The organism is Gemmata obscuriglobus (assembly GCF_008065095.1).
GTDB classification, from domain to species: Bacteria; Planctomycetota; Planctomycetia; order Gemmatales; family Gemmataceae; genus Gemmata; species Gemmata obscuriglobus.
Genome location: NZ_CP042911.1, coordinates 7,876,844 through 7,933,641, shown reverse-complemented (window position 1 = coordinate 7,933,641; position 56,798 = coordinate 7,876,844). Strand labels below are relative to the sequence as shown.

The 56,798-nt window shown below is 68.6% G+C and carries 47 protein-coding genes, 2 tRNA genes and 2 pseudogenes; 34 read left to right on the top strand and 17 right to left on the bottom strand.

Features of this window, described 5'->3' with window-relative positions; translation table 11 throughout:
• Window positions 1-14: 14 nt before the first annotated feature.
• The 3 genes from GobsT_RS32960 to GobsT_RS32950 all read left to right on the top strand — a co-directional run bounded on the left by GobsT_RS32960 (window position 15) and on the right by GobsT_RS32950 (window position 3,091).
• On the top strand, window positions 15-1,454 hold the full coding sequence (locus tag GobsT_RS32960) for a C45 family autoproteolytic acyltransferase/hydrolase (RefSeq protein ID WP_010036265.1): 1,440 nt from the start codon (window positions 15-17) through the stop codon (window positions 1,452-1,454).
• Between the two features lie 176 nt (window positions 1,455-1,630).
• Window positions 1,631-2,035, top strand: coding sequence for a peptidase associated/transthyretin-like domain-containing protein (locus GobsT_RS32955; protein WP_010036266.1), 405 nt, complete (start codon window positions 1,631-1,633; stop codon window positions 2,033-2,035).
• Window positions 2,036-2,083: 48 nt separating this feature from the next.
• Window positions 2,084-3,091, top strand: a complete 1,008-nt coding sequence (locus tag GobsT_RS32950) for a DUF1559 family PulG-like putative transporter (RefSeq protein WP_010036270.1) — start codon at window positions 2,084-2,086, stop codon at window positions 3,089-3,091.
• 58 nt (window positions 3,092-3,149) lie between these two features.
• Here GobsT_RS32950 and GobsT_RS32945 read toward each other — a convergent pair whose 3' ends face one another.
• The gene (locus GobsT_RS32945) at window positions 3,150-3,488 is read right to left on the bottom strand and encodes a hypothetical protein (RefSeq protein WP_010036271.1); all 339 of its coding nucleotides are present in this window, start codon (window positions 3,486-3,488) and stop codon (window positions 3,150-3,152) included.
• Window positions 3,489-3,634: 146 nt separating this feature from the next.
• Between GobsT_RS32945 and truD the strand changes: the two genes are divergently transcribed.
• The 3 genes from truD to GobsT_RS32930 all read left to right on the top strand — a co-directional run bounded on the left by truD (window position 3,635) and on the right by GobsT_RS32930 (window position 7,805).
• Entirely contained in the window at window positions 3,635-4,708 is a 1,074-nt protein-coding gene (gene truD, locus GobsT_RS32940) for a tRNA pseudouridine(13) synthase TruD (RefSeq protein WP_010036272.1), read from the top strand.
• A gap of 11 nt (window positions 4,709-4,719) precedes the next feature.
• A complete protein-coding gene (locus GobsT_RS32935) occupies window positions 4,720-5,646 on the top strand; it encodes a WD40 repeat domain-containing protein (protein WP_010036275.1) in 927 nt (308 codons plus the stop codon).
• A 152-nt stretch (window positions 5,647-5,798) separates the two neighbouring features.
• Entirely contained in the window at window positions 5,799-7,805 is a 2,007-nt protein-coding gene (locus tag GobsT_RS32930) for a serine/threonine-protein kinase (protein ID WP_010036276.1), read from the top strand.
• 6 nt (window positions 7,806-7,811) lie between these two features.
• Here the strand turns inward: GobsT_RS32930 and GobsT_RS32925 are convergent, their stop codons facing one another.
• The 3 genes from GobsT_RS32925 to GobsT_RS32915 form a co-directional block, all read right to left on the bottom strand.
• Window positions 7,812-8,192: a hypothetical protein gene (locus GobsT_RS32925; protein WP_109570713.1), complete on the bottom strand. Its 381-nt coding sequence runs from the start codon at window positions 8,190-8,192 to the stop codon at window positions 7,812-7,814.
• Window positions 8,193-8,269: 77 nt separating this feature from the next.
• Window positions 8,270-9,310 carry a hypothetical protein gene (locus tag GobsT_RS32920; protein WP_010036279.1) on the bottom strand — a complete coding sequence of 347 codons (1,041 nt, stop codon included), beginning with the start codon at window positions 9,308-9,310 and terminating at the stop codon, window positions 8,270-8,272.
• Between the two features lie 4 nt (window positions 9,311-9,314).
• On the bottom strand, window positions 9,315-9,524 hold the full coding sequence (locus GobsT_RS32915) for a hypothetical protein (RefSeq protein WP_148087965.1): 210 nt from the start codon (window positions 9,522-9,524) through the stop codon (window positions 9,315-9,317).
• 282 nt (window positions 9,525-9,806) lie between these two features.
• Between GobsT_RS32915 and GobsT_RS32910 the strand changes: the two genes are divergently transcribed.
• Together GobsT_RS32910 and GobsT_RS32905 are read left to right on the top strand one after the other, a co-directional pair.
• Window positions 9,807-10,403: a DUF4291 domain-containing protein gene (locus tag GobsT_RS32910; protein WP_010036282.1), complete on the top strand. Its 597-nt coding sequence runs from the start codon at window positions 9,807-9,809 to the stop codon at window positions 10,401-10,403.
• A gap of 63 nt (window positions 10,404-10,466) precedes the next feature.
• Window positions 10,467-10,838 carry a hypothetical protein gene (locus tag GobsT_RS32905; protein WP_010036284.1) on the top strand — a complete coding sequence of 124 codons (372 nt, stop codon included), beginning with the start codon at window positions 10,467-10,469 and terminating at the stop codon, window positions 10,836-10,838.
• A gap of 50 nt (window positions 10,839-10,888) precedes the next feature.
• Here GobsT_RS32905 and GobsT_RS32900 read toward each other — a convergent pair whose 3' ends face one another.
• A complete protein-coding gene (locus GobsT_RS32900; protein ID WP_010036291.1) occupies window positions 10,889-11,368 on the bottom strand; it encodes a hypothetical protein in 480 nt (159 codons plus the stop codon).
• 856 nt (window positions 11,369-12,224) lie between these two features.
• On the opposite strand from GobsT_RS32900, the gene GobsT_RS32895 reads away from it, so the two are divergent.
• The 4 genes from GobsT_RS32895 to GobsT_RS32880 all read left to right on the top strand — a co-directional run bounded on the left by GobsT_RS32895 (window position 12,225) and on the right by GobsT_RS32880 (window position 16,062).
• Window positions 12,225-13,280 (top strand): hypothetical protein, encoded by a 1,056-nt coding sequence (locus tag GobsT_RS32895; protein ID WP_148087964.1) that lies wholly within the window; start codon window positions 12,225-12,227, stop codon window positions 13,278-13,280.
• Window positions 13,281-13,313: 33 nt separating this feature from the next.
• A complete protein-coding gene (locus tag GobsT_RS41340; protein WP_010036299.1) occupies window positions 13,314-13,724 on the top strand; it encodes a DUF1573 domain-containing protein in 411 nt (136 codons plus the stop codon).
• A gap of 770 nt (window positions 13,725-14,494) precedes the next feature.
• Window positions 14,495-14,581: transfer RNA gene (locus GobsT_RS32885), tRNA-Ser, on the top strand.
• Window positions 14,582-14,730: 149 nt separating this feature from the next.
• Window positions 14,731-16,062, top strand: coding sequence for an IS701 family transposase (locus GobsT_RS32880; protein ID WP_010034542.1), 1,332 nt, complete (start codon window positions 14,731-14,733; stop codon window positions 16,060-16,062).
• A gap of 528 nt (window positions 16,063-16,590) precedes the next feature.
• Here the strand turns inward: GobsT_RS32880 and GobsT_RS41335 are convergent.
• Both GobsT_RS41335 and GobsT_RS32870 read right to left on the bottom strand, forming a co-directional pair.
• Window positions 16,591-16,839 (bottom strand): annotated as a pseudogene (locus tag GobsT_RS41335) (transposase); the annotation flags it as partial.
• 67 nt (window positions 16,840-16,906) lie between these two features.
• Window positions 16,907-17,683, bottom strand: coding sequence for an IS4 family transposase (locus tag GobsT_RS32870; protein WP_010052097.1), 777 nt, complete (start codon window positions 17,681-17,683; stop codon window positions 16,907-16,909).
• Between the two features lie 193 nt (window positions 17,684-17,876).
• Between GobsT_RS32870 and GobsT_RS41330 the strand changes: the two are divergent.
• Window positions 17,877-18,147 (top strand): annotated as a pseudogene (locus GobsT_RS41330) (IS701 family transposase); the annotation flags it as partial.
• Between the two features lie 228 nt (window positions 18,148-18,375).
• Here the strand turns inward: GobsT_RS41330 and GobsT_RS32865 are convergent.
• Window positions 18,376-19,410 (bottom strand): IS630 family transposase, encoded by a 1,035-nt coding sequence (locus GobsT_RS32865; RefSeq protein WP_109570714.1) that lies wholly within the window; start codon window positions 19,408-19,410, stop codon window positions 18,376-18,378.
• A 99-nt stretch (window positions 19,411-19,509) separates the two neighbouring features.
• On the opposite strand from GobsT_RS32865, the gene GobsT_RS32860 reads away from it, so the two are divergent.
• On the top strand, window positions 19,510-20,667 hold the full coding sequence (locus tag GobsT_RS32860; RefSeq protein ID WP_010033207.1) for a transposase: 1,158 nt from the start codon (window positions 19,510-19,512) through the stop codon (window positions 20,665-20,667).
• Window positions 20,668-20,669: 2 nt separating this feature from the next.
• On the opposite strand, the gene GobsT_RS32855 is transcribed toward GobsT_RS32860, so the two are convergent.
• The 6 genes from GobsT_RS32855 to GobsT_RS32830 all read right to left on the bottom strand — a co-directional run bounded on the left by GobsT_RS32855 (window position 20,670) and on the right by GobsT_RS32830 (window position 27,023).
• Window positions 20,670-21,524 (bottom strand): IS630 family transposase, encoded by an 855-nt coding sequence (locus GobsT_RS32855; RefSeq protein WP_050790363.1) that lies wholly within the window; start codon window positions 21,522-21,524, stop codon window positions 20,670-20,672.
• Window positions 21,525-21,705: 181 nt separating this feature from the next.
• Complete coding sequence (gene clpX / locus GobsT_RS32850; RefSeq protein WP_010048722.1) at window positions 21,706-23,007, bottom strand: ATP-dependent Clp protease ATP-binding subunit ClpX; 1,302 nt, start codon at window positions 23,005-23,007, stop codon at window positions 21,706-21,708.
• A gap of 219 nt (window positions 23,008-23,226) precedes the next feature.
• The gene (locus GobsT_RS32845) at window positions 23,227-23,658 is read right to left on the bottom strand and encodes a hypothetical protein (protein ID WP_010048723.1); all 432 of its coding nucleotides are present in this window, start codon (window positions 23,656-23,658) and stop codon (window positions 23,227-23,229) included.
• Window positions 23,659-24,012: 354 nt separating this feature from the next.
• Window positions 24,013-25,149 (bottom strand): hypothetical protein, encoded by a 1,137-nt coding sequence (locus GobsT_RS32840; RefSeq protein ID WP_010048724.1) that lies wholly within the window; start codon window positions 25,147-25,149, stop codon window positions 24,013-24,015.
• 382 nt (window positions 25,150-25,531) lie between these two features.
• Window positions 25,532-26,218: a hypothetical protein gene (locus tag GobsT_RS32835; RefSeq protein ID WP_010048726.1), complete on the bottom strand. Its 687-nt coding sequence runs from the start codon at window positions 26,216-26,218 to the stop codon at window positions 25,532-25,534.
• 40 nt (window positions 26,219-26,258) lie between these two features.
• Entirely contained in the window at window positions 26,259-27,023 is a 765-nt protein-coding gene (locus GobsT_RS32830; RefSeq protein ID WP_010048729.1) for a 3-oxoacyl-ACP reductase family protein, read from the bottom strand.
• Window positions 27,024-27,138: 115 nt separating this feature from the next.
• On the opposite strand from GobsT_RS32830, the gene GobsT_RS32825 reads away from it, so the two are divergent.
• The 4 genes from GobsT_RS32825 (at window position 27,139) to GobsT_RS32810 (ending at window position 30,332) form a co-directional block, all read left to right on the top strand.
• The gene (locus GobsT_RS32825) at window positions 27,139-28,029 is read left to right on the top strand and encodes a metallophosphoesterase family protein (RefSeq protein ID WP_010048731.1); all 891 of its coding nucleotides are present in this window, start codon (window positions 27,139-27,141) and stop codon (window positions 28,027-28,029) included.
• A 474-nt stretch (window positions 28,030-28,503) separates the two neighbouring features.
• Complete coding sequence (locus GobsT_RS32820; protein WP_261340077.1) at window positions 28,504-28,857, top strand: ArsC family (seleno)protein; 354 nt, start codon at window positions 28,504-28,506, stop codon at window positions 28,855-28,857.
• Between the two features lie 125 nt (window positions 28,858-28,982).
• Entirely contained in the window at window positions 28,983-29,807 is an 825-nt protein-coding gene (locus GobsT_RS32815) for an alpha/beta hydrolase (RefSeq protein ID WP_148087963.1), read from the top strand.
• Window positions 29,808-29,903: 96 nt separating this feature from the next.
• Entirely contained in the window at window positions 29,904-30,332 is a 429-nt protein-coding gene (locus GobsT_RS32810) for a hypothetical protein (protein WP_148087962.1), read from the top strand.
• A 28-nt stretch (window positions 30,333-30,360) separates the two neighbouring features.
• Here GobsT_RS32810 and GobsT_RS32805 read toward each other — a convergent pair whose 3' ends face one another.
• Complete coding sequence (locus GobsT_RS32805; protein ID WP_109570716.1) at window positions 30,361-31,650, bottom strand: NHL repeat-containing protein; 1,290 nt, start codon at window positions 31,648-31,650, stop codon at window positions 30,361-30,363.
• 175 nt (window positions 31,651-31,825) lie between these two features.
• Complete coding sequence (locus tag GobsT_RS38440; protein WP_162542108.1) at window positions 31,826-35,062, bottom strand: type 1 glutamine amidotransferase family protein; 3,237 nt, start codon at window positions 35,060-35,062, stop codon at window positions 31,826-31,828.
• 169 nt (window positions 35,063-35,231) lie between these two features.
• Between GobsT_RS38440 and GobsT_RS40165 the strand changes: the two genes are divergently transcribed.
• Window positions 35,232-36,338: a hypothetical protein gene (locus GobsT_RS40165; RefSeq protein ID WP_157507011.1), complete on the top strand. Its 1,107-nt coding sequence runs from the start codon at window positions 35,232-35,234 to the stop codon at window positions 36,336-36,338.
• 219 nt (window positions 36,339-36,557) lie between these two features.
• Here GobsT_RS40165 and GobsT_RS32785 read toward each other — a convergent pair whose 3' ends face one another.
• A complete protein-coding gene (locus GobsT_RS32785) occupies window positions 36,558-38,159 on the bottom strand; it encodes an alpha,alpha-trehalose-phosphate synthase (UDP-forming) (protein ID WP_010048651.1) in 1,602 nt (533 codons plus the stop codon).
• Window positions 38,160-38,770: 611 nt separating this feature from the next.
• Between GobsT_RS32785 and GobsT_RS32780 the strand changes: the two genes are divergently transcribed.
• The 15 genes from GobsT_RS32780 to GobsT_RS32715 all read left to right on the top strand — a co-directional run bounded on the left by GobsT_RS32780 (window position 38,771) and on the right by GobsT_RS32715 (window position 56,162).
• Window positions 38,771-40,291, top strand: a complete 1,521-nt coding sequence (locus GobsT_RS32780) for a c-type cytochrome domain-containing protein (protein WP_010048653.1) — start codon at window positions 38,771-38,773, stop codon at window positions 40,289-40,291.
• A 65-nt stretch (window positions 40,292-40,356) separates the two neighbouring features.
• Complete coding sequence (locus GobsT_RS32775) at window positions 40,357-40,884, top strand: HesB/IscA family protein (RefSeq protein ID WP_109570719.1); 528 nt, start codon at window positions 40,357-40,359, stop codon at window positions 40,882-40,884.
• 275 nt (window positions 40,885-41,159) lie between these two features.
• Window positions 41,160-41,882: an ISAs1 family transposase gene (locus GobsT_RS32770; RefSeq protein ID WP_010035860.1), complete on the top strand. Its 723-nt coding sequence runs from the start codon at window positions 41,160-41,162 to the stop codon at window positions 41,880-41,882.
• Window positions 41,863-42,306, top strand: a complete 444-nt coding sequence (locus GobsT_RS32765; RefSeq protein WP_109570720.1) for an ISAs1 family transposase — start codon at window positions 41,863-41,865, stop codon at window positions 42,304-42,306. Before GobsT_RS32770 ends, GobsT_RS32765 begins: the two co-directional genes overlap by 20 nt.
• Before the next feature lie 284 nt (window positions 42,307-42,590).
• A tRNA-Lys gene (locus GobsT_RS32760) sits at window positions 42,591-42,663 on the top strand.
• A gap of 540 nt (window positions 42,664-43,203) precedes the next feature.
• The gene (locus tag GobsT_RS40875) at window positions 43,204-43,521 is read left to right on the top strand and encodes a type II secretion system protein (protein ID WP_071529344.1); all 318 of its coding nucleotides are present in this window, start codon (window positions 43,204-43,206) and stop codon (window positions 43,519-43,521) included.
• Complete coding sequence (locus GobsT_RS41320) at window positions 43,478-43,654, top strand: H-X9-DG-CTERM domain-containing protein (protein WP_417936413.1); 177 nt, start codon at window positions 43,478-43,480, stop codon at window positions 43,652-43,654. The genes GobsT_RS40875 and GobsT_RS41320 overlap by 44 nt, the downstream gene beginning before the upstream one ends.
• 597 nt (window positions 43,655-44,251) lie before the next feature.
• Window positions 44,252-45,520: a response regulator gene (locus tag GobsT_RS32750; protein ID WP_157506991.1), complete on the top strand. Its 1,269-nt coding sequence runs from the start codon at window positions 44,252-44,254 to the stop codon at window positions 45,518-45,520.
• Window positions 45,521-45,589: 69 nt separating this feature from the next.
• Window positions 45,590-45,955, top strand: a complete 366-nt coding sequence (locus GobsT_RS32745) for a response regulator transcription factor (RefSeq protein ID WP_010047914.1) — start codon at window positions 45,590-45,592, stop codon at window positions 45,953-45,955.
• A 69-nt stretch (window positions 45,956-46,024) separates the two neighbouring features.
• Window positions 46,025-47,809: a chemotaxis protein CheW gene (locus GobsT_RS32740; RefSeq protein WP_010047916.1), complete on the top strand. Its 1,785-nt coding sequence runs from the start codon at window positions 46,025-46,027 to the stop codon at window positions 47,807-47,809.
• A gap of 88 nt (window positions 47,810-47,897) precedes the next feature.
• Window positions 47,898-50,204, top strand: coding sequence for a methyl-accepting chemotaxis protein (locus GobsT_RS32735; RefSeq protein WP_010047918.1), 2,307 nt, complete (start codon window positions 47,898-47,900; stop codon window positions 50,202-50,204).
• A gap of 21 nt (window positions 50,205-50,225) precedes the next feature.
• Window positions 50,226-51,050: a CheR family methyltransferase gene (locus GobsT_RS32730; RefSeq protein WP_010047920.1), complete on the top strand. Its 825-nt coding sequence runs from the start codon at window positions 50,226-50,228 to the stop codon at window positions 51,048-51,050.
• A gap of 19 nt (window positions 51,051-51,069) precedes the next feature.
• Complete coding sequence (locus tag GobsT_RS32725) at window positions 51,070-54,147, top strand: hybrid sensor histidine kinase/response regulator (RefSeq protein WP_109570723.1); 3,078 nt, start codon at window positions 51,070-51,072, stop codon at window positions 54,145-54,147.
• Window positions 54,148-54,154: 7 nt separating this feature from the next.
• Window positions 54,155-55,222, top strand: coding sequence for a chemotaxis-specific protein-glutamate methyltransferase CheB (cheB, locus tag GobsT_RS32720; RefSeq protein WP_010042500.1), 1,068 nt, complete (start codon window positions 54,155-54,157; stop codon window positions 55,220-55,222).
• A gap of 1 nt (window position 55,223) precedes the next feature.
• A complete protein-coding gene (locus GobsT_RS32715) occupies window positions 55,224-56,162 on the top strand; it encodes a chemotaxis protein CheW (protein WP_010042502.1) in 939 nt (312 codons plus the stop codon).
• Window positions 56,163-56,798 lie beyond the last annotated feature (636 nt).

Sequence of the window (56,798 nt, the reverse complement as noted above, 5' to 3'; positions counted from 1 at the left end):
GAGGCCGATCGCTTATGCGCTGGCTCGCACTCGTTTTGCCGCTCGGCTTCGCACCCCTGGTGCTGACCGCACCGCCCGCACCGCCCGCACCGGTCCAGCCCGCCGCGGCCGATCCGGTGCCGAAACCCGCCGCCGACCCGAACCGCTACGGCCCGGCCTACCGGTACACGCAAGACGGCTGGGTGGTGCTGCACATCGAGGGCGAGCCGTACCCCCGCGGGTACCAGCACGGACGGCTGCTCGCGAAGGAGATCGCCGCGTACGTCCGGATGCTCGCGACCGAGTGCAGCCCGAAGGCGCCCGCCGACGGGTGGAAGGCCGTCCGGCTGATCACGAACGCCGCGTTCCTCCGCAAGATCGATTCCGAGCTGCTCGAGGAGATGAAGGGCATCGCGGACGGGGCCACCGACGCGGGCGCCAGCTACGAGGGGCGCGACATCGACCTGCTTGATGTCGCGGTGCTCAACGTGCAGATGGAGCTGGCGAGCCTCGAGTCCGCGCTGCACACCATGCCGACCGGGCTGGAGGGGAAGACGTTCCCCCGCCCCGGGCGGCCTCGCGCGCCGGCCCCGCGCCCCAAAAAGGTGGACCACTGCTCCGCGTTCATCGCGACCGGCCCGGCGACCGCCGACGGGAAGATCGTGTTCGGGCACATCACGATGGCCGGGCTCACCGCCGGGCCGTTCGTCAACTACTGGATCGACGTGGCGCCGCACAAGGGCCGCCGGTTCGTGATGCAGGCGTTCCCGGGCGGGGTGTGGTCGAGCCAGGACTATTACATCAACGACGCCGGCGTGCTGCTGTGCGAGACGACCATCGACCAGACCCCGTTCGACGCCGGCGGGGTGCCGCTCGCGAGCCGCACCCGGAAGGCGATCCAGTACGCCGAGGGCATCGACACGGTGGTGAAGGCGCTGTCCGAGAAGAACAACGGGCTGTATGCGAACGAGTGGCTCGTTGGCGACCTGAAGACCAACGAGATCGCGATGTTCGAGCTGGGCACGAAGGCCCAAAAGCTGTGGCGCAGTTCCAAGGACCAGTGGTTCGGGGGCACGAAGGGGTTCTACTGGGGCTGCAACAACGCGAAAGACCGGGCGGTCCGCCTCGAGGCGCTCCCCGCGGACGACGCCGACCGGCCGACCGGCACGGAGTGGGAGCCTGACGAGCGCGACAAGGAGTGGCTGGCGCTGTACAAGGCGCACGCCGGCAAGATCGACGCCGCGTTCGCCAAGAAGGCGTTCACCAACGAGGTGCTCGCGCAGGACACGGCGCTGGACGCGAAGTACACGACGGCGGCGCTGGCTGCGAAGCTCTCCACCCACGCGCTCTACGGCCCCCCGACCGGGAAGGTGTGGAAGCCCACGCCGGAGCAACTGCGGGACCACCCGGAGATCGTCGCACTCGAACCGCACCCGTGGACCGTGCTGACGGCGGACCCGCCGGCGAGGAAGTGAGGCCGCACGAAATGTGGGTGCTTTCACCCGTTTGGCACTTGCGTCCCGTTTGAGGAGCGAGCTACCTTTTCCTATCGCTCACAACCCCGCACCGTTATGCCTCAGGTGCGGGACAACCAACGTCCGCTGCTAACGCGATGCTTGTAGCGTTCACACTCGCGCACCGAGTCCAGCCCTTGCGTGGCGCGGCCGTTCTCACACTGGTGTGCGTCCTGCTTTCGGGCTGCGGCTCGTCCGAGCCAAAGAAGTATCCCGTCACGGGCACCGTTCAGTACAGGGGCGAGCCGCTCAAGGCCGGGACAATCACGTTCCGCTCGCCCGACCGGGCACACATTGCGGTCGGTACCATCGCCGAGGGCCGCTACAACATTCCCGCGGTTTCGGGCCTCCCCGCCGGTCAGTACCAGGTGACCGTCTGCTCGCCGGACCCGAAGGCCCCGGCGCGCCCGGCTGACGAGGGACCCGGCGATTATTCGAACCCGGCCAAAGAATACCTTCCGGCCAAATACAATACGCGCACCGAACTCTCGGCCGAGATCAAAGCCGGGGCAGGCAACGAGATCAGTTTCGACCTCAAATAACGTGCGGCACCGCACGCCGCGTTCGTTCATTCATTAGAGGTGTGATTCATGAAGCGGCGGGGCTTTACGCTCATCGAGCTGTTGGTGGTGATCGCGATCATTGCGATCCTGATCGGGCTGCTGCTGCCGGCGGTCCAGAAGGTGCGCGAGGCGGCGGCCCGCATGAAGTGCAAGAACAACCTGAAGCAACTCGGGCTGGCGATGCACAACTACCACGACAACGGCGGCAACGGCAAGCTGCCGGCGATGCTCGGGAGCGGGTGCTGCTGGGGCACCTGGGTCGTTACGATCATGCCCTATGTCGAGCTTGAAAACGCGTTCAAGCTGTACCAGAACTGGGGCGGCAACGACAACTTCAACTCGAACTACCCGGCTCCGGGCGTCCCCGGCACGCCTCCCCGGTTCAGCACCGCCCCGAACACGACCAACGTCACCACCCGCCGGTATTCCGTTCTGACGTGTCCGGGAGACAACGACAACACCCCGTACAGCAACATCACGACCAACAACTACGCCGTGTGCGCGGGGAACCGGAGTACGGTCGGGGGCTTGGGGGCCGTGGTCCCCTCTCCCGCTGGGTACACGCCGCAGGCCGGCATGTTCGACGCGCTGGCACCCGCAACGATCCTCTCGGGCGCGGGAGTGACCGCAACGCAGGCACCGAACGTACGGTTCACCCGGCTGATCGACGTGGCGGACGGGCTCACGAACACGGTAATGATCGGCGAAGTGCTCCAGAGCCAGGGGAAGGATTTCCGCGGGCTCACCTGGTACGGCGAGGCGGCCGGGTTCAGCACGTTCCAACCGCCGAACACCGCGACCCCGGACCGGATCTCCTTTGCCACCTACTGTAACAACCAGCCCGCGCAAGGGCTGCCGTGTGCGGCCAGCGACTCGGCCAACCCGATCGTCTACTACAGCCGGAGCCGGCACAGCGGCGGGGCGAACACGTGCCTCGGCGACGCCAGCGTGCGGTTCATCCGCAACAACATCGACCCGGCCACGTGGCTGAACATGGGACCGATCGCGGACGGCGCGGTCATCAACCTCGACTGAGCGAGGTGAAACGCTCGGTGCTTCCGACCGGCCGCCGAGCGTTTCACGACCGCTTCGGTCACTTGTCCTTGCCCTTCTCGTCCTTCACCTCCACCTTGCCCTTGGCGAGCGTCGCCTTGAGCAACTCCACCTCCTTGAGCGCGTCCTCTTTCTTCTCGTGCGGGACGTAGTTGCCGGCGATCGCCTTGCCGCTCGCGTTCAGCACCTTGAACCGCCACCCGTCCTTGGCCTTCCACACCTCGACCGTCCCGACGTCGTCGCTTTTCTTATCGACGGCCTTTTTGTCCTCGGGCTTCTTGTCCTTGTCTTTCTGAAGCGCCGGGGCGAGCCCGCCGCCGGATGCGACCAGTGCGGCGATGGCGGCGGACAGCGCGAGCGCGCGGAACGCGGTGTACATGTGCGTGCCCTGTGGTGAGAGGCGCGCCGCGGGAATCCGCGGCGCGGGGAGGATTATGGCACGCGCTGCCGGGTGCCGCAAGCGCCGCGGCGGACGGAACGCGCGGTCCGGCGGTACAATGTCGCTTTCACCCGACCGGACCGACCATGCAACACCCCGCGATGAGTCCCCCGCTGTTCACCGCCGACCTGCCGGGGGTCGGCGGGCGCATCCGCGCCCGCGACGAAGACTTCGAGGTCGAAGAGGTGCCCTCCTACGAGCCGAGCGGCTCGGGCGACCACCTGTACCTCTGGGTCGAAAAGAAGGGCGTCGCGCCGGAGTTCTTCGCCCAGACTATTGCGCGCAAGCTGGGCACGCACCCCGGGAACGTCGGCACCGCGGGCCTCAAGGACCGCCACGCGGTCACCCGGCAGTGGGTGTCCGTGCCGCGCGAGTGCGAGCCCCGCGTCGGCAAACTCGACGGCGACGGCGTGCGGGTGCTGAAAACAGGGCTGCACGCGAACAAGCTGAAGCCCGGTCACCTGCGCGGCAACAAGTTCACCATTCTGATCCGCGACGCCGATCGCTCCGCGCCCGCGGACGCGATCCTGGACCGCATCCGCACCCAGGGGCTGCCGAACTACTACGGCCCCCAGCGGTTCGGCCGCGACGGCGGCACCGTGGACCTCGGCTTCCAGTGCCTCGCGGGCAAGGCGCCGCGCCGCATCCGTCCGTTTCTCTTCCGGTTCGCGCTCTCGGCGGTTCAGTCGCTGCTGTTCAACGACTACCTCTCGCGCCGGATGAAGGACGGGCTGTTCCGCACCGTACTCGACGGCGACGTGATGACGAAGTGGCCGTTCGGCGGGATGTTCGTCGCGCAGGACGTGCCCGCGGAGCAGGCGCGGTTCGACGCGCGCGAAACGGTGACGGCCGGGCCGATGTTCGGGAAGAAAACGTTCCCGGGGGCCGGTGTGGCGGCGGAACGCGAGGCCGTCGTGCTGAGCGACAACAAGCTCTCGGTGGCGTCGTTCGCCGGGTTCGGCAAACTGGTGATGGGCACCCGGCGCCAGAACATCGTCTACCTCGACGACCTCACCTCCGCGTGGGAGGCGGACGGGTTGCGGCTGTCGTTCACGCTCCCGGCGGGCAGCTACGCGACGGTGCTGCTCGCGGAGGTGATGAAGGCCAACATCGCGGAAGACGGCGACGCATCGGACGGTGCAGACGAGGACGAACAGTAGCGGAGGGGACGATGTGGGTTCAAAAGCTCGCGGCCGGGGTGGCGGCGATAGCGTTTGCACCAGACGGGCGGACACTATACGTTGCGGACCGCGGCCGCGCGGTGACCGCTTGGGACACGATCACACGCACCTGCCGCCCTTTGTTCAAGCTCACGCGCAACGACCACGCGGCGATCGTCCGGTTGTTCATCGCCGGTGCGGGGCGTTACCTCGTCGCCCTGGTCGGCCGCGCGATGCGGGCGTACGACCTTGAAACGGGAGCCGAACGCGCGCGATTGGAGCTGCCGGGCATCCCGCGCGACCGGTTGGACTTGCCTGCCGTGCGCGAAATGGTCCCGCTTCCCGGGACCGAACCTCGGGTCGTCTACGCGGCCGAAGACTGTCGCAGCCTGTTGGTCTGGGTGCCCAACGGCCGAGAGCCCGGCGCTGTGTTTGCCGGGCCGTTTGAGAAAGGCATCTGGAGCTACGACCTCAGCCCGGACGGGCGCACCGTCGCAGTGCTGTATGTCATGGAGGCCGTCGTCTTGTTCGACCCGGTGACAGGAGTTGTGTCGGCGCGGTTCCCGATCCCGCGGGACCAGGCCCTCGGTATGAACCGCGTAAAATTCACCCCGGACGGGCAGTCACTTATGTTGTTCCACTTGGGGCACGTTCAGAGATGGGATGCCGCCCGCGGCGAAACGGTCGGGCCGGCGGTCCGGCTTGGCGGGCGTAACCGGTACGAGACCACCGCGTTTCACCCAACCGCGCGGGTGTTCGCCGCCATAAACGACAGCGGGCACCCGACGCTGTTCGACCTCGACACCGGCGCGGCGCTCCGCGCGCTCGATTTTCAACTGGGTACTCGGGCCACGTGCCTCACCTTCTCGCCCGACGGCCTCACCTGTGCGGTCGGTGGCAGTAACAAGCAGTTCGCGGTGTTCGACGTTGACCTTTGAGGCCGGGCCAGCGCGCCTCCTGCCCCGGCCTTTACACCTCCTCTGGGGCCGAAATTCTTGTGCGGCCGAATCAGATCATTTCCCCAACATTTCGACGGTTCGCGTTCTACAGTTGAGACGGCGCCCTGCTTATACTCGTCCCGGCACGCCCCATGCCACCGGTCACCACCGCCGACAGCGGCACCTCACGACCGTACACGAAGCTGGCAGGCACCGAGCCGTTGCCCGGGTACAAGCTGCTCGCGCCGCTCGGCCGCGGCGGGTTCGGTGAGGTGTGGAAGTGCGAGGCCCCCGGCGGACTTCACAAGGCCGTCAAGTTCGTCACGTCCGAATCCGAAGACGGGCGCGGCGACGAGCGGTTCGAACAGGAACTCGCGGCGTTCGAGCAGATCAAGGCGATTCGGCACCCGTTCCTACTCACCCTCGAGCGCGTCGAGCAGATCAACGGTGAGCTGATCATGGTGATGGAGCTGGCCGACCGCCAGCTCCAGGACCGGTTCTGCGAGTGCCGCACCTGCGGGCTGCCGGGCATCCCGCGCGACGAACTGCTGGCGTACTTCGCCGATGCCGCTGAGGCGCTCGACGTGATCGCCGCCAAGTTCGGCCTCCAGCACCTCGACGTGAAGCCCGCGAACCTATTTCTTGTGTCCGGGCACGTGAAGGTCGGCGACTACGGGCTGGTGGCGCAGCTCGAAGGCCCGGACGCCGGGAACCGCGGGCTCACTCCCCGGTACGTCGCGCCCGAGGTGCTCCACGGCACCCCGAGCAGCGCCTCGGACCAGTACAGCCTCGCTCTGGTGTACCAGGAGCTGCTGACGGGCGAGTTCCCGTACACCGGGCGCACCCCGCAGCAGTTGATGCTCCAGCACGTGTCGGCCCAACCGAACCTGTCGGTGCTGCCGCCGGCCGATCAGGAGCCGGTCGCGCGGGCGCTGGCGAAGAAACCTGAGAACCGGTTCCCCTCGTGCCTGGCGTTCGTGCAGGCGCTCATGAGCGCCGAGAGCGCCACGGCGCTGCCGAACGCGAGCGTCCTCATGCGCCGGGCGCGGGTCGACCGCTCGGTGGCCGAAATGAACCTGGGCGACGCCCCCGGCGACTCGTCGGTGGCCGAGCGGAGCGATCCGACGCACCCGGGGCGCGGCCGTCAGACCCACCTCACGCAGAGCTTCACGCTCCCGGCCAAGCCGTCGCTAACCGTGCCCGGGGCACCGCGAGGTGGGCTGCCGCCGCTGGTGGCGAACACCCAGAAGGGGCTGACCCGTCCCGGCACCGCGAGCCCCACCGTTCACGGGCGCCCGGCGCCGGTTGGCGCCCCGCACCCGGCGGTGCCGGCGCCGCCTCCACCGCCGCTGTTCGCCGACGAGTTCGAGGCCGGGCTGGTGGTCCTGGAGCAGATCACTTCGGTGATTCCGGTCGCGCTGCTGCTCGGCATGGAGCCGACGGGGCAACCGCCCGACCCGCAAACGTTCGCGGCGGCCGTGGTGGGGGCCGCCGCCGGCGGGTACGTTTCTCACGTGCCCGGCGACGTGAACCGGCTTCCGGACGGCGGGTGGGAGTGCCGGTTCCCCACGACGGTCCCCGTGTCGGTGGTGCCGCTCAAGCTGGCGGTGCTGCGCGAGAGCTGGGGCGTGTCGGTCGAGCAGCCTGACCCCGGGCGGCTGGTGCTCAAGCGCACGGTGGGCGGCGGGGGGCTGTTCGGGGGCAAGAAGTTCGGGTTCGAGGTGACGGTGACGCTGCCTCCGGCCGGACGCCCGATCGGGGAGATCGGCACGACGGCCCAGTTGGTCGGCACCCCGGACCCGAAGTTCGCCCGGGACTCCGAGCGCATACTCCCGGAACTCCTCGGGGACATCCGCGGGCAACTGTGCAACGTGCAGGACCGGCGCAAGACGCCGCGGATCGCGTCTGGCGGGGTGCTGACGGTGTACCCGCTGCACGGCGACGGCGGGGTGGACCCGGCGGTCGAGGGCCGGTGCCGCGACGTGTCCTTGGGCGGGCTCGGGTTCGCGACCCCGGTGCCGGTCGCGACGAAGTACGCGTACATCGCGTTCCCGAACGTCGGCCCGGCCGCCGGGCACGCGGTGCTGGTGCGTCTGATCCGGGTGCAGCACACCGGCCGCGAGCACGTCTTCGGCGCGCAGTACCGTACCGACCTATAACGCCGCTCACCAGCCGAACCAGCCGAGGGCGATCAGCGCCTCGCCCAACCCGAACGAGCACAGGTTCGCGAGCACGATCGCGCCCGCGTCCCGGAGGGCGGCGCGGCGGTCGGGCGGGAGCGGGCGCACGAACGCCGCCCAGAAGATCGCGCACTCCGCGGCCGGCGCGAACGTCTCGGCGGTCAATAGGTACAGCCCCCTCTCGTCGGCGCCGAACAGGCCCGGCAGTACCAGCCACACCACCGGGTACGTGCAGGCGGTGAGCCACGCCCCCGCGAACAGCCGCGCCCCCACCGGGTGCCGGCGGGACAGCAACAGCAGCAGCACCACCGTTTCTACTGCGACCGTGATGCAATAGCCGACGAGCATCTGTTGCAAATAGGGCATCGAGCGAACCGATTGCGAAGGATGAAAGGTCTCGCCCCACAGGCACACATGCGCCTATGTGGCGAGCCCGTCCGCTTCTAGATCATGCGCAGCAGGAACGGCACCTCGGCCAGCACGTGCAGCATCGCGACGGTGAAGTACACGCGGCGGGTCGTTTCGTAATCGATGCCGAAGCACACCCACAGCGCCACCACCGCCGACAGCCCGAACAGCAGCACGGCGGCGACGCCCCGCGCCCACGTCGGGCTGCGTCGCGCCGCCGGGATGGCCTTCAGCTCCCACGGGCGGGAGCGCAGGCCGATCAGCGGGATCAGAAGCACCCACACGCCGTAATGCACCATTTCGAGGAACGTGTGCGCGGCGACCAGGAAGTGCGGCGACACGTCCGGCAGCGCCCACGCCCCGGAGTGGTCCGCGAGTGTGTCGGCACGCAGCGCCGTCGGCGCGAACGCCAGGGTCACTTGGTCCGTTCCCGGCAACCCGGGCGCGTCCTTCAGCCACCACCAGAGGGCCACCAGAAACAGCGGCACGCACAGCGCCGCCACGCGGAAGGCCTTGCGCCAGTGGGGGCGCGAGCGGGCCAGTTCGCGGTCCAAGAGCCAGAGGGCCATGAGCGGGTGGAGGTACACCAGCGCGATCGGCAGCGCGAACGGGCTCAGCCACGCCCCGGCACACAGAAAGAACGCCAGCGGCCACACCCACCCGCCGTCGAACCGCGGGTTCGTGCGGGACCGCATCCACACCAGGAACGCCACCCAGAACAGGAAGGCCGAGCACCACACCGCGTACAGTTCGGGACCGGACACCAGGTCCGCGGGCGAAACGAGGAACGGGAGCGCGGCGTACCCGGTGGTCAGCCCGACGATGCCGCACACGCTGACCGCGAAGAAGCCCCAGAGCTTCCCGGCCCGGGCCGGGAGCCGCCCGAGGGCGTAACGGGCCTCGAACCAGTTGTGCGGCCCGGCGAACAGGAACACGGTCGCCAGCGCGAACCCGACCGGCAGCGCGCCGGACAGCGCCGCCGCACCGGCCGCGAGGGCGACGAACCCGCCCGCGAACGCCAGCCCGCTCGTTCGCCGTGCACCTGCGTGGAGAGAGGCAGGGGCCGATACGGACATGGGATCACCCCCGCAGTGCCGCCCGACGCGAGCGAACGAGCCACACACCCGCAAACACCAGCGCGGCCGCGGTGGCGAGTCCCGCCACGACATGCGCCGTCAGCTCGCCCGGTGGCGGTGGCGGTGGGGGCGGGGGCGGCATGATCACATCCGCGCGAACGTGGCTCGCGCTGAGTAGCGCGGATACAAGCGCGGCCGCAAGGAGTCGCTTCATGTTCGCCGCTCTGAGACGTTGGGTGAGTTGATTGTCCGCGCCGCCGCGCCCCGAGTCAACAACCGGGCGCGCGAACCGCGGATCACGCCGCCGTGTCGGTAGCCTGCTCCAGGTGTACGGTTCTATTCGAGGTTTTGGTGTTGAGTGCGGCCCGCCCGAGCCGCGAGCGGTGCTCTGAGCATCAAATGAACCACATTCGTGGCACGAGGGCACGATGTTGCAACCGCTCGCGGAGCGAGCGGGCCACACTCAAGACCAGAAGCCTATTAGACGGAGTGTGACGTGGGCGCAGCGCGCGAGATCCGGGCGGATTACGACCGGGACACGATCGCCATCTATCAAGCGTACCCGCCGGCGATCGCCGACGCGGCGCTGGCCGCGGGGCGGTTCGTGCCGCCGTTCTCGTTCCACCGGATGACGTGGATCAAGCCGTCGTTCCTGTGGCTGATGCACCGCAGCAACTGGGCACAGAAACGCGGTCAGGAGCGGGTGCTGTGCGTGCGGGTGCGGCGGTCCGGTTGGGAAGCCGCCCTGGCGCAAGCAGTTCTCACGTCGTTCGAGCCCACGGTGTTCACCGACCCTGACACGTGGGCGGAGCAGTTCGCTACGGCCCGGGTTCACCTCCAATGGGACCCCGAGCGGTCGCTGCGGGGGGCCGGTTTGCCGTACGATAGCATTCAGGTCGGGTTGAGCCGGCACGTGATCCGCGAGTACGCGGACGACTGGGTGGCACGGATCGAAGACTACACGCCGGTGGTGCGGAAGGTCTACACTCTGCTGCAATCCGGTCGGGCGGACAAGGCCCGGCGGTTCCTTCCCCCGGAGCGCGTGTACCCGGTCGGCGGCGAGCTGGGACGACGGCTGTCGCTTCGCGCGTGAGAGCGCACGGGGCTCACGACAGAAACCTGTCGCTTCAGTTCGGCAGTTCAGCGCAGTTTGGAAATGCGGAAACGTCCGATCGCGTTGCCGTTACTCGTTCACGACTTCAGCCATGCCCGCGTTGAAGCGGTCGCGGTCGGGCCGCGGCGAGAGGTCACGCTGTCCGTTTCGCCGCTGGTTTGGGATGGGGGCGCCGGCCGGTACGCGGCCCCCGTCCCGGTGCGGTTCGGCGAGATCGAGAACGTCTCGGAGGTGTCGGCGTTCTTTGCCGGCGCCCCGCACGCGCGCTCCGAATTGGCGTGGCTACGGTACGCCGATCATCCTCGGTCCAGACCAGGGGGCTTGTTCCTTGAACTGGCGTTCGAGCGGGTGGATGTCCGGATCGTAGTGCGGTGCAGCCGCCTGATGGTAGGCGACCCGGACCCGGCTCGCTGAGCGGTTCTGTGCCGGACGGCTTCCGGACTTGAACCGCGGGGCGCCGTATTTCAGGGCGTTGCGGCGTTCGGAGATTGCCCTCCGGAAGCGGGCACGACAGGACCCGTGCCACCAGATTCGACGGGCCTGGGAGGTCGCGGGTGGCGCGACAAAATGGGCTGTTGGCCGTCCACAAGAACCCCGATTACCTGCCCGTCCGGGCCGTAACTGAACCGAACGGTCCGGCCCTCAATACACTGCTTGGCCGCGCTGTAGAGTTCCACCGGGGTGGTAACGACCTCGCTCAGACCGAGGGTGATGCAGAACTCCATCACACGGTAGATGATCTTTTCCTGTTCCGTCAGCTTGCGGTGAGTTCGGAACTCGTCGAACGGTTGCTCCCCGTCTCCGCTAACAGTCGGCCGACCGAAGGAGTTGTGAACCTGCTCGCGCGTCTCGAACGTGTTCAAGTCGGTGCCGCTGCCGACGATGAAAATCGAGCAGCCGGTTGATAAAAGGGTTGCGGCGATGAGTGTGTAAAGGCCCTTCATGTGCGCCGGCGCCCCCGGTTGTGTTACCAGGGACATAGCTGCCATAGCGGGGCGGTCAAGATGAATCGTAAGGTCGAAACATCGCTGTGCCTTTTGGAAGCGATCAACCCTCACGTGTCCCTGCCACGGCCCGTGCGAGTGACGATCGACCGCTGTGGTTATGAGGCCGGTCGTTACCCGCGCACCCCGTGGCAACGTCACGCCTTGAACCCAGTGTCCTGTTTCGGCGCCAAGAGAGACTTGTGACCGGCACGCCGCGGCGGACGGAATGGCTTTTGTGACAGTCCGGCGCCTCACATCCTCTGCAGCAAATGCCGGCGCCAGGGCAGGGAAATAATATCGCCGAATTCACTTGATCGCTCGCTGTTGTGACGTTAGCATCCGCGGTGTGCAAATATTGTCAGATTTTTAATTGCGTTCTGGCTGATCGATCGCCAGGCCGATTTGCCAGACACGTCACCGGTACGCGCCCTTGCTCGGTCTATCGGGTGACAGATGACCACCGCAGTATCCAGTCGGAAATCGCTACTCACGCACGCAGCCTTGGTGCTGTTGCGGACGACCCGAGCGACATGCGAGAGGGAGAGCCGGTCCGGCGGTTCGTCACCATCCGGCACATGGCCGGCACGCCAATTCGGCTGATCGGCAGCAAAGTATCATGCGCCCCTGTTTCGTGGTGGTGGGCGACTGGCCGAGTGCATTGGTAACCGCTCGACCGATTACGCCGGGACTTGCGCACCAGTGGCGTGCGTCGGCTGTGTGATGGTGCGCGGCCTCTGCTACTGTCCGCTTTACGTGTTCTGACCTGTCGGGTCCCGCCAGGCGCGGCGGGCGTCGCACGTGGTTGGTGGGCTGTATGCGATTTCCGACCCGCACGCGCGAGACGGAGGGGGCCATGTGGCTCGTGGTTCGATGTACGGCGACGGCTCTCGTGCTCACGTCGCCCGGTTGGATTGGGGCCGACGATGCGACGTTGACCCGACTCAAGGTCGAGGGCCGGCCGGCGTGGCGTGCGCTCGAAGAGTCGGCGACCAGCCGCTCGTGGACCGGTCGGGTTACCGACGAGGTGCAGAAGCCGGGCGAGGCGAAGGTGCCCGGGCGCTACCACAACATTGAGGTCGCGGTGCGCCGGCGGCCGGACCGGCTCGCCTTCGAGGCTCACCGGAAGGAGCTGCCGGACAAGCAAAGCGCGGCCCACTCCGCGATCGTCTTCAACCCTACGTACTCCTTTATCGCCACGAAGCCCCAGTTGACGACCAAGAACTGGTCGCTCAGCAACTTGGCGGTCAGCGAGGCCGAGGCCGTCCGTATGCGGGACGGGGTCGAACTGGAGCACGGCTGGCTGATCGCGCCGCACCGGTTCTACGCCGGCGTTCGCATGGACGAGTGGTTCGATCAGCCCTTCGTCAAACTGCTCCACGCGGACACCGTCCGCGAGGACGATCGCGAACTCGTGCGGGCGACGTTCGATTTCACCTTGCCGGCGGACCCCAACCGCACCGCCCTCCAGGGCGAAGCGGTGTACGACCCGGGGCGGGGGTGGGCCATGCTCCGGCGGGTCATCAGCCGTCCCAAAGCGAGTGACGAGGCGAAGATCCAGTACGCGGCGTCCGAGCCCTCCCCGCTCGCCTGGGAGCGGGTGACGGTGACCAGCAAGCTGCCGTCCCGCGAGTTAATTAAAACGTTTACGATTGAATCGATCTCGCAAGACCCGACCCCTGACGAATCGTACACCCTGCCCGCCTACGGGTTGCCCGAGATCGGCGCCCCGCGCGATGACCAAGCCGGCGGCCAAACACCTCCCACCCCACCTCCCAGTTGGCGCTGGGGCTGGATCGGGCTGGCCGCCTTTAGCGTCGTGGGGCTGTGCCTCGCTGCTACCGCCGTTTACCGGAAGCGGCGAACCGCGTAGCCCGATGCGGCCGCCAGGGCGGAGGTCGATGACATGCGTATGGTGAGAGCTTTGGTTTTGTGTGGCGCCGGCGCGCTCGCCGGGTGCGACTCGCACGCGCGGTACAGCCAACCGCCGTCCGTTCGCGATCAGGTGACGGTTAATCGGTCGATAGACTTGGGGCGCGTGTCGGCCGGGGCTGAAGCCGTGGCCCGGTTCGGTGTCACCAACGACGGCACTTCGGACCTTGTACTTCTTGGGGGACAGGGGTGTTGCAAAGTGGAAGGGTGTGCCGAACTGGCGGGCGAGTTCCCCCTGACACTGCCCCCGGGTCAGACGTGTACTCTGGAGGCGGCCTGTACCTTTAAACGCCGCGGCCACTTCGTGGGGAAAATTGTGCTGTATACAAGTTCGGCACAAGACAAGGTCGTTGAACTTTCGGTGCTTGCCGAGGTGGCGGAGTGAGCCGGTTGACCCGCGCGCTGCGTACAACCGCTTGCCACGCCCGCGTTCGTTGCGTCTGCGGTCGGCGCGGTGCTCATCGCAGCCCGGGCCTCAAACTGGTGGTCGAGCCGGCCGACCTGGTTAGTCCCGTGGCGGGGTTGCCAATCGTTCTGGCCTTGGTGATCGATTTCGGGCTCGGGCGCTGGCCGGCTTCCGGTTGGTGCCCACGTCTGGCCGTCTGGCCACCGTGTACACCGGCTGACTCGCTTCGTATCATCGCTCTTCCAGCGCTCGACACCGGCCCGTGGGTAGGGACGCGAGCCGCATGGCCCGCGTCGAGTGGTTCGGGTGGAACCTGCGACAATAGTGTTATCTTTTTGTTATCGCGACAATCAGGTTGTATGATTCGCGATCCGGTTGGGTTTGGTTTTGTGGTACAGACGCTACCAGCCGGACGGTGGATAAGGCGCTCAGAGGGCTACCTCGGCGCTTGACGGTACTTCATCAGGCTTTACAGTCAGTTCCGGCAGAAGAGCCGCTACCTTCTGGCGGCCTGAGCGAAAACGTGGCGTACGGCTTCTTCGGTCGGGCGACTGCTTTTCGCGGCGCGCGCGAACTGCTAGACTGTTTCATGCGTCACCTACGCGTGGCAAAGGCGCGGGGCGCTGTTCGCAGCGCGTCACCACGCCCCCGGCCTACCTGAAAAGAGGATGGTGGCAGTTAAAGCGTTTTTAAAGGACGGATGTGTCAACACGAAGAGCGTGACCGAAGTGATAGGAGCGTAAGGATTTGGAAGGGTGGCAGAGTGGTCGATTGCACCGGTCTTGAAAACCGGCAACGCCGAAAGGCGTTCCAGGGTTCGAATCCCTGCCCTTCCGCTGCAAATCTCAACGAATCGCAGCAAAACTGTACTTTCCGCGAATTTGTAGGCCGGGCGGTGATGGTGGTACGTTCGGAGTAGACGAATGCCGGCCCGTCCGGGAGGATGGCGTTACCACACGACCTCCCAACCCGAACGGACGCGGCGATGCCATCTTCGCACACTCCGGCCCCGCGGTGCCAGTGGTTTTCGATTCTGGCCGGTGCCTTGGATCGGCGCTCGGGCCGGCGGTTGGCGCTGTTGTTCCTGGGGGTGCTGTTGGCCCGCGGGCGACAGGCCCGGAGTTGCTGGATCCGAGCCGCCGGGTTGTCGTCCCAGTACCGCCGCTGCTACCCCACCGCGGCCGCCGTCGGGCGCCGGGCCGAGGCCATCGCCACCCGGTTGTTGGTCGAGGTGCTCCGGCCGTTGGTGACCGGGCCGCGGGTCGTGCTCGCGTTGGATGACACCCCGACGGCGCGGTACGGTTCCCAGGTGCAAGGGGCCGGGGTGCACCACAACCCGACCCCCGGGCCGGCCGGGAGCGGGTTCGTGTACGGGCACGTGTGGGTGGTCCTCGGGTTGCTGGTGGCGCACCCGCTGGGCGGGGTCGTGGCGTTACCCCTGTTGGCCCGGCGGTACATCCGGAAGGCGAACCTGGGGGCGGTTCGGGCGGCGGACCGGCCCCCGTTCGCAACCAAGCTGACCATGGCCGTGGGCTTGGTGCGGTGGGCGCACGGGTGGCTGGCGTTGTGGGGGAAGGCGGTGTGGGTGGTGGCCGACGGGGCGTACGCCCAGGGGCCGGTGCTCAAGCCGCTGCGGAAGCTCGGGGTGACGGTGGTGAGCCGACTGCGCCGGGATGCGGCCCTGTGCTCGGTGCCACCGGCGCGAGTGCCCGGGCGGCCCGGGCGGCCGCGGGTGTACGGGACCGAGCGGGTGTCGCTGGCCAAGCGGGCCGCCCACCCCGGCGGGTGGAGCACCGGCATGTTCACCGTGTACGGGAAGTCGGTCGAGAAGCGGTACAAGACGTTCGTGGCCACGTGGCGCCCGGCCGGTGGGGCGATCCGGGTGGTGTTGGTGGACGAGCCCCACGGATGGGTCGCGTTCTTCGGCACCGACACCACCGCGACCGTGGCCGACATCCTGGAGCGGGTGGCCGACCGGTTCACCCTGGAGACCTGTTTTCGGGATCTCAAACAAGTCGCCGGGGCGGGTCAGCAGCAGGTGCGCGGGGTGCCGTCGAACGTGGGGTGCTTCCACCTGTGCGCGTGGGCCCACACCCTGACCGAGGTGTGGGCCTGGAACCAGAACGCCGAGGCCCTGGTGGGGCACCGATCCGCATCCCCGTGGGACGACCCGAACCGGCGCCCGAGCCACGCGGACAAGCGCCGGGCCTGGCAACACGAGCTGTTGGCCCAGGAGATTCAGGCCGTTGTGGGCGAGCACCACGACCACGCGAAAATCCGCGACCTCGCCCACCGGTGCTTGGATCTGGCCGCGTGAGCGCGGCCGATTCGCGGAAACTACAGAGCAAAAACAAGCTGCTGCCGAATCCGGTCCTGATACACGTACCCGGTGATACGGCCGCTTTCTTGACGAGCCGCGACCGCCAGGGAACGGGACCACGTATCCCGCTCCCTGGCGATCGCGGCTCGTCAAGAAAAGCGACACCGTAGGCGGGTTGAATGGCACTTCCGTGAGTTTCTGTTTGTGTAAATTACTCGCTGCCTTATTGGCTAACAGCTCGGCGCGTCGTTCGGCTCGCGGCTTCGTCATCCACCAGTCGCTTTTGGGGCGTCGCTTGACTTCCCGAGGCTCGCACCGACCCGGGCGACGACCGACGCGCCGACCCCCGATCGCATGCAACAGCACCGCGACCTTCTTCTCCCACCCGGCAACGGTCTCGGTGGATAAGGACTCGCGGAACGCATTCAACAGATCCCGCGCACCGGTCACGCTGATCTGACGCGGGCACCGGTTCCGCGCACGCGCCGCCTGGGCGATCACGTGGCGCACCACGTTGTACGCCAACAGGTGGCACCAGATCTCGCGACGTAGCATCTCCGGCGTCTTCCCGCCTAACACGTCCATTGCCAACGTCTGCTTGATGTCGCGGATCCAAAGCTCGACCCGCCACCGGTGGTGGTACAACTGCGCCAGGTCCTCGCGTGTGTACGCGGTGGCGTCCGTTAGTGTGGTCGCCACGACGATCTCGCGGGTTCGATACCCGGGGCGCTTCACCCGGAACCGGACCTCGCGAATCGTCACGGCTGTCGGCATCGCGTGATACGTCGCCTTGTCCATCCAATCGGGACGCGCGGGTCGGTCCCACGTGACCACGTGATCGTCATCGCCCCGGCGGGGGGCCGGCGCCGAAGTCGTAGTGCCGGGATTGGTGCAACCGGATGGCCACATCGACCCCACGGGCCTGTAACGCCGACACCAACCAGTACGAGCAATACGCCCGGTCGGCGACGAACACGTCGCCCGCTTGGAACCGGTCGAGCAACTCCCGCAGTAGGGCCATCTCACCGGCCTCCTTGCCTTTGGCCGGTCCGATCGCGGCCCCGACCAGGGCCCCGGTCGCGAACCCCAGGAGTACAACCACACGGATCAGCGGGAACCCCAGGCCGCGCTTCTGGTTCGTGTGCTGGGGGTACGCAGCTTGGTTCGCGGGGGTATCGGGGCCCGACAGCGTCGTGCCATCCCCGAGCAGCACCCGCCGTCCTTTCCATTGCCACTCCTTGGGCGCGTGGCGCTCGAGTTCGTCGCCCGACTGAGTGGCCAGTCGGGAGAGCAAGGCGACCGGGAGCTTGGCGCGGGCCTTACAGTAGGCCCCCGTCGCTTCGGAGCACGGATGCAACCCGAGGGTGACGCGCAGAGCCACCGCCGCCGCCGCCGCACAGGACGTGGACGTGCTGAGGCACTGGGTCAGGAAGGTCCAGAGCGTGCGCGCGGGCGTCCAGACGTGATGACCTTCGGTCGCGAAGTCGACGCCCAGGTCCGCGCCGGCGGCCTGGATCTGGTCGACCGTGAGCAACGCACGCGCGGGCAGATCGGGAGCCGGTGCGAAGGTGCGGAGCACCGTTTGGAACGAGGGCGCCGGAGCGTATAAATGAGACATCGAGCCCGACCTCGCCCGTACGACAGCGCGACCCGTCGGAGCGTGGACGACCTCGATGCTGCTCTTACGGTAGCGTTGGAAGACCCGGTAGCCAAGGCGGCACAGCCGTCACAACGCGATTGTTCCGGATGCCTCGGGCGTCCCAGGTCAGCTATTGGACCGAACGCCCAAAAACACCACGGAAGTGCCATTCGACGGTGGCACCGCGTACTGGGCCACCAACGACCTGGGGATGACGGACCTAACCCGGTTGCAATTCGCCGAGTTCTCCCGGGCCATCGAGCACGACCACCGGTGGCTCAAGCAATGCACCGGGGTGGAGCGGTGCCAGTGCCGCTCGGCCCGCGCACAGCGGAACCACATCGGGCTGGCCTTGCGTGTTCCTGCGGTTCGAGGCCCATTGCTTCGCCACCGGGGTCAGTTGGGTCGAAGCCAAGACGGCGATCATTCGTGAGGCCGTCTGAGCCTACCTGGCGCGACCTCGCATTGGCTTCCCAAAACAGCGCACTGCGTAACACCTAGTTCAGTGTAGCGGTATTGATTCCATACCCGCAGTGCCGGATGTACCGTCGGCACTCGTCGGGTGCGAACGCATCCAACACTTTTCCCAAGACGTCCCACAAGCCGTCGATGGTTCGCTTCCCGGCGGCTCGGAGCAGTCCCTTTACTGCGTCCCGGGTAGTTAACGTTCCCTACTTAGCGGCCATTGATAGGCTCGGCAGTCGTGCTTCCCGGATGAATGCCTTCAACAGGTTCGGGGAGGACTTCGCGGTGCCCAACTCGTCGATCACATGATCCCACAACTCGTCCGTGTCGTTAGCCGCCAGGTTGGACAGCCGCCCGTACTTGGTCCACCCCCACACGCCCTCGTCCGGGTTCAGGTCCGGAGCGTACCCCGGGAACTTCTCGGTCACCACCCCCGGGTGCCCCGCCAGCCACGCCCGCACGCACCCGGACTTATCGTGGATCGCCCCGCGGTCCCAGACGACCGTCAACGGTCCCAACCGGCGGTGTAGGTCGGCCAGGAACGCCACCACCTGCTCGGCATGGACGGTGTGGTCGAACACCTCGAAGAACAGGTTCGGGCGAGCCACCACCGGGCTGACGGTAATGGCACGGATCGCCGACAGTCGATCCCGACGGTCCCACCCCGTCAGGACCGGGGTCTTCCCCCGCGGGGCCAGGGTGCGACGGACGGTCGGCGTCAGGAAGAACCCCGACTCGTCCAGGAAAACCAAGTGGGCCGTGCGGCGGAACGCGTCCCGGACGATCCGGGGGAACTCGTCACCGACCCACCTCGCCACCTCCTTGTCGTTTCGCTCCCGGGCCTTCCGGCGGGGCTTCTGGCTGGTCCACCCGAGCCGCCGCTTGAGGATCTCCCGGACGTGTTCCGGGTGGTACCGGATGTGGAACTCGTGCTCGATCAACCGGGCAACCCGTGCCACCGTCCAGAGCTGGTTGTGCCACCCGTGGGCCTTGGCCCCTTGGAGCAGCAACTCGGCCAATCGCTTGAGGTCGTCGTCCGTCAGGCCTGGGGTCGGACCCGGGTGGACCTTGGCCGCCACGCCGCCGGGCGTGCGTGCGGCCCGGACCCAGCGGGACACGGTCTTGACGTGAACCCCCAGGACCGTCGCGACCGTCTGGCGGGCCGGACCGCCCGCAACAGCTTGTACCGCCTGCTGACGGCGGCGTTCCAGTTCGACAGGCGTTCCGATGGGTCTGCTCATACCAGTTACAGTAGTTTCAAGTTGGGCGATTTATGAGTAGCGGGCCGCATGGGTTTACCGGTCAATGGTGGTTACCACGCCTCCACTGTCGGAGCCCCCATGCGACCCAAACGTCAGTCTATCCGAGCCACCCCGGCCCACGCCACCCGGCACCTCCGTCCGGTCCTGACCGACTGGCTCGGCCGTGCGGTCCAACTGCCCAAGCGTCGCCGCACCTGTACACCCGAGGTGGTGTGGCGGGTGGTGCTGTTCGCCGCGGCGTTCGCCCGCTCGGTGGCCGCGGCCTGTGCCGCGATCGCCGACGCCCCGTCCGGGCAGGCCATCTGGGATTGCTTGTACCTCACGCTGCCCAAGCGGCGCCGCACCCTCGAGCGGCGGTTGCGGCCGGCCCTCCACGCCCCGCTCGGCAAGCGGAAGCGGGCGGCTCGGGTCGCGATCGACTACCACCGGATCGGGTACTTCGGGACGCCGAACCGGGACACCACCCGGTCCAAGGGGGCCGGCGGCACCCACACGTTCCACACGTACGCCACCGCGTGCCTCGTCGGGGGACCGGACCGGTACACGCTCGGGTTGACGGCCGTGGGCGAGAAGGAGCCGATGACCGCGGTGCTCACCCGGCTGTTGGATCAGGTGACGGCGGCACGGGTTACGGTCCGGGTCGCGCTGCTGGACAAGGCGTTCTTCTCGATCGCGGTGATGCGGTTGCTCCAGGCGCGGGGTGTGCCGTTCGTGATCCCGGCCGTGGTCCGGGGCCGCAAGCCCCGGCCCGGGGTGAAGGGGGTCGGGTTGCGGGCCGTGCGGCGGCGGGGCGCGGGTCGATATGCGTACACCCACGCGGATCGGGGCACCTCGGTGCGGGTGCACGTGGTGATCGCTCACAAGAGCTACCGGTACCGGCGGACCGGGGGCCGGCGGAGCAAGAAGTTACTGTACGCGGCGTGGCGGGTGAGCGGGAGCCCGGTGGCGATTCGGGACCTGTACCGGACCCGATTCGGGATCGAGAGCAGCTACCGCCAGTTGGGGCAGGTTCGGCCCCGGACCTCGACCACCGATGGGGTCGTGCGACTCCTGTGGGTGGCCGTCGGGCTGATCCTGCGTAACGCCTGGTTGTGGTCCCGCTCAGCCCGCGGCCTCGGGTGGACACTGGCGGCGGTATGCCTGATACTGTTGGCCGATGGGCTGGCACCTACAGATGGCGAAAATAAGTCCATTACTACTGCACGATCGGCCAACAAAACCAAGCCGCCAACTTGAAACTACTGAGTTAGAGAGCATCCGTGACCAAAGGGTGCGTTAACTACCCGGGACGCAGTAGCTTGGAGAACGCCAACTCGATGGGGTTCAGGTCGGGGCTGTACGGTGGCAGGAGCAGCACCCGGGCCCCCCGCGGCCTCGATCGCCTGCCTGGCCGCGACCCGCTTGTGGCAGATCACGTTGTCCATCACTACGACATCGCCGGGCCGTAGTGTCGGCACCAAGATCTGCTTCACATCGGCCACGAACAGGTCCCCGGTCATGGCCCCATCGATCACCATCGGGGCCGCCACGCCATCGGCCCGTAGGGCCGCCACGAACGTCGTCGTTTTCCAGTGCCCGTGCGGGGCCGGGCACACCAGCCGCTCCCCTTTGGGGCTCCGGCCGTAACGCCGGGTCATGTTCGTGCGGGCCCACGTCTCGTCGATGAACACCACCTTGTCCACGTCCGGCGCCGGTTGGGCGGCCTTCCAATCGGCCCGCTTCTGCTTCACGTCCGGGCGCTCCTGCTTGGACGCCCGCTGGACTTTTTTCACCGTCAGGCCGAGCTTGGCGACGGCTCGCCACAGGGTCCCGAGGGAGACCGTGACACCTAACTTGACCTTAAGTTCTTCGAGGGTCCTGTCGGGCGTTGCAGTGATGGCCTCACGGATCCGCTCGGCCTGGGCGTCGAGTTGAGGCCGGCGGTTGTTGCGGCAGGACTGGGGTTCGGTCCGCCCGTCCTGGCGCCGACGCGGCTTGAGGCGACGTACCCAGGACTCGCTGACCTCGTACCTCTGGGCCACGGCCTTGGTCCCCATACCCGCGCCGCAGTCCTCAAACACCCGCTTCCGCAAGTCCATCGACAGCGAGTTCATGGCATCCCCCGGTCGGATGCCCCCCCCTATAATCGATTCCAAACCTCAGCGCTACGCTGAACTTAAGAAGAGACTAATCCCGCCGCGTACCTGCGCCGGGGCGGCGCAGGTACGCCCGAAAGCGAGAGCGCCCGCGGGTTCCTCCCGCGGGCGCTCGTTGGGTTCCCCCTCCCCAATTCGGTCACGCGCTCTTCTTGCCGGGCTTCTTCTCGCTCAGCTTGCGCTCGCCGCGGACGACCTCGGCGGTGATCACGTGCTTGCCCTTGTGCTCCATTTCGGGCAGGTCGTACATCACGTCGAGCATCACGTCTTCCACGATCGCCCGCAGCCCGCGGGCGCCGGTGTCGCGGGCCTTGGCCAGCCGCGCGATCTCCTTGAGCGCGTTGATCTCGAACTCGACCTCCGCGCCCTCCATCTCGAACAGCTTCTGGTACTGCCGCACCAGCGCGTTCTTCGGCTCGGTGAGGATGCGGAGCATCGCCTCCTCGTCGAGCGGGTCGAGCGGGGCCAGCACCGGGAGCCGGCCGACGAACTCGGGGATCATCCCGAACTCGATCAGGTCGTCCGCGGTCACCTGGCTCAGCAACTCGCCGAGGCTCTTCTCGCGCTGCTCCTGGTCCACCGCCCCGAACCCGATGCTCTTGCGGCCCAGCCGCCGCGAGATGATGTCCTCGAGCCCGACGAACGTGCCGCCGCAGATGAACAGGATGTTCGACGTGTCGACCTGGATGTACTGCTGCTCGGGGTGCTTGCGCCCGCCCTGCGGGGGCACGTTGCTCACCGTCCCCTCGAGCATCTTCAGGAGCGCCTGCTGGACGCCCTCGCCCGACACGTCGCGGGTGATCGAGACGTTCTGGCTCGTCTTCGCGATCTTGTCGATCTCGTCGATGTAGATGATGCCGCGCTGGGCCGCCTCGATGTCGAAGTCGGCGGCGTGGAGCAGCTTCAGGAGCAGGTTCTCGACGTCCTCGCCGACGTAGCCGGCCTCGGTGAGGGTGGTGGCGTCGCCGATCGCGAACGGCACGTCGAGGATCTTCGCCAGCGTGCGGGCCAGCAGCGTCTTGCCGCTGCCCGTGGGGCCGACGAACAGGATGTTGCTCTTCTCGATCTCCACCTCGTGCCGGCTGGCCGGGTCGAGCGAGAGGCGCTTGTAGTGGTTGTGGACCGCGACCGACAGCACCTTCTTGGCGCGCTGCTGGCCGATCACGTAGCCGTCGAGCTTCTCCTTGATCGTCCGCGGCGCCGGGGTGTTGGAGGTGGTGGTCTTCGGGCCGCCGCGGCGCTTCTTCTCCTGGTCGATGATCGACTGGCAGAGCTCGATGCACTCGCCGCAGATGTACACGTCGCCGGGGCCTTCGACGAGTGGCCCCACGTCGCGGTGGCTGCGCCGGCAGAACGAGCAGTACGCGTTGCGGTTGCGGCCGGCGGTGCCGGGGGGGCGGCGTCCGCCAGAGTCACCACCGGTAGTGCGGTCCGAAGCCATTGGGCTCCCCGATCTAAAAATGTCGGTTGAGGTAACGTTTGCGTTGTGCGGGCCGCTCGGGCTCCGCGCACCGGGTATTTGCGGGTCGCGACGGCGGGTCGGCCGCGACTTCAGCCTAATCATACCGTCCGGTCAGAGTCGAGGCGCGCAGGAACCGGAGAACAGGCGCAATCGCGTCCACTGGCCGGCGAGCGGCGCCGGTTGCGCCTGCGGCGCCGGTTAAGCGGTTCCGGCCGGCGGGGGCAGTTCGGTCGGCACGGTGGGAGCGTCCGGATCGTGCCGGGGGCCTGCGGCGGGCGGCGCCGGCGGGGCGAGCTTCGCCGGGTCCGGGCGGCCGGTGGGGTCCGGCGCCGGCGGCCGTGCGGGCACCGGCATGTTCTTCACCTTCTCCGCCACCCGGCGGCGCAGCTCCGCGTACTCGCCGTCGGTCAGCTCGCCGTGCTCGTACATGTCCCGGTAGGTGGTCAGCATGTCCGTTCCGTCGACCCCGGCCGGCGCGGCCGCGCGCTTGCGCCACCGGTCGGCGAGCGAGATGGCGATGGCGCCGCCGAGCAGGGCCAGCACGAGCCCGGCGATGCCGTACAGCAGTTCGGGCCGGCTCAGCGGGTCATCGGCCGGGCCTTCGGCCGCGAGAAGTGCAAGCGCCCACATGCGAATCGCCTCGTACCGTCAACAACGGGCAATCTTTGCACAGTTTACCCCGAGCGCCAGAGCCCGACAATCCAAAGATCAGGGAAGGTCGGCGCCCCGGGTGCCGCAACACGAACGACAGGAAGAACCGGACCCGAGGGGCAAAAGCATCACCGCGAAGGCACCACGTGTGCACCGAGAAGACGGGCGCGACGGCACGACAGGCAAGAGGCCAAAAGTATAAAATACGCTTAAAGGAACGCCGGGGCAGAGCCGGCGCTCGAGATCGACACCCGGACCCTGTTGTCTTGGTGCGCCTTCGCGCCCACTTCGTGCCGCGGCGAACGCCGACGCCGTCATCTAAACGGGCGGCATCTAAATGAGTGACCGGAAGCGTTTGATCTTCTCGCGGTACTTCTTGCTCTGGTCCTCGTCCGTCTGCGCGTCGAACAGTTCGGTGAGCCGGGCGATCGCCTTGAACACCTCGTCCTTGTCCTGGTTCACCACCGTTTCCACCCAGAGGAACATCCACATCGCGTCGCGGGGCTTGCCGGCGGCGAGGTACAGCTCGCCCATCATCGCGTACCCCGCCGCGTGGACCGTCGGGTCCTTCGTTTTGTCCATCGCGGCCTTGATCTTGTCCACCCCGTCGAGCGGTTTGCCCTCGCCGCCCGCCTTCGCGGCCAACTCGTAAACGGCCAGGCGCTCCTTGCGCGAGCCGGTCGCCTTCTGCATGTCCGGGTCCGCCGCCGACAGCGACGCGTTCGAGTACGCCTTGGCCCGGATCTGGAAGTCGATCTCCTGGAGGCCGGCCTCCAGCCGCGCGTCCGCGGGCAACTCCTTGGACCGCCGCAGGCTCCCCCAGACCGACGCCGCTTCGTCGTACTTGCCGCGCTCGGTCTGGACCCGGGTCGCGATTCGCGCCGCCGACCACACCTCCCACCCCATTTTGCCCGCCGCGTTGTACGTGCTGATGAAGTCCTTCCAGTCCGCGGCGACCTTGTCCGCGGCCTTCCCCCACGCCTCTTTGCCCGCCGGGTCGGCGGCGTCCATTTCGTCCACCGGGCGCTGGTTCAGGGACACCACCTTGAAGTCCAGATACCGTTTGGTGCGGTCCGGCAGGCCGGACGCTTTCCCGAGTTCCCGGTACGCGGTCACCGCGTCCGCGTACTCCTTGGTGGCCGACTTGTTCCCTTTGACCTTGAGCGCCGCGTCCTCCTTCTCCCGGACCGCCGCCAGCACCTCGGTCTTGATGTTGGGCAGGTCGCCGACGGTGACCTTGACGATATCGTCCGGGGCGATGGGCTCGCTGGCCTTATCGAGCTTGTCGCCGGTGAGCACCTGGAACCCGGCCGGGCCGACCTTCAGGTACCCGCGGTAGCTCTTGGTGGTGCCGTCCTTGCGGTTCCGGATCTCGATCGTGTCCGGGTTGGCGTTCTGGGCGCGGGCGGTGGCCGCCGCCGCAACGACCAGACCGAACAAAGCCAGACTGCGGATGATGTGCCGTTTCATTGGAATGCCTTCGGGAGAGGGGTGCGGTCAACTTACCTTGTGCCGGCGGGTACGGCCAGAAGCCGCGACGCGCCCGTTTGTTGGTCGCGGTAGCCGGTCCGGGCGCTCCCGAATCCAGCAGTTTCAAGTGGGCGGTAAACAGTGGGCGAGAAACACGATCGTTCCGATCCGCATCGGGCCTGAAGCGGACGCAACGCCCACTCTTCACTGACCACTTGGAACTGTCAGAATGGTAGCGGAAAGAAACAGAGGTTCTGGAAAAAGCCAGAGCTTCATTCATTACGCCACCCTGTTCTTGCGGTGAACCGGTTCGTCATAGCTCCCCCGCCCAGAAAAGCCCTTGCATTACAAGGTGATTAAAACGCGCTAATGATTGCGAGGGCTACTCTGTGTCGTTCCGAGCCCACGCCAGCAAAGCGCGGATCGGGCTGAACCACGATTGGCTAACCGAAAGGATGCGCTCCATCTGTTCGAGCGGTACGAGTTGAGCCGGGAGGCCATCGTACGTTCCGTTGAGAGCCCCGGCGTCCGGCGGCAAGTAGTTCGCGCCGGGGTGATCGACGACGGCGAACGGGGCGCCCTCGTGGTCGATCACGGGCATCCAAGAGCTGGCGCCGGGGAGCGGAAACAGCATCCACGGCGGCAGCCAGCAGAGCAAAAGGAGCCCCGTTGCTCCGACCGGAAGCGTCCCGCGCGCCCCGTAAAACGAGACCGTCGAGAACGGGGGCCGTCTCTTCAAACGCTTGAGCACGCGTACCCGCGTTTTCGGACCCGGCGGCGGGTCGACCCCAACGACTCGAACCAGACAGGCGTACGCCGTCCGCTCCAAGTCTTTCAGCAGGCTGCATCGGGACAGTCGGTACGCTTCGACGAATTCGGCATATTGATCACTCCAGAAGAGTTCGTCGAGTTCGTACTCCGAACCGAGTGGGCGATCCAATCCGGAGTCGAGGAGCTGGTTTTGGATTTCAACACAGCGCCGAACAATCGTTCGGCATTCCGGTGCCGGGCTCGTCTCAAAGCGTGCAACGAGTGCCTTCAGTTCTGCCTTTAGCTGGTCCTCATTCATCACATACCTGTACCTTTAGAATCGCGGCACGTTGCGCGACTCACACCCAACCGCCGGTGACCGGGAGCACCTGGCCGGTGATGTACCCGCTCTCCTCGGACGCCAGGAACAGCACGGCGTTGGCGATGTCGTCCGGCTTGCCGAGCCGCCCGACGGGGATCTGCTTCAGGTACTCGGCCATTACCTCGGGCTTGATCTCGCCCAGCATCGGTGTCTGGATCACCCCGGGGGCCACGGCGTTGGCCGTGATCTGGCGCCGGGCCAGTTCCTTCGCGAGCACACGGGTGAGGCCGATCACGCCGGCCTTCGCCGCCGCGTAATTGGTCTGCCCGTGAAACCCGACCAATCCCGCAACGGACGCGACGCTCACGACGCGCCCGCCGTCGCGCATGATTTCGGTCCCGTATTTGCAGCAGTGGAACACGCCATCAAGGTTCGTCTGGATCACCGCATGCCACTCGTCGAGCGTCATCTTCTTCAGCGTGCGGTCCTTGATGATGCCCGCGTTGTTGACGAGCACGTCCAACCCGCCGAACTGCCCTTTCACGTGCGCCATGAGTGCCTCGACCTGCGCGGCGTCGCGCACGTCGGCCGGGAAGGGGTGAACCGCCGGCTTGCTGTCGAGCCCGCGCAGTTCGGCGGCGAGCGCCTCGGCGTCTTTCTGGTTCGCGCCGTCCGGGTCGGCCCAGTAGTGGAGCACGCACGTCGCCCCGGCCCGGGCGAACGCCGACAGCACCCCCGCGCCGATCCCGCGCGAGCTGCCGGTGACCAGAATCACTTTCCCCGGGAAGCTGTAGGTAATCATGGGAGAAACGGGGCGTGCAGAATCGTGAATGCGGTATCGTAAGACAGCAGCACCACCGCCGCGCTCGCCGCACGTGGCGAATTTTATCCCTTACCCCCGAGTTCCGCACCCCGCAATGGTGAGACTGGCCCACTTCAGTGACATCCACCTGACCGCCCAACCGCTGGGGTGGCGCGTGAGGGACACGTTCAACAAGCGGAGCGTCGGATGGGTGAACGTCCGGTTCCTGGGCCGGGGCGCCCGGTTCCGGTATGCCAGCGACGTGGCCGCCGTGCTCCGCCGCGAGTTCGCGACCCGCGGGTTCGATCAGCTCGTCTTCTCCGGGGACGCGAGCACGATGGGCTTCGCCGCGGAGCTGCGCGAGGCGGCGACCCGGATCGGTGTTGGGGACGACTCGCTGCCGCCGGGGCTCGCCGTACCGGGGAACCACGACCTGTACACCGGCCGCGCCATCCGCGACCGGTACTTTGAGGACGCGTTCGCCCCGTGGCAGCACGGCCAGCGCGTCGGCAACGAGGTGTACCCCTTCGCGCGGAAGGTGGGGCACGTGTGGCTGATCGCGCTGAACTCCGCGAAGCCGAACTTCCTGTTCTGGGACGCGACCGGCCGGGTCGGGCACGCGCAATTGGACCGGTTCCGCCGGCTGTGCAAATCGCTCGACGACGGCCCGCGTATTGTGGTCAGCCACTACCCCCTTCTGAAGGAAGGGCACACGGTAGAACCGCGGTGGCACCGGCTGCACGACTGGCACGCCGCCCGCGACGCCGCGGCCGAGTGCGGCGTGAGCCTGTGGCTGCACGGACACCGCCACCACTGGTACGTTCTGCCGGTCGCGCCGAACCTGCCGTTTCCGACCATTTGCACCGGCAGCTCGACGCAGACGAAGCGCTGGGGCTACCACGACTACACTATCGACGGCCGACGCCTGACGGGCGCACGCCGGGTGTACGACTTCGCAACCGGCGAGTTCCTGGACGCGGAACGGTTCGAACTCGAGTTGCCTTAGCCAAGGGTCTCAGGTCGGCGAGGTCTCAAGTCTGCAAGTCGCAGGTCTCAAGTCGAAGACTGTTGCAAAGGATCTTTTCGGCTTTGCGACCTGCGACCTGACGACTTGGGACTTGTGACCTGCAACCCGCAGACGGTTGCTTCCGCGTCTCCGCGCCTTAAAACGCCATCAACCGGTTTGGTCTGTTTAGCTCGTCGCTCTGCGACAGGACGATGTTGCGTCGTCCGGGCTTCTTCCAATGCTTTCGCCGCGGGGAGCGCTGTTCCAGCACCGCTATCGGGTGATCACCCAATTGCAATATCGGTGTCTGAAACAACCTCGCCGGACGTGGTTCACCGATATTGCAATTGGGTGATCACCCGGCGGTGCCGTGAGCGCTCCGCGCCACAGGTTAAGAAGTAGACGGCTGGCCGGTTACTACGAAAGCCCGCGAACGTGGTTCGCGGGCTTTCCGTTTCCCTCACAGGTGGCACGATGGCGAAGCAAATCGACTGGCTGTACGAGCGGCGCGGGTGAATGACGTGCCAGAAAGCCCAGGGGTTCCTTGGGTCCGAATCTGTGCCCGTTACCGAAGCCGTCAACGCCGCCAAGGTCCGCTACGGGGCCGACGAGGCCCTCGCGCTGCTCGACGGCGTTGAAACCCTCGTCGCCGCGAAGGGCAAGAAGGTGGAGACGTTCGACCTGACGACCGACCGCCCCGACGACGCGACTCTGCTCGCGCGTATGATGGGTCCGACCGGAAACCTCCGCGCCCCGACCGCCCGCGTCGGGCGCACGCTCGTGATCGGGTTCAACGAGGAGATGTACGCGCGGGTTCTGGGCGGGTGACCGCGAATCCACTCGCGGGGGGCGGGCTCTAACTCTCGTGCCCGTCTTCCCGCGAGGGTTTTGTGAATTACAATCGTTATCTCCGGCTCTTTTCCCAACTCGATCTCAACGACGACGAGGCCGCGATGAATCTGTTGTCGCTGCTGGTGGCGGTCGGTGTCGCCGCGCCGGCCGAGGGCAAGCCCGAGGCGCACGAGAAGCACGCCGACATCGCGTACCGCACGGACAAGGACGCCGACAAAGAGCGGCACGTCCTCGACGTGTACACGCCGAAGGGCAAGAAGGACTTCCCGACCGTGCTGTTCGTCCACGGCGGCTCGTGGAAGTCCGGCAACAAGAACCTGTACGAGGTGCTCGGGAAGTCGCTCGCGGCCGACGGCATCGGGTGCGTGATCTGCAACTACCGACTCTCGCCCAAGGTCCAGCACCCGGCGCACATTGAGGATGTCGCGAAGGCGTTCGCCTGGACCCGCGACAACATCGGCAAGTACGGCGGGAAGAAGGACCAGTTGTTCCTGTGCGGGCACTCGGCCGGCGGGCACCTCGTCTCGCTCCTGGCGACCGACCCGCAGTACTTGAAGGCCGAGCGGTGCAGCGCGGCGGACATCCGGGGCGTGGCGTCGCTGAGCGGCGTGTACAAGATCCTGCACACGGAGCGGGTGTTCGAGGTGCCGTTCGGCAAGGACGAGAAGGTCTGCACGCTGGCGTCCCCGCTGACGCACGCGACCGGGAAGTGCCCGCCGTTCTTCATCGCCTACGCGGACACCGACTTCCCGCTGCTCGACAAGATGGCCGAGGACATGGGCGCGGCGCTGAAGAAGGCCGACAGCCCGTTCGAACTGATGAAGTGCAAGGACCGCAACCACTACACCATCATCTTCCAGTTCGTAAGTAACGCGGACCCGCTGAACAAGTCGTTCCGCGAGTTCGTTCAGAAGAACAGCAAGTAGCGCCGGAGCGTGGCCGCCACGGACTCACCGCGAACTCATTCGCTTCTCCCGCCGGGCGTGGTTATTCTGCGCGTGTTCGCTCACAAGGAGAGCATCATGCGTGTACTTGCCGTCGCCACCCTGACCGCGGCCCTTTGGCTCATCCTCCCTTCTCACGCCGCCCTTGCACAAGAGAAGGCGGTCCCAAAGTGGGAGTACGCCGAGCTGTCGTTCCGGGGCTCCCCCGCACGCCCGGCCGGGAAAGACAAAGACGGCAACGAGGTTCCTGCGGTCGAGGGCACACTGAACCTTCGTTGGGCCGCGGGAACCGAAGAGTTCGCTGTCAAAGAGTGGAGCGAACTGGCCGAGAAGTTGAAGCTCACGATCAAGAAAGATTCGTCGCCGACGAGCCAGAGGATGCAGGTGCTCAACGGCCTCGGTGCGGCCGGGTGGGAACTGCTGGACCGACAGGTTCCGACACCCGGTGTGGCGGGACGTGCGGGTACGCCGGTTACCAACATGCTGTTCAAACGGCGCGTGCCGTGACGCCAGCGCCACGGCACGCGCCGTCGCTTCACTTCAAGTCCTTCGGTTCAAGTTTCAGCAGCGTGAACGGGTAGATGACGGTCGCATAGAAAGTGCCGTCCTTCGTCTGGATTAGCGCCATGTGCGCGTGAAGCGGCGTGTGTATGCCGTCGGGCAGTTTGTGAAACCCGTGGGTCCAGGGCTTCGGCTTCCCGTCCGGTCCGGGGCCGAAGTCGAACCAGCCCGGGTTCTTAACCCCCAGCACCCCGCGGTCCGTCGGCGTCTTGGTCGCCGGGTCGTAGGTGACCAGGTGGTGCAGGTAGCCGGTGCCGAACTTCGTGTCGTTATCGACGCGATAGAGCGCGTGGACCTTCCCGTCCGCACCAACGATCAGCGACCCGCGCGAATCGAACCCCTTCCCCTCAATCAACCGCCCCAAGTCCGCGACCGGCACCGTTGCCCCCTCGGCCGCGAGGTCGAGCCGGAACAGTCGCGGATCCGACATGCGCACCAGATAGGCCCTCTTGGCGTCAGCGGTCAGCGCCCAGCACGCCGGGCCGAGTTTGTCATCGGCCGAGCCGACCGGCTTGCCGTCCGACGCCAGTTCGAGCACCGCGAGTTTGCTGGTCGCGGGGTCGAAGCGCGCCAGCTTGAAGTCACGCGTAAGAACTACCGCGCGCCCTTTGCTGTCGATCAGCGTCTGGGCGTAAGGGGTGACGCGCAGGTTCGGGTCCGGCTCGCGGTACTTCTTGGTCTTCAGGTCGAGGACCATCCAGTGGTGGTCCTCACACGTCACCACGTATGCAAGGCCGGCAGCTTCGTCGGCGGTCACATCGTTGACGCCCTCGCCCTTGAGGGGCATTCCGAGGTTGTCGGTTTTGCCGGTTTCGGGATCGTAGGCCATGACGTAGCCGCCGGGGTAGTCCGCGGTGTCGTCCTTGCCACGCCGGTAGCCCTGCTTGCTGCCCACGTAGATCTTGCCCGACGGCGCGACGAAGTTCCGCGTGTGGATCTTCGACTGCGCGCCGTAGGTCGGGGTCTTCGGTGTCGGCAACCCGCACACCTGGTTCACGTCAACGACGACGCGCTGCTTGCCGGTTTTCGGGTCGAACTCGACGAGGTATGCGTTGAGCCCGTAAGCTGCGGTGCCCACGTAGACCTTGCCGTTCTTCCCCTCGCACAGCGAGAAGTAGCCCGACTCGTCGGTGTGCGTGCCCGGGAGGATGTGGTACGCCGTGCCCATCGCGTAGCGGAACGGTGCCTTCGGCGCCTCCTTGGGCTGCGCCTGACATGGCGCGGCGAAGAGAACAAGCGCGACGAGCGGTAGAGAGGTTCGCATGGTCACAACCTCGAAGGGGAGAGCGCGGTGCTTGGTGTGAAGGCTGTCCCCGGGACCGCGGCCGTCCCGGCCGCTGCTCTGCCCGCGAAACAGCCTGGCGGTCTGTTGCCGAGCGGCGCCAAACGCAGAGCAGCGGCCGGGACGGCCGCGGTCCCAGGGGCAGACAACGACAGCCTCACCGGTCGATCAGCAGCATGTCCGCGACGTTCAGCGGCATCACGATCTGGATGCCGCCTTTGACCTGCGTGTACTTGATCTCGCCGCGCTCGACGCTGCGGACCCGGCTCACCTTGTCGAGCCCGCGGACCGTGATGGTGAGCGAACTCGCCTCCGCACCGGCCCAGTTGACGAGCGGGATCGCCAGCCGCGCGGGCGCGTCGCCCTTCGCCGGGGTGTCGATGCAGGTGGTTTCGACCAGCCCGTCGGTGGTCACCACCGGTTTGGCGTCGCGGCCGGCGGCCCCGAGGAGGTCGTCGGTGAGCCGCGGCAGCAGGTGCAGGCGCATCCCGGTGGGCAGGAAGTGCGCGAAGCTGTCCGCGGTCGCGCCGCGATCAACCGGCCGCACCGGCAGCGCGCTCTGGAGGTACGCCTGCCCGGGCAGGAACCCGAACAGGATCGAGCGGCCCCGGCCGTGCGCCTTCACCACCACCGCGGGCGAGCCGTCCTTGAACTTCCCGATCGTCGTGCCGTCGGTCACCGTGAGCGGCTGCTTCCACACGAGCACCGGCACGTTGAACACGTGGTTCGGGCTCGGGTTCGGGTCCGGGTCCTGCTTCGACAGCCCCCCGATGTGCCACTGCGCCATGTCAAGCGGCTCGTACTGCGGCAAATCATGCTTCGTCAGCAGCGGCACGTTGTCCTTCAGGAGGTACTTGGACACGAGCTTCGGGTCGGCGTTGATCGTGCTTCCCGTGGCGCCGTAGAACTTCGGCGTCGCCGGGTTCTCCTTTTGGAACTCGTTCCAGTACCCGCCGCCGGCCATCGCCACGACCGTGCCGCCCGTCTCGCACCACTTCTGGAGTACGCCCATGCACTTCGAGTGGACGTACTGCTGGGTGAGGTAGATGACCTTGTAGTCCTTCGCGCGCCCCTCGATCACGTCGTCCTCGGAGAGGAAATCGACCGGCACCTGCGCGTGCCGCAGGGCGTAGTACAGGGCCTTGCGCTCGTTGTTGTGGACCGCCAGCGAGAAGTTGTTCACGCCGGTGATCAGTTCGTCCGTGGCGGAGAGCAGGAGCCCCACCTTCGCGGGCCGCACCTTCCCGTCAACGATGTAGTCCTCGAAGACGCCGGCCTCGTGCGTGCAGGTGTAGATCTCCTTCCACATCTTGAGGTCGTAGCTGTCCACGTAGTTCTCGGTGGCGCCCACCGCGGACGGGGTCGCGCAGAAGTAGTTGATCATCTTCGCGCCGTGGGCGATCGAGGCGTAGAAGCTCTGCCGGAACTCGGTGGGGATCTGCCCGGGCGAGTGCGGCATCACGTACATGTGGATGGGGAGGTCGTCGTACTTGGCGCCGGCCCGCAGCCCGCTCGCGAGGTACCCGACGATCTGGGGGCTGAACTCCGCGATCTGCCACGCGTAGTCCTCCGACCACGGCATCGACATGGCCTTGAGCTTGAAGGGCCGGATGTAGTCGAGTTCGGTGACGAGGTAGTTCGCGTGCGGCGAGTAGTTGGCGCCGGTCCGCACGCCCTTCGACTTGTAGTAGGCGGTGCCCGGCGCGTACTTCGCGGCGCCCTTCTCCTTGGCCGCGATCTGCGAGTAGTAGTAAAGCGGGGCCTTCCGGTCGGTGGTGTACTTCACCGGCCCTTCGACGGCGACGCCCTTCTCCTTCAGCCACGCGGCCAGTTCGTCGTCCGTGAGCGGGACCGCGGGCAGGTGGATCTCGTCCCCGTAGCTCACGACGGCGAGGTCGTCAAACCCGCCCTTGCGCGACGCTTCCTGCTTCTTGATCCACTCGACGGACGGGTCGCCCCAGTGCGCCACCAGCTCGCGCTTCTTGCCTGCGGCGTTCACGGCGGTGTTGTCGCCCAGCGCGAGCGCGAGCTGCTTCGCCTCGGGGAACGCGTCCAGCGCGCCGCCGAAGCCCATGATGTTGTAAATCGGCAGCCGCTTCGGCGCGCTCCCGACCTTCGGGAACTTCGCGACCTGGGCGTTGAGGTAATCGAGCACCTCTTTCTGCGTGCGGATGTCGGGCTTCCAGTACCGCTTTAGCAGCGCGAGCAGGTGGTCCTGGTTGGGGTTCACGCACCCGGGGATGTCGAAGCACGCGGGCGAGAGGTTCTGGGCCGGCCCTTTCACGGTCACGTCTTTGACGACCTTGACGCCCCCTCGCCCGTCCGGAATCCCGAACTCGACGCGCAGGTACACGCCGTCCGCCTTGGCCTTCGAGACGACCTTCGGGAACCACTGCGAGTAGTTGAGCGCGTCGAGCGATTGCCCGATCGGCACCCACCCCGACGTGTCACCGGGGCGGAGGAACTCGCCGTCGGGGATGTCGCCCTTCGGCACGTCCACCACTCGCGCCAGGGATTCGGGCTTCACCTTCGCCGAGCGCGGCCCGGCGTTGACGAACGCCGTTTCGCTGACCGCGCGCCCGCTCTTGAGGACGTGCTGCGTGGGCCAGTCGCGGACGTGGACGTAGTACGGCGAGTGCTGCCCCTGATCGAACGGGGCGACGACAGGCACCACCGGGGCCGGCGCGTCCTTCGGGTTGGTGAAGCGGACGAACACGTCGCCGTCCTGCACTAGCCAGCCGTCGAACTCGAGGTAGCGGGTCTTCTCCTGGGCCTTCATCCCGGCCTTATCGTTCGTGAGACACACTACGTCGATGTTGCGCTTCGCGGCATTCACCCGGGGCTTGTCGCCGTCCTTCTGCTCGGACGCGATGAGGCGCAACTTCGCCTGCCCGGCGTCGAGCTTCACGCTCCCGGGCTGTTGCCACACGATGTTGTCGGTGCCGCCCCACTGGTACCGCTCCATCGGCACGCGCTTGTGGTCGTTGAACGCCCAGACCTTTGGATCGGTCAGGCGGCCGCATGGGAAGCTCGCCAGCACCTTGCCCCCCTGCTCGACCTCGACGGTGAACTCCGCGGCGAACTGGAACGGCTGCTCGTACCGCACCATCACCTCGAAGGCGTCGGCGTAAGGGATCGTGACGGTCTGCTCGGCGACGGCCTTCCGGTCCGGGCCGATCTCCTCGGGCGCGCTGAGGCACGCCATGCGCGAGAGGAACGTGATCGCGAACGTGCCCGCGTAGTAGTTGTCGCGGAACGGCAGCACCTTCCAGCCGGACGACGTGACGGTGAAGTCCTCGGCCTCCGCGAAGAGCCGCACCGGTTTCTTCTCTTGAGCGGCGAGCGGCAGGGGCGCGGCAATGGCGAGCAATGCGACGAGCAAAAGGCGCGTCATGTTGAGTTTCCGCAAGACCGAACAAAACCGGGGCGGGCTGCTGATGGTACTCCGGCGCGCGCGCCGGCGGTAGCGAAAACGGCTCGGCCCGTGGCAGTGCCCCGGGCCGAGCCGTTTCGCGCTTGACCAACGTTACTGGTTAGTAGCCCGTTTCGCCGCTGAACCCGAGTTGCTTACCGCCGAACCCGCCACCGCCGATGTTGAATCCACCGCCGCCGATGCCGCCGATACCGCCGAACCCGCCACCGCCGATGTTGAACCCGCCGATGCCGCCCTGAATGCCAGCGATGCCGCCTTGAATGCCACCGATCCCGCCGATGCCGCCTTGAATGCCACCGATCCCGCCGATGCCGCCTTGAATGCCACCAATCCCGCCGATGCCACCACCGATACCGCCAATCCCGCCACCGAACCCGCCGGCAATCCCGCCGATGCCACCAATCCCACCAATCCCACCTTGAATCCCGCCGATGCCACCACCGATACCGCCAATCCCGCCACCGAACCCGCCGGCACCACCCAGGTAGCTGCCGATGGAGGGGAAGGTGACAATGTTCCCGCCGATCCCGCCACTGATGCCACCGATACCACCAATCCCACCACCGATGCCACCGATACCGCCGCCGATCCCACCGATCCCGCCCCCAATCCCGCCGATGCCACCTTGAATGCCACCGATACCGCCGCCAATCCCACCGATGCCGCCTTGAATGCCACCGATGCCACCACCGATCCCGCCGATGCCGCCACCGATACCTCCGATCCCACCGATACCGCCTTGAATGCCGCCGATCCCGCCTTGAATGCCGCCAATCCCACCAATGCCACCGATCCCGCCCTGGATCTGGCCACCGATACCACCGATGCCGCCTTGGATTTGACCGCCGATCCCACCTTGAATCTGGCCGCCTTGAATCTGGCCCCCTTGAATTTGTCCGCCGTTGCCGATGTTGTTTTGCGTGCCGTTAAAACCGGCAGGACGCCAGGCGCCTCGCGGAACGTAAGAGTAGCTGCCTGCCGGCCGTGCACGGCCGGGTTGTTGTGCCTTCAGCACCCCTGTGAGCGGGAGCAAACTGAGCGCGCCGAGGGCCAGTGCGAACCACGTCAAGCGACGCTGGATGGAATGAAACATGCAACACCCACTAAAAGTGCCGATCGGGGAGGTTCTCAGCTACCGGGCGTGAGGCCACTGAGGGGGCCGGCGCGGGTGCGCACCGCCTCGCTGCGATTATACCCGCGCCTTTCTGCCTCCTTACACGAGTTGGTGCCCGATTGACCACATGTTACATTTCCCCGCCTGCACCTCGTTTTCTCCTGACAAAGACCCGGCGACTCTTATCGAACTTTTCACAAGGCGATCGTTATTCCGGAAATGCGTGAATGTGGTGTGGGTGTCTTCTCTTAAACTGGTTGTGGCCGCGACCATACGGGAGCGACAGGATCGCCCCGCGCGGTCGCGGCCACGTTCAGATGCCTGTTGGCGGACTCTCGTGCGTCAGGCACCGGCCAGTTGCATTGCGGTCACGTAGGTTTCGCGAGCGATCGCCTCCTCATCCCCGTAGGCGCGCAAGTTCTTGTTCGGCTCGCGTTCCCCTTCCGACTTCTCCGCGGGCGGCGGGGGCGAATCCGGAACGCGTTTGCCGACCTCCGACAACAGCATGCCGGCCCAGCGGTAGATGTTGTGGTCGTCGACCTGGGCGCGCATGCGGCGCATGCGGCGCTCCTGCTCGGCGGCGGGCATGGTGAGGGCGGCGTGCAGCCCGTCGGCCAGTTCGTCCACGTCGAACGGGTTGGCCAGCACCGCGTCGGTCAGCTCCCGGGCGGCCCCGGTGAACGTGGACAGCACCAGCACCCCGCGATCGTCGGCGCGGGCGGTGACGAACTCCTTGGCCACCAGGTTCATGCCGTCGTGCAGCGAGCTCACCACGCACCCGGCCGCGTCTCGGTACAGCGCGAAGATGTCCTCCGGCCCGTGGTGCGCGTTGAGGAACACCACCGGCTGCCAGCCCGCCGTCCCGTGCTCCCGGTTGATCCGCGCGGCCAACCCGTTCACCTCGGCGGTCAGATCCCGGTACGCCGGGATGCTGGAGCGGCTCGGGGCGCCCACCTGCACGAAGTGGAACCCGCCCCTGAGTTCCGGGTGCCGGTGCAGCACCCGGTCCACCGCCCGCAGCCGCTCCGGGATCCCCTTGGTGTAGTCCACCCGGTCCACCCCCACGATCAGGGGCCGGTCCCCCAACCCGTGCCGGCGCCGGATGGCCCCGGCCCGAGCCGCCCAGTCGTCCCCCAGGTACTCGTCGGCCAGGGCCGGGTCCACGCTGATCGGGAACGGCTTGACGGTGGTCGCCTGGCCGCCCCGCTGGACCGCGAACCGCTCCCGGTCGATGCGGCACTCCAGGGCCCGGTCCACGCACTCCAGGAAGTGGTTGCAGTCGTGCTGCGTGTGGAACCCCATCAGGTCGTTGCCCAGGAGCCCGTCCAGGATGTCCCGGGCCCACGGGCACACCAGGAACTTCTCCGGGCCGGGCCACGGGATGTGCCAGAACTGGGCCGTCACCAGGTCCGGGCGGGCCGCCTTGAGGAGCCGCGGGAGCAGCGCGAAGTGGTAGTCCTGGATGAACACCAGGGCCGGCCCGCCCTGGGCCTCCTCGAGCACCGCGTCGGCGAACGTCTGGTTCACCCGGCGGTACGCGTCCCAGTGCCCCGGGTCGAACGCGGGGCGGGCGAACACCTGGTGGCACAGGGGCCACAGCATCCCGTTGGCGGCCCCGTAGTAGTACCCGTCCTCCTGCTCCGGGGTGAGCCACACCCGCCGCAGCACGTAGTTCGGGTCGTCCGGCGGCACCCCGACCCGGCCGCTCGGGTCGGTGACCGCCCGGTCCGCGTCCCCGGACCCGTGCGCCACCCACACCCCGCCGCACGCCTGCATCACCGGGTCCAGCGCCGTGGTCAGCCCGCCCGCCGGGCGGATCCACTCCACAGCACCGTCCGTCGCGTACCGGTGGATGTACGGCTCCCGGTTCGCCACCACGATCAGCTTCGCGCCCCCCAGACGTGTGCGGGCAACTTCTTCCAGACGTTCCTTGCTCCAGCCCATAGTGACAAGGACCTCGCGGACTTGGGTTGGGGGCGACGGGTTCGCGGCCGGGCCGCCGCGTAGGGGCGACGGGCGAGAGCTACGAGCGGCGAGTACCGTCTCGTGCGATCCGTCGCAAATCGACCGTCCAATTGTGCGGAAGCACTACTTTGAGTGGCAATGTAAGTTGCAAACCGGGTGCCGGCACGGTGCCGAAAAGTCGGAAAAACGCGACTCCAGATCGGGTGATCAGTTCTTGTCCACGCCGGTAACTAACTGTCCGAACATCGGACGACCGGTTGTCAAGATGCACCGTTTGGCGAGCTTGATCGGGAGCCCACAGTAGGGGGCGGATTGTCGAAATGTGGTGAAGTTCGCTCGCACCGTGTCAGAGTTACCTGTCGGCAGGAAAAAGCTACCGATCCGGTCGTAATTCAGGGATTTAGCAACCCAAGACACCCTGAGTGGATGCTCGATCCCTTGTAGTACCCTGCGGCGTGTTGGCCTCCGCCGTGTGCTCAGGGAGGGGACGCGAGTTCGTTCTTCGGCCCGATCTCGTTGCTCCCGCTCCCGACATCCGTTACACTCACTCCCAAACCTGCCCCGACTCACTTTCTCCGAGACACCCAGTCATGCTGCGCCACCGATACTGTGCGTGCGTCCTTTGCGCAGTCGCCGCGCTGATCGCCTCATACCTCTTGCTGTTCTCGGACCTGCCGGCGGCCAACGCCCAGAAGCCCGTCAGCTTCATCAACGACGTAGCCCCGATCTTCAAGGAGAACTGCTTCGCGTGCCACGACTCCAAGAAGAAGTCGGGCAAGTACGACATGACCACCTACGAGAAGATCCGCGCGGGCGGCACCGGCGGCGACCCGATCGTGCCGGGCAAGCCCGACCAGAGCGAGTTCCACGCGCTCCTGGTCACCACCGACCAGCGGCGTATGCCGCCGCGCGACAAGGGCGAGGCCGTTCCGAAGGGCAAGGCCGATCTCGTCGAGCGGTGGATCAAGGAGGGCGCGAAGCTCGACGCCGGCATCGACCCGAAGGGCGACCTCGTGAAGGAGTTGCGGGTGCGGTGGCAGCCGCCGGTGCCGCCGAAGGCGTACCCGTTCGCGGTCATCGTCAACGCGCTGGCGTTTACGCCGGACAGCAAGTCGGTGGTGGTGGGCGGGCACCACGAACTCACCGTGTGGGACGCGACTACCGGGAAGCTGACGAAGCGGGTCCGTACCCGGTCCGAACGCGCCTACGGTCTGGCGTTCCTGCCGGACGGCAAGCTGGCGGTCGCGGGCGGGCGCCCGGGGCAGGAGGGCGACGTTCGCATCTACGACCTCGCTGCGAAGGGGAAGGCCGGAGGGGGGGCAGGGGAACCCGCAGGGGGGGGGGCCGCCAGAGGGGAAGACGGGGTCGAGGTGCTCGACGGCGTGAACGACCCGAAGGTGCTGGTGAAGCACCTGTTCGACGTGGAAGATTCGGTGCTGTGTCTGGCGGTCACCCCGGACGGTAAGACGCTGGCGGCCGGCGGCTGCGACCGCGCCGTGCGGGTCTTCGACCTGTCCGAGGGGCTCGATAAGGCGAAGCCGGTTCAGACGGTCGAGAACCACGCGGACTGGGTACTCGGCTGCACCATTTCGGCGGACGGCAAGTACCTGCTGACCGCCGGGCGCGACAAGACCGCGAAGGTGTGGGACCTGAAGGCGAAGGAGTCGGTGGTGACATTCCCCGAGCACCAGAACATCGTGTACGGGGTGGCGGTGAAGGCCGACGGCTCGGCCGGGTACTCGGTAGGGGCGGACAAGCAGCTCCGCACCTGGAAGCCGAACGGCGAGGGCAAGCAGGTGAAGAACGCCGGCGGGCACGGGGACGAGGTGTTCAAGGTCGTGGCGAACCCGAAGCAGCCGCTGCTCGCCACCGCGAGCGCCGACAAGACCGTGCGGCTGTGGAACATGGACACGCTGGCGGCGGGCAAGTCGCTGGCGGGCCTCACGGACTACGTGTACACGGTGGCCTTCAGCCCCGACGGTGAACTGGTCGCGGGCGGCAGCTACGACGGCAGCGTCGCCGTGTGGAACGTGAAGACGGCGGCCGTCGTGAAGGTGTTCAACGCCAGCCCCGGCATTGCGGCGAAGGAGGCCGAGCCGAAGAAGAAGTGACGGTTGCGTGGCCGGCCGGGTCTGGTAGCATGGAGCGGGTCTGTGAAATCAACGAGACCGTGCCCATGATCCGAGCCCAAACCGGGCCTACGTTCGCCCTTTTTCTTGTGTGGCTCACGGGGTGCGACATGCCCGTGCGCGACGCGCGGCCCCGCACCCCGGCGCCGAGTCTTGCCGGCCCGGCGCTGGAACTGGCCCCGCCCCCGCGGGAGCGGGTGTACCTGGAAATCACACCAGCGGCGGCCCACGAACTCCGGACGCACGTCGCGGGTCTGAACATCGATCGGTGGTGGCTGCGGTACACGATCAAAGGCGGCGGGTGTACTGGTTTCCAGAACAAACTCGATATCGAGGCCGCTCCCCCGGGGGACGACGATTTCGAGTTCGTGGTCGACGGGATTCGGTGTGTGGTGCTCGAGTGGCAGCGCCCGTACGCCCGGGGCACCCGAATCGATTTCGGCGCGGTAGACGGGAACCGGGGCTTCATCGTGACGTTCCCGCAGTCCCGGTGCCCGCAAAACGCCGCGGGGAAATCGATCACAGACGAGTTCGAGCAGCGGGCCGCACACGACCGCGCGGCTCAACAGAAGTAGGCATGAACAAGACCGCCGTAACATCGGCGGTTGTGAGCCACGGGCGGCCGGTTCCGAGACCTTCTCTGCGGCGCTCCGCCGCGGGTGCAGTTGCTCGCGATTGCGTTCCCGCGAGCGTTGTTCGTTTCGCCGGTGTGGTACAGTGTCCCGCCGGCTGAATCAACCTGCGTTCCGGTGGGACACTGTACCACACCCAGGGCCTTTCCTTATTTCACCTTGCTTACACGAGGGAACGTGGCTATGTGGGGCGCCTTCTCGCAGCCAGGAAGGTACCCATGTCTCCTTGCACCCTGGTCGATGCCCTGGCGGCGGTTCCCGATCCCCGCAGCAAGCACGGCCTTATCCACCCACTCGCCCCCTTCCTCGGACTCGTCGCCCTCGCCATGCTCATGGGGCGCACCAGCCTCAATGGCATCGCTCGCTTCGGGCGACAGCACGGACCCGCCCTCGCCCATGCCCTCGGCTTCCGACGCGGCAAGACCCCGGCCGTTTCCACGCTCTCCCGCACCCTGCGACGCTTCGACGCCGACCAACTGGAGCACGTCCTCTCGTACTGGATCGCCAGCCGCGTCGACCCGGCCGCCTTCACACACATCTCCATCGACGGCAAGACCCTTCGAGGCTCTCGCAACGGCGCGATCCCCGGTCAGCACCTGCTGGCCGCATACGCCCCCACCGTCGGTGCCGTACTCGCCCAGGTCAAGGTCGATGCGAGCACCAACGAGCACAAGGCCGCCTTGACGCTCCTCGGCATTCTGCCGCTGCGAGGGAAGGTCGTGGTCGGCGACGCCATGTTCTGCCAGCGAGACCTGGCCGAGGAGGTGGTCGGGGCCGGCGGCGACTACGTGCTCACGGTGAAGGACAACCAACCCGGATTGGGGATCGACATCCGAGCCGGGTTCGCCTTCGAGACCGCCGCCCGATCGATCGCGGCGGCCACTTCCCCCTGGGGATCGGCCTCCGCCCGCCCCGAGCCGCATCGCCACGACCGTCGATAAGGGTCACGGCCGCATCGAGAAGCGGACGCTGCAAACGACCTCGATTCTGACGTGCTCGCCGACGTGGGCGGGGGTGAAGCAGGGCTTCCAGTTGACGCGTGAGCGGACGGTCCGAGGCCAAACGACGGTCGAAGTGCATTTCGGCATCACGAGCCTGTCGGCCGAGAAGGCGGATGCGGCCACACTCCTGAACCATGTGCGGACGCACTGGCGCATCGAGAACGAACTGCATTACGTGCGTGACGTGACACTGGGCGAGGACGCGTGTCGTGTGCGCATGGGGCACGCACCACAGGTGCTGGCGGCGCTGCGGAACGCCGTGGTGCACCTGTGGCGTGAGGTCAAGGCGGTGAGTTGCCCGGAGGCGATCGAGCGGCTCCAGATGGACCCGGCAATGGCCAAGGGACTTATCGGAGTTACGTAGAGTGAATCAAGGAAAGGCCCTGGTACCACACCGGCGTGGTGAACGCTCTCGGTCCACGATTGAAGTCGGAACCGGTCGCCTTGGATACAACTCAGAAGAACTTCCTGACGACGCGCACGTGAGCGGCCTGCAACCGGGCGAACACGGCCCGGAATGTGGTCACGGTCCAACCTGCGCCGCGAAAGCTGCGGCGTGATCTAACTGGAAAAATGGCAGGTTACCGGAGATGAACAACTGGAAACTATTGCCGGTGTTCCTATCGTAGATGCGTGCAAGCTGTTCACGCGCCTGTAGCTCAGCTGGTAGAGCAAGCGGCTTTTAACCGCTTGGTCCTCGGTTCGAATCCGAGCGGGCGCACTGTTTGTAATTCCTTTCTGCCGAAGCAGTTAAGCTTACCTCTCGACGTTCGGGAGTGCGGCCGGATCAGTCAGGAAGCGGCGTAGTCTTACGCCGTATCCCTAGTGAGCCATGCCGCCGAAGAAAGAATCCGTCCCCGTCTACGCCCACCACAAGCCTTCCGACCAAGCCGATGTCCGCTTTTCCATGGGCGGGAATCGCCGGACTGTTTACCTCGTAATGCACAATTCCCCGGAATCGATCGCGGAGTACAAACCGCATCGTTGCGGAACTGCGCGCGGGGAGCGTGCCCAACGCCCTGAGCCTGGCTGATGCCGATTCTGTGACCGTCCGCGGTCGGGTGCGTGAGGGGCGCTGAAGCACCTGCGGCGCACGGGCGGCCGTCATGAGTTTGCCACCCGGCGCTCACGACCTCGTGCCTGTTCGGGCTTCCCGCTTCACCAAACTCACGTGCCGACGACTCTCGGTATTGATGGCCATGGACCTGGTGCGCGACGGCCGCAGTAGCTTTGCCAGGGCTTCTATGGGAGTGCCATCGGAATGGCTCGTCAATTGAGGCCGGCATTTACTCTGATTGAGTTGCTCATCGCAATTACCATTCTGGCCATGCTCCTTGCTTTGTTGCTGCCCGCCGTTCAAAAGGTCCGGGAAGCGGCTCAGCGAGTGCGGAACACGAACGCGCTCAAACAAGTGGTGCGAGCCTCCCACAACTTCGCCGGTGCGAATAAAGATGCTTGGCCGAACGTAGCTGGCAATAATGTCGACCCAGACCTTCTTGCCGTAGGCGTCATCCCTCTGACTCGCCAGTCCCGCAATCGTTCATCCGGGAGGGCTGCTGTGCGGGTTCGGGGACGGTAGCGTGAGGTTGTTGGGGCGGGATGTGAGCGAGAGCGCCTTCTGGGGCGCCGTCACGCCGAATCGGGGGAGAAGTCATCCCCGTCGATTAACTGGATATGGTAAGATAATTTTTACATTTCGATCGTGTATATAAATATTTATTTATAATATCATATCGGTATTGCGTTGTTGCGTCGAAGCGAGAGGTTCTCAGGGATAGCTCGGGGTGCCCCCGCCTCGACCCGCTCGGCCGCGTGCCCGAGAGATCGGAACTGGTTACGGCCGTCACGTCACCCGACACTCGCCAACTCCCCGATCAGCTCCGAACGTGAAGAGCTGCGCACGGATCCACACGCCGCAACGTACCCAACACCAATTCGCGCGCAACACGAACCCGTTCACGGCAACGTTTTGCTCCCGCCCTTGGGACGTGTAACGACGGTCGGCTCGCCCCCCGGCCTAACTCAAAAACGCCGCGCGCCCGGTCCGCAGGCCCTTGAGCGGCCGCCGCCGCGGCACGAGTGACACGCGCGGCGACTGTTCGTGTCGGTGCCGCGCTCCGGGGCGCAGAACGCCACATCGCGTAACACCTCACTCTCGGACCACAGGTGAAATTATTTCACTGCCATAATTCGACCGGCAATAAACACCCATGCGAATTTGACCACGTTCGGTTCGTCCCGCATGCTTACGGTATTCCCGACAGTCTGAAACAAAAAATAAACGAATTTGACTTGCTATGCAGCCGTCAATGTCGCCAAAGCTGGTCCACTTGCTCCGCGAGGCCATGAAGGCCGCCCACGGCGGCGAGAAGGCCCGCGCGCACGCGCTGTTCGGGGAAATCACTGAGCGGGACCCCCGGAACGAAGCCGCTTGGCTCTGGTACGCCAGCACCGCGGAAAAGCCGGTCGACGCGCTGATCGGGATCCGGGCCACGCTGAACCTCAACGCCAGCAACCCGACCGCCCTCGCGGCCCTGCCGCAGGCCGTGTTCCGGGCCGGGGTGGAGGCCGCCCGGGCGAACGACCGGGCGGCGGCCGCGCGACTGCTCACCGAGGCGACGGAACTGGACGCCACCAACGAGGCCGCCTGGCTGTGGCGCGCCGGGGTCACCGACGACCCGGGCACCGCGATCACGTTCCTCGAACAGGTGCTCAAGCGCAACCCCGCCAGCGCCCAGGCCAAGGCCGGGCTGGCGAAGCTGCGGGCTCGGCTCGGGCCCGCCCCGGCCCCCCCCTGGCGCTGCCCGCTGTGCGAGCACTCCGCGGCGGCCGACGACACCGTCACCACCACCTGCCCGGGGTGCGGGGCGGTGACCGCCCTCGACCGGCCCGAACTGTTCGACGCCCCGGCCCCCGGGGTCGACCGGGCACTCGTTGAGGCCGCGGCCCGGCGTCTCAAGGCCGCCTGGACCACGGACCCCAGCGCCGACACGGCCCACGCCCTGGGCCTCGCTTACCTGAACCTCGGCTACACCGACTTCGCGGTCCGGGCGCTTCAGGCGGCGGTCCAAAAGGCCGCGCCGCCGGGGCCGCCGTGGCGCGCCGACGCGGTCCGGTTCCTCAGTGCCCAGCGGGAGACCGGCGCCGGCGCGGCCCGCGCCGAGAGCGCCCCGGCCCCGGCCCCCGCCCCCGGCCCCAAAGTGATGGTCGTGGACGACAGCGCCACGGTGCGCATGATGGTGTCCAGCCTCCTCACCGCCGCCGGGTACTCGGTGGTCCTCGCGCACGGCGCCGAGGAGGCGTCCCGGCTGGTCCGCGACTCGGGGCCGCCGCAGCTGTTCATACTCGACATCAACATGCCCGGGATCGACGGGTTCGGCCTGTGCAAGTTCTTGCGAGCCACGGCCGAGACGGCCACCGTGCCGGTCGTGTTCCTGACCGGCAAGACGGGGCTGCTGAACAAGCTCCACGGCCGCTGGGTCGGGGCCGCGGACTACGTGACCAAGCCGTTCGAGGCCGACAAGCTGCTGGAAACCGTGACCCGGCTGGCCCCGATCGCGAAGGCGCCGCCGGGCTGACCCGTGCCGCGCCGGCGGACGGCCGGCGCGGGCGACCCGCCTTTTGTTCTTTCAACCGGAGATGCTTCGATGCCGAACGACACGATCCTCGTGGTAGACGACAGCCCCACCGAACAGCGGGTGGTGGTTTCCGCGCTCCAGGCCAAGGGGTACCGCGTGATCACCGCGGCCGACGGCGACGAGGCCATCGAGAAGGCCGGGCGCGAGCAGCCCCGCCTGATTGTGCTGGACGTGGTGATGCCCAAGAAGAACGGCTACCAGGTGTGCCGACAGCTCAAGTCCGCGCCCGAGACGCAGCACATCAAGGTGCTCATGCTGACCACCAAGAACCAGGACGCGGACAAGTTCTGGGGCATGAAGCAGGGGGCCGACGCGTACCTCACCAAGCCGTTCGCGAGCGACGAGTTGATCACAAATGTGACTCGGTTGTACTGATTTTTAAAATTACTATTCGATAATTATCAAGGGGCCGGGCACCCTTCCGCCGAACCCTCGGGGCCGCACGTGACGCCGAACGATCTCCCGGATTGGCTGACCGCCCCCGGCGCGGACCTCCCGCTGTTCGCGGGCCTGCCGCTGCCGGGCCTGCCGTCCGATCCCACCGATCCCGGTGCCGCGCCGTCGGGCGCGGCGGACCCCGGCCCGCAACCGGTCCCGCCGCCCGCCGCTCCCGCGGGGGCGACCGCGGGCGAGCCGCCGGCGCCGCCCACCGCCCTGACCGAAACGCCGCAGCCGGTGCGGACCCCGCCGCCGCGCGACCCCGCGCCGCGCGACTGGGCGGTCTCCCCGCTCGCGGTGCAACACGCCCCGACGGACCCGCCGGGCGACGCGCTGTACCGGTTCGCCGTCACGGCCCCCGCCGGCCCGGTCGCCCACGAGTGCCGGGTCGAGTTCCCGCTGCCGCGGGGCGTCCCGCGGGTCCAGGCCACGCGCCCGTCGCGCCGCACCGCCGCCGGGCTCGTTTGGGAGCTGGGCGCGCTCCGGCCCGGCGCCGCCGTCACCCTCGCGGTGCGGTTCCCGATCACCCCCGAAACGGCCCCGCTCGTCGCGGCCCCGCGGACCGCGCTGGTCGCGTTCCGCCCGGTCCCGGCGCCTGCCCTCGCCCTGTCCTGCGGCCCGGTCGCGTTCGACCCCGCCGGCCGCCCGGCGCTCCCGCTCACCGTGACCAACACCGGCGCCGCCCCGTGCGGCGAGGTCCGGGTGGGGGCACGCCCCGACGGGCCGGGCGGCCCGTGCGTCGCAGAAGTCGCCCTGCCGCCGCTGGCCGCCGGCGAGTCCCGGGCGGCCGAGCTGCTGCTGACCGCGGCGGGGCACCCGGTCCGGTGGGCGGTGGAGGCGGCCGCCGCGGACGGCCCCGCGGGCCGGGCGGTCATTGAGGTCGCGCCGCCGCCGGTCGAACTGGCGGTCGAACTCGGCGCCCCCGACCGGATCGCGACCGACGACGAGGCGACCTTCGAGGTGCTGGTCACGAACCGCGGGGCCGCGCCCGCCGCCGGCGCGCGCGTGACCCTCTCGGTGCCCGACGAACTGCTGTTCCGCTCGGCCTCGGCCGGCGGCACCCTCTCGATCGCCGGCGACCGGGTCGAGTGGCCGGCCGCGGACCTGCCGCCCGGCGGATCGTGGCGCCAGACCGCCCGGCTGGCCGGGTTCGCGCCCGGGCGGCTGCGGCTCACGGCGGCGGTCACGGCTCCCGGCGCGCCCGCCGCCGCCGCCGAGCGCGCGCTCGCCTGCGAGGTGAACCGGTCGGCGGCCGGGGCGTCCCTGGCCGAGCTGCTCGCCGGGCTGGCCCCCGCCCCGCTCGCCCCGGGCGCCGGCTTCGGCGCCGCCGAGGCCGCGCCGGCCCGCCGCACCGGCCGGGACCGGCACCTGGTCGTCCGGGCCGCCGGCCGCACGCTCGCCCTGCCGATCGAGAGCGTCCGCGAGGTCCGCCAGCGGCTCCCGCTCACCCCGCTCCCGGGGGTGCCCGGGTGGGTCGCCGGGGTCGCGAACGTCCGCGGGGACGTGGTGACCGTGGCGGACCTGGCCGGCCTGCTCGGCCTGCCCGCGGCGGGCACCGCGGCCCGGCTGGTCGTGATGCACGGCGCTGCCGGGGACAGCCCGCTGGGCCTCCTGGTGGACGAGGTCGCCGGCATCCGGGCGCTGGACGCCGCGGCGCCGGCCGCGCCAGCCGACGCGCACCTCGCGCGGTTCCTGACCGGCGTCACGGTCGACCCGGGCGGCCTGGTCCACCGCCTCGCGCCGGCGGAGCTGCTGGCCGCCGCGGAAGCCGACACGACCGCGCCCGCCTGACCGGCGCCCCCGAACCACACGAACTACTTCCGAGCCCGGGCGCCTGGGGCCACCCCCGCCCGCCGCAACCCATTCGAGGTGACGACCGATGGCCAAGATCCGACTGCCCCAACTGGTGAGCTTCCGGCGCCTCAAGGTCTGGCAGAAGTGCGCCCTCATCGCCGTCCCGTTCTTGTTCCCGATCGTGTTCCTCACCTCGGTCGTGGTCCGCAAGAGCAACGACGCGATCGACAACACCAAGCGGGAGCTGCGGGCCCTGGAGATGCTCCGGCCGATCAAACAGTTGAGCCGGCAGCTCACCCAGCACCGGGCGAACACGCGCGAGATTCTCAACGGGGCCGCCGAGCGGACCGCCGAGCGGAACCGGGCGGCGGCCGACGTTGACGCAAGCCTCAACGAACTCGACGCGGCCCTGGCTGCCGATAAGGACGAGTTCAAGTTGGCCGGGCGGGTGGCCGCCGTTCGTGACGAGTGGGGCGCACTGAGGGCCGCCGTTGCCGGCTACCAGGTGGGTGAGGACGCGGTCAGCTTCCAGCGGCACAACGCGCTGATCGCCAAGGTGTTCGAGCTGAGCCGGGACATCGCCGAACTCGCCGGCCTTGCCCTCGATTCTCAGGTGGACGCCTACTACCTGCAGAGCATCCTCACGCAGCAGGCGCTCACGGAGGCGGACGCGATCAGCCAGATCCGCGGCAAGGCCAACGCCGTGCTCCTGCGCGCGCAAGCGAACAACAACGACCTGAAGAACACGCTGACCCTCGACGAGCGAATTTATCTGGCCGTGCTGCTCAGCCAGATCGACGACGCCCGGAGCGACATCCGCCGCCAGATCGACAGCGCGGTCCGGTACAACCCGAGGCTGGCGGCCGCCCTCCGGCCCGCGTTCGACGAGCACACCCGGCAGGTGGACGCGTACGTCGCTCTGGTCCGCGAGGAGCTGCTCGGCGCGGACACCGTGAAGCAGTCGCAGGGCGTGTACTACGACAAGGCGAACGCCGCCGCCGCCGCCGCGTACAAGCTGTTCGACGCCATCGATCCGCTCCTGGTCGAACTGCTGACCGAGCGGGTGTCGCGGGACCGGTACACCAACTGGACCTCGATCGCCGGGATCGCGGTCGGGCTCATGGTCGTGGGCGTCGTGGTGCTCGTCGTGACCCGCAGCATCACCCGGCAGGTCGACGGGCTGAGCGCCACGTTCGCGAAGATCGAGGCGGGCGACTACACGACCCGCGTCGCGGTCGCGTCCGAGGACGAGCTCGGGGCGATGGCCGGCTCGCTCAACAAGATGCTCGACAACACGCTGGTGCTGATCCAGTCGCGGGGCGAGAAGGAGGAGATCCAGCGGTCCATCATGAAGCTGCTGGACGAGGTGAGCGGGGTGGGCACCGGCGACCTGACCAAGGACGTCGAGGTGTCCGCCGACATCACCGGGGCCATCGCCGACTCGTTCAACTACACGGTCGAGGAGCTCCGCAAGATCATCAGCCGGGTGCAGTCGGCCACGCGCCACGTGTCCAGCGCCGCGACCGAGATCCACTCGTCGGCCGAGCACCTGGCCGGCGGGTCCGAGACCCAGGCCGAGCAGATCGTGAACATGTCCGCGGCCATCGACGAGATGGCCACCAGCATCCAGCAGGTGTCCGACAACGCGGCCGTCTCCACCACGGTCGCCCAGCAGGCGCTCCAGAACGCCAAGCAGGGCAACACCGCCGTGCGCAACACCATCGACAGCATGAACCGGATCCGCGAGCAGGCCCAGGAGACGGCCAAGCGGATCAAGCGGCTGGGCGAGACCTCGCAGGAGATCGGCCAGATCGTCCAGCTCATCGACGACATCGCCGACCGGACCAGCATCCTGGCCCTGAACGCGTCGATCCAGGCCGCCGCGGCGGGCGACGCGGGCCGCGGGTTCGCGGTGGTCGCCGAGGAGGTCGAGCGGCTGGCCGTGCGGTCCACCGAGGCGACGAAGAAGATCAGCGTGCTGGTGCGGGCGATCCAGGGCGAAACGAACGAGGCCGTGGCCGCGATGGAGCGGAGCATCCAGGAGGTGGTCGGCGGGTCCAAGGTGGCCAACCAGGCCGGCCAGTCGCTGGGCGAGATCGAGGACGTGGCGGCCAAACTGGCCGACCTGATCCAGTCCATCTCGCTGGCGTCCAAGCAGCAGGCCCGCGGGTCCGAGTCGCTGGCCCGGTCCATGTCCGACGTCAGCCAGATCACCCAGAGCACGGCGGCCGGGACCAAGCAGACGGCGGAGGCGGTGAACGAGCTGGCCCGGCTGGCCGACGACCTGCGCGGCTCGCTCAGCGCGTTCCGGCTCCCCGCGCACATGATGGTGCAGGCCGAGCCGGCCGCCCCGGCGGGCAAGAACGGGACCCGGAAGAAGCAACTCGCGTAACCGCCGCGCCCGGAGGGCGTCATGGTCGAGCTGACCGACGCGGAGTTCGCCCGGTGGCGCGAGTCGGTCGAGGAGCGCTCCGGGATGTCCCTGGGCGGCGCGCGGGCCCGGGTCCTGGGCGAGGTGGCGGCCGCCCGGGCCCGGGCGTGCGGGTTCGCGGCGCCCGCCGAGTACGCGCGCCACCTGGCGGCGTGCCCGGCGGCCCCCGAGTGGGACCGGCTGCTCGACGGGCTGCTGAACGGGGACACCCGGTTCTTCCGCGACCCGGCCGCGTTCGCGGCCCTCACCGGGTTCGCCCTGCCGGCGGCCCGCGAGCGGCGGCGGCGGGAGGGGGGCGCGCGGGTCGCGCTGTGGAGCGCCGGGTGCTCGACCGGCCCGGAGGCGTACTCGCTGGGGATCGCCTGCCTGTCGGACCCCGGGCTGGCCGGGTGGCAGGTGGAGGTGGTGGGCACGGACCGGAGCCCCGCGGCGCTGGAGCGCGCCCGCGCCGGGTGCTACCGGGCGCACGAGCTGGCGGCGGTGCCCCCGGGGGTGCTGCGCCGGTTCTTCGAGGCGGCCCCGGCCGGGTACCGGGTGGGGCCGGACCTCCGGGCGGTCACCCGGTTCGAGCCGTGCGACCTGCTCGGGGGCGGCCCGGCGCGGCCGCCCCAAGACGTGATCTTCTGCCAAAACGTGTTGATCTACTACCGCCCCGAGGCGCGGGGCGAGATCCTGCGGCGCCTCACCGCGGCCCTGGCCCCGGGGGGCTGTTTGGTGCTCGGGCCGGCCGAGGCGCTGGGGCTCGACACCCCGGGGCTGGAGCTGGTCCGCCTGCCGGACGCCTGGCTGTACCGCCGAACCGCGTGAGCACACACAGAGACGGGCGATGTCGCAACTGAACCGCGAGCTGATCCTGGGGTTTGTCGCCGAGGCGGCCGGCTACCTGCCGGCCATCCGGGCCGGCGTGGCGACGCTGCGCGCCGGCCCGGGCGACCCGGAGGTGCTGCACGAGGCGTACCGGTGCGTCCACATCATCAAGGGCGCGTCGTCGATGGTGGGCCTGGCCGAGCTGAGCCACTTCGCCTTCGCGCTGGAGGAGGTGGTCGAGCTGCTGATGCACGAGCCGGACGAGGCCACGCCGGAGCTGCTGGACGGGATCGAGGGCAGCATCGCCCACATCGAAGCGTACCTCGCCGGGGCGCGGGGCGGGGCGGACCGGCAGCCGGAACTGGCCGCGGCCGCGCTGGGCCACGCGCAGCAGTTGCGGTCGCGGACCCGGTCCGGCCCGCCGGCCCCGCCGCCCGCCGCGCCGGCCGCGGACGGCCGCACCGGGGACGAGGGCCGCGGCCCGGACCGCCCGGCCGTCCCCCCGGAGGGCGCGCCGGCCGGACCGGGCGCCGCCCCCCCGTGGGCGGAGGGCGCCCTTGACCCGCCGGACTTTGAGACCGCACCCGGGCCGGCTCCGGACGTGCCGGACTTCGGGGCACCGCCCGCGGGCGCCGATCTGGCCCCGCCGGACTTCGCGGCCTTGGGGCCCGGCGCGGACCTGGCCCCGCCGGACTTCGGTGCGGCGGCCCCGGTCGTCAAGCCGGCCCCCGCCCCCGAGCCGCGCGGCGCCGGCCGCGCCGGCATCACGCCCGAGCTGATGGCGGTGTTCCGGGCCGAGTCCGAGGACCACATCCGGACGCTGGTGACGCTGCTCCCCGAGGCGCGCGAGGACCCGGCCGACGGCGAGCGGTGGCAGGCGATCCGCCGGGCCGCCCACAGCCTCAAGGGCACCGCCGGGCTGGTCGGGCTGCACCAGGTGACCCAGCTCGCGCACCGCATGGAGGACCTGCTCGACCTGTACTACGAAGGCGCGCGGGTCGCCACCGCCGGGGAGGTCGAGCTGCTGATCGCCGGCGCGGACCTGATCGCCGAGTCGGTCGAAGGGGCGGGCGCCCCGAGCGGGTTCGCCGACCTTCACGCCCGGCTGACGGCGGCCCTGGGCGCCGCCGCGCCCCCGCCGGCCGCGCCGGCGCCCGCCGCCGACGCGGAGGCCGCCGAGCCGGAGCCGGAGCCGGAGCCGGCGGTCGCGGCCCAGGAGGCGCGCGAGGCCGCCGAGGCGTACGTCCGGGTCCCGATCCGGCGGCTCGACGAGCTGGCCAAGCTGATCGGCGAGCTGGTGATCACCCGCACGGCCCTCGAGCAGCGGGTGACCGAGTTCGCCCGCCTGCTGGGCGAGGCCCGGCCCGCCACCGCCCGGCTGGGGCGCGTCACCGACCGGCTCAGCATCGGGTACGAGGCCAGCGCGCTGGCCGGCAGCCGCGCGGGCGGGGGCGGCGGGTACGGCGACGGGTACGGCGACGGCGACGGGTTCGACGCGCTGGAGCTCGACCGGTACACCGAGTTCCACCTGCTCACCCGCGAGCTGGCCGAAACCAGCACCGACGTGCAGACCGTGTTCGGCGAATTCGGGCACCTGCTGTCCGAGTTCGACGGCCAGCTCACCCGCCAGGCGCGGCTGACGAGCGAGACCGAGGACAAGCTGATGCGGCTCCGGATGGTGCCCCTGGCCACCGCCGCGGCCAAGCTGCACCGCGCCGTCCGCACCGCCGCCCGCACCGCCAACAAGCCGGCCGAGCTGGTGCTGGAGGGGGAGCGGACGGGGCTGGACAAGACGGTGCTGGAGGCGCTGGCCGACCCGCTGATGCACCTGCTCCGCAACGCGGTGGACCACGGGCTGGAGCCCGCCGAGGTGCGGCTGGCGCTGGGCAAGCCGGCCGCCGGGCGGATCACCCTGCGGGCCGCGCACGAGGGCAACAACGTGGCCCTCACGGTCGCCGACGACGGCCGCGGGATCGACTTCGAGCGGGTGCGCGAGGCGCTGGTGCGGCGCGAGCTGGTCACCGCCGAGGAGGCCGCCGCGCTGACCGAGGAGCAGCTCCCCGAGTACCTGTTCCGGCCCGGGTTCAGCACCCGCGAGGAGGTGTCCGAGCTGTCCGGGCGCGGCGTCGGGCTGGACGTGGTGAAGACCAAGGTGGAGGCGCTGAAGGGGACGGTCGCGGTGGCCTCCGCGTTCGGCCGGGGCACCACGTTCACCATCCGCATCCCGATGACCCTGGCGGTGATCCGGGGGTTGCTGGTCCGGGCGGCCGGCCAGACGTACGCCCTCCCGCTGGAGGCGGTCGAGCACATCATGCGGGCCCGGGACGAGGACGTGGACCGGGTGGGCCGGGCGCCGGTGCTGCGGCTGGGGGCCGCGGTGGTCCCGCTGGTCCCGCTGGCGCGCGCGCTCGGGCTGCGCGGGGCGGACGAGGAGGCGGCGCCCCGGTCCCCGGTGGTCGTGCTGAACGTGGCCGGCCGGCGCGCCGCCCTGGCGGTGGACCAGCTCGTCGGCGGCCGGGAGGTGGTGGTGAAGTCGCTCGGCCAGCAGCTCCGGCGGCTGCCCGGGGTGTCCGGGGCGACGCTGCTCGGGGACGGGAGCGTGGTGCTCATCCTCAGCCCGGCCGACCTGGTCCGCGGGGGCGCGGCCCCGGCCGCCCGCGGGGCCGGCGGGCCGGCCCCGGCCGCGGCCCCCGGCAAGGCGGGCCTCACGGTGCTCGTCGTGGACGACTCCCCCAGCGTCCGCCGGGTGGTGTCGGGCCTGCTGGGCGGGGCCGGGTGGCAGGTGGCGGTCGCCAAGGACGGGCTCGAGGCGCTCGAGCTGCTCCAGCGCGGCGGGGCGCTGCCGGACGTGGTTCTCACGGACGTCGAGATGCCGCGGATGGACGGGTACGAGCTGCTCGCCGCCGTCCGGGCGGACGCGCACCTGGCGCGCCTGCCGGTGGCCGTGCTCACCTCGCGGGCGGCGGACAAGCACCGGCGGAAGGCCCTGGCGCTCGGGGCCTCGGCGTACGTGGTCAAGCCGTACCAGGACCAGAACCTGCTCGACATCCTGCGCCAGGTGTCCCGCTCCGCGGCCGCGCCCGGCGCCCGCCCGTGAGTCACCCATGGCACCGCCCATCCGCGTCCTGATCGTGGACGACTCGCCCACCGTGTGCCGGGCGCTGGCCGCGTACCTCGCGGCCGCCCCGGGGATCGAGGTGGCCGGGCTCGCGCACTCCGGCGAGGCCGCCCTCGCGCGGCTCACCGGCCTGCTCCCGCACGTGGTGACGCTCGACCTGGACATGCCCGGGATGGGCGGGCTGGCGGCCCTGGAGCGGCTCATGGCCACCCGCCCGACCCCGGTGCTTCTCCTCTCCGGGCTGAGCCGCGGGGCGGCGGGGCAGACGGTGGAGGGGCTGGCGCTGGGGGCGGTGGACGTGCTCACCAAGTACGCGCCGGGGCACGACACGGACCCGGCCGAGTTCGCCCGGGCGCTGGTCGCCAAGGTGCGGACCGCGGCGGGGGTCAAAACGGTGCGGTCCCTGCCGCCTCGCCCCGCCGTGGGCGGGGCGCCCGGTGTGCCGGCGGCCCCCCGGTCCCGCCCCGCCCCGGACCGGGCCGCCCTGGACCGGGCCGCCCCGGCGGTGCTGGTCATCGGGGCGTCCACCGGCGGGCCGCCGGCGGTGCGCGAGCTGCTCGCCGGGCTCCCCGCCCCGCCCCCCTTCGGCGTGCTGCTGGTGCAGCACCTGCCGGCCCGGTTCACGCGGTCGCTGGCCGAGCTGCTGGCCCGGCAGACCGGGCTCCCCGTCCGCGAGGCGGGGGACGGCGAGGCGCTCGAGCCCGGCACGGTGCTGGTGGCCCCGGGGGACCGCCACGCGGTGCTGGGCGCCGACGGCCGCGTGCGGTTGAACGGCGGCCCGGCGGTGAGCGGGCACCGGCCGTCCATCGACGTGGCGATGGAGTCCGCGGCCCGGGCGTTCCGGGGCCGCGCCACCGGCGTGCTGCTGACCGGCATGGGCGAGGACGGGGCGCGGGGGCTGGCCGCCATCCGCGCCGGCGGCGGGCGCACGTTCGCCCAGGACGAGGACTCGTCGGCCGTGTACGGGATGCCGCTCCGGGCCGTTCAGCTCGGGGCCGTGGACGAGTGTGACACGCCGGCCGGGATCGCGGCCCGGCTGGCGGGGAGAAGTTAGAATGGTCGCAGTGCAGGCGCGCCACACGGTGAACTGGCTCCGGTGCGCGGTCGGTGACGCGTCCGTCGGGATCGACCTGGCCCAGGTGGTCGGGGTCGAGCGGGGTGAGCAACTGGCCGCCGCCCCGACCGAGACCGAGCCGGGCCGGCTCGTCGTCCGCGGCGCCGGGGTGCCGGTGTTCCCCCTGGCGTGGTGGTTCTCCGGCGGGCCGACCGTCCCCCGGGCGGGCGGCCAGGTGATCCTGGTCGCGACGCCGCGCGGGCGGTTCGGGCTGTTGGTGGACCGGGTCGCGCCGGTGGCCCGCGTGTCGGCCGGGGAGGTGGTCCCGCCCCCGCCCGGCCTGGGCGCCGCCGCGGCGCGGCTGCTGCACGGGGTCGTGCTGTCGGGGCACGGGCCGGTGGGCCTTCTGAACGTGGACGCGCTCGACCCCGCCCACGAGCCGGGGCCGCCCCCCCCGGCACGGCCGGCCCCGCGACCCGAGGTGCGCCGGTCCGGCGGTACGGGCGGGGTCGACCGGCTCCTCACGTTCGCCCGCACGGAGGTGCCCGGCCCGAACGGGCGGGCGGTGGCGCTGGGCCTGCCCGTGGGGGCGGTGGATGAGGTGTGCGATGTGCCCGTCGGCAGCCCGGTCGCCGCCGCGGACGAGCACGTCCGCGAGCTCATCGCGGTGCGCGGCCGGCCGCTGGCCCTGGCGGACGCGGCCCGGTGGGTGGGCCTGCCGGGCGCCGCGGCGACCCGCCGCGTGGTCGTCGTCCGGGCCGGCGAGCACGCGATCGCGGTGTCGGCCGGGAGCGGGGTGCAGGTGGTCCCCGCGGCGCTCCCGAGCGTTCCGCTGCGGCACCGACTGTCGCTCCGCACGGACCGACTGCTCGGGGCGTTCGACACCACCGACCTCACGATTCTCGTGCCGCGGTGGACGGACCTGCTCGACGGGGAGTGAGGCCGACGCGCGCTCGCGCGCAGATCGACGGCTCGCTCATTCTCGCGTCGGTCGCGGGCCGCCGGGTGACGGCGCGCGCGATCCGCGCCAGCTCGGCGCGAGCGGGGCATCGTCTCGGCCACCCGTCGGGGCGGCTTGGCGCACGCCCGCTCGTCGGCACCTCAGCCGCGCCAACGGGCGCGCCCCGGTGCCGTTCGTCTGGGCCACGCCCTTCGTCGTGCCCCGCGCGATCCGCTCCTCGATCCTTACCACGCCCCGCTCGCCCGTTCCTTGTGCACGGTGGCGTAGTTGATCTCCTCGGGGAAGTGTACCTCGGGCACGGACGCGAAGTCACACGCCTTCAGAACAGCTCTTCGTCTTCGGTTTCCTTTTGTGCCCTTTGTGCTTTTTTGCGGCCATTTCTCTTCTGCTCTCGTTCTGCTTGTGTCTTGGTGCCCTTTGTGCTTTTTTGTGGCCAACCCTCTTCACACTCTTAATTCAGTGACGTTTCGGTGAAACTCGCCCGGGCCGCTTCCCGGCGCGTTGACCGCTCTTCCGCGGATGTCCTACAATCACCACCGCCCGGGTCGACGCTGCACGTCTTACTTTCGGCCCGGCGCGTTCGCTCTCGCACTTCGGACACGCTGACAAGGAGAA

What these genes read in the sequence shown, in the direction of transcription:
- GobsT_RS32775 (WP_109570719.1), top strand. Translation starts at nt 40,357, where the DNA reads ATGATCCGAGCCCAAACCGGGCCTACGTTCGCCCTTTTTCTTGTGTGG.
- GobsT_RS32915 (WP_148087965.1), bottom strand. Translation starts at nt 9,524, where the DNA reads ATGAAGCGACTCCTTGCGGCCGCGCTTGTATCCGCGCTACTCAGCGCG.
- GobsT_RS32845 (WP_010048723.1), bottom strand. Translation starts at nt 23,658, where the DNA reads ATGTGGGCGCTTGCACTTCTCGCGGCCGAAGGCCCGGCCGATGACCCG.
- GobsT_RS41340 (WP_010036299.1), top strand. Translation starts at nt 13,314, where the DNA reads ATGCGTATGGTGAGAGCTTTGGTTTTGTGTGGCGCCGGCGCGCTCGCC.
- GobsT_RS38440 (WP_162542108.1), bottom strand. Translation starts at nt 35,062, where the DNA reads ATGACGCGCCTTTTGCTCGTCGCATTGCTCGCCATTGCCGCGCCCCTG.
- GobsT_RS32805 (WP_109570716.1), bottom strand. Translation starts at nt 31,650, where the DNA reads ATGCGAACCTCTCTACCGCTCGTCGCGCTTGTTCTCTTCGCCGCGCCA.
- GobsT_RS32745 (WP_010047914.1), top strand. Translation starts at nt 45,590, where the DNA reads ATGCCGAACGACACGATCCTCGTGGTAGACGACAGCCCCACCGAACAG.
- GobsT_RS32780 (WP_010048653.1), top strand. Translation starts at nt 38,771, where the DNA reads ATGCTGCGCCACCGATACTGTGCGTGCGTCCTTTGCGCAGTCGCCGCG.
- GobsT_RS32925 (WP_109570713.1), bottom strand. Translation starts at nt 8,192, where the DNA reads ATGCCCTATTTGCAACAGATGCTCGTCGGCTATTGCATCACGGTCGCA.
- GobsT_RS32735 (WP_010047918.1), top strand. Translation starts at nt 47,898, where the DNA reads ATGGCCAAGATCCGACTGCCCCAACTGGTGAGCTTCCGGCGCCTCAAG.
- GobsT_RS32900 (WP_010036291.1), bottom strand. Translation starts at nt 11,368, where the DNA reads ATGAAGGGCCTTTACACACTCATCGCCGCAACCCTTTTATCAACCGGC.
- GobsT_RS32840 (WP_010048724.1), bottom strand. Translation starts at nt 25,149, where the DNA reads ATGAAACGGCACATCATCCGCAGTCTGGCTTTGTTCGGTCTGGTCGTT.
- truD (WP_010036272.1), top strand. Translation starts at nt 3,635, where the DNA reads ATGCAACACCCCGCGATGAGTCCCCCGCTGTTCACCGCCGACCTGCCG.
- GobsT_RS32870 (WP_010052097.1), bottom strand. Translation starts at nt 17,683, where the DNA reads ATGTCTCATTTATACGCTCCGGCGCCCTCGTTCCAAACGGTGCTCCGC.
- GobsT_RS32880 (WP_010034542.1), top strand. Translation starts at nt 14,731, where the DNA reads ATGCCATCTTCGCACACTCCGGCCCCGCGGTGCCAGTGGTTTTCGATT.
- GobsT_RS32935 (WP_010036275.1), top strand. Translation starts at nt 4,720, where the DNA reads ATGTGGGTTCAAAAGCTCGCGGCCGGGGTGGCGGCGATAGCGTTTGCA.
- GobsT_RS32945 (WP_010036271.1), bottom strand. Translation starts at nt 3,488, where the DNA reads ATGTACACCGCGTTCCGCGCGCTCGCGCTGTCCGCCGCCATCGCCGCA.
- cheB (WP_010042500.1), top strand. Translation starts at nt 54,155, where the DNA reads ATGGCACCGCCCATCCGCGTCCTGATCGTGGACGACTCGCCCACCGTG.
- GobsT_RS32835 (WP_010048726.1), bottom strand. Translation starts at nt 26,218, where the DNA reads ATGAATGAGGACCAGCTAAAGGCAGAACTGAAGGCACTCGTTGCACGC.
- GobsT_RS32785 (WP_010048651.1), bottom strand. Translation starts at nt 38,159, where the DNA reads ATGGGCTGGAGCAAGGAACGTCTGGAAGAAGTTGCCCGCACACGTCTG.
- GobsT_RS32865 (WP_109570714.1), bottom strand. Translation starts at nt 19,410, where the DNA reads ATGAGCAGACCCATCGGAACGCCTGTCGAACTGGAACGCCGCCGTCAG.
- GobsT_RS32725 (WP_109570723.1), top strand. Translation starts at nt 51,070, where the DNA reads ATGTCGCAACTGAACCGCGAGCTGATCCTGGGGTTTGTCGCCGAGGCG.
- GobsT_RS32770 (WP_010035860.1), top strand. Translation starts at nt 41,160, where the DNA reads ATGTCTCCTTGCACCCTGGTCGATGCCCTGGCGGCGGTTCCCGATCCC.
- clpX (WP_010048722.1), bottom strand. Translation starts at nt 23,007, where the DNA reads ATGGCTTCGGACCGCACTACCGGTGGTGACTCTGGCGGACGCCGCCCC.
- GobsT_RS32855 (WP_050790363.1), bottom strand. Translation starts at nt 21,524, where the DNA reads ATGAACTCGCTGTCGATGGACTTGCGGAAGCGGGTGTTTGAGGACTGC.
- GobsT_RS32815 (WP_148087963.1), top strand. Translation starts at nt 28,983, where the DNA reads ATGAATCTGTTGTCGCTGCTGGTGGCGGTCGGTGTCGCCGCGCCGGCC.
- GobsT_RS32825 (WP_010048731.1), top strand. Translation starts at nt 27,139, where the DNA reads ATGGTGAGACTGGCCCACTTCAGTGACATCCACCTGACCGCCCAACCG.
- GobsT_RS32860 (WP_010033207.1), top strand. Translation starts at nt 19,510, where the DNA reads ATGCGACCCAAACGTCAGTCTATCCGAGCCACCCCGGCCCACGCCACC.
- GobsT_RS32810 (WP_148087962.1), top strand. Translation starts at nt 29,904, where the DNA reads ATGCGTGTACTTGCCGTCGCCACCCTGACCGCGGCCCTTTGGCTCATC.
- GobsT_RS32920 (WP_010036279.1), bottom strand. Translation starts at nt 9,310, where the DNA reads ATGTCCGTATCGGCCCCTGCCTCTCTCCACGCAGGTGCACGGCGAACG.
- GobsT_RS32905 (WP_010036284.1), top strand. Translation starts at nt 10,467, where the DNA reads ATGCGGAAACGTCCGATCGCGTTGCCGTTACTCGTTCACGACTTCAGC.
- GobsT_RS32960 (WP_010036265.1), top strand. Translation starts at nt 15, where the DNA reads ATGCGCTGGCTCGCACTCGTTTTGCCGCTCGGCTTCGCACCCCTGGTG.
- GobsT_RS32750 (WP_157506991.1), top strand. Translation starts at nt 44,252, where the DNA reads ATGTCGCCAAAGCTGGTCCACTTGCTCCGCGAGGCCATGAAGGCCGCC.
- GobsT_RS32950 (WP_010036270.1), top strand. Translation starts at nt 2,084, where the DNA reads ATGAAGCGGCGGGGCTTTACGCTCATCGAGCTGTTGGTGGTGATCGCG.
- GobsT_RS32930 (WP_010036276.1), top strand. Translation starts at nt 5,799, where the DNA reads ATGCCACCGGTCACCACCGCCGACAGCGGCACCTCACGACCGTACACG.
- GobsT_RS32730 (WP_010047920.1), top strand. Translation starts at nt 50,226, where the DNA reads ATGGTCGAGCTGACCGACGCGGAGTTCGCCCGGTGGCGCGAGTCGGTC.
- GobsT_RS40875 (WP_071529344.1), top strand. Translation starts at nt 43,204, where the DNA reads ATGGCTCGTCAATTGAGGCCGGCATTTACTCTGATTGAGTTGCTCATC.
- GobsT_RS32715 (WP_010042502.1), top strand. Translation starts at nt 55,224, where the DNA reads ATGGTCGCAGTGCAGGCGCGCCACACGGTGAACTGGCTCCGGTGCGCG.
- GobsT_RS32830 (WP_010048729.1), bottom strand. Translation starts at nt 27,023, where the DNA reads ATGATTACCTACAGCTTCCCGGGGAAAGTGATTCTGGTCACCGGCAGC.
- GobsT_RS32895 (WP_148087964.1), top strand. Translation starts at nt 12,225, where the DNA reads ATGCGATTTCCGACCCGCACGCGCGAGACGGAGGGGGCCATGTGGCTC.